Source organism: Longimicrobium sp. (genome assembly GCA_036389135.1).
In the GTDB taxonomy this organism is placed as follows: Bacteria; Gemmatimonadota; Gemmatimonadetes; order Longimicrobiales; family Longimicrobiaceae; genus Longimicrobium.
The window spans coordinates 1-43,204 of sequence record DASVQP010000093.1 but is presented as its reverse complement, the minus strand read 5'-3'; the positions used below and the strand labels follow the sequence as shown (position 1 = coordinate 43,204).

General features: G+C 72.7%; 30 protein-coding genes. 19 read left to right on the top strand and 11 right to left on the bottom strand.

All coding sequences use genetic code 11. The features are described from left to right. Both VF584_20490 and VF584_20485 read right to left on the bottom strand, forming a co-directional pair. On the bottom strand, nt 1–1,714 hold a 1,714-nt coding region (locus tag VF584_20490), incomplete at its 3' end, for a condensation domain-containing protein (protein ID HEX8212568.1). Then, nucleotides 1,711–6,735 (bottom strand): amino acid adenylation domain-containing protein, encoded by a 5,025-nt coding sequence (locus VF584_20485; protein HEX8212567.1) that lies wholly within the window; start codon nt 6,733–6,735, stop codon nt 1,711–1,713. The genes VF584_20490 and VF584_20485, both read right to left, overlap by 4 nt. A 612-nt stretch (nt 6,736–7,347) precedes the next feature. On the opposite strand from VF584_20485, the gene VF584_20480 reads away from it, so the two are divergent. The 12 genes from VF584_20480 (at nt 7,348) to VF584_20425 (ending at nt 23,439) form a co-directional block, all read left to right on the top strand. After that, the gene (locus tag VF584_20480; GenBank protein ID HEX8212566.1) at nt 7,348–8,442 is read left to right on the top strand and encodes a hypothetical protein; all 1,095 of its coding nucleotides are present in this window, start codon (nt 7,348–7,350) and stop codon (nt 8,440–8,442) included. Between the two features lie 141 nt (nt 8,443–8,583). Next, nucleotides 8,584–8,856: an NHLP leader peptide family RiPP precursor gene (locus VF584_20475; GenBank protein HEX8212565.1), complete on the top strand. Its 273-nt coding sequence runs from the start codon at nt 8,584–8,586 to the stop codon at nt 8,854–8,856. A 16-nt stretch (nt 8,857–8,872) separates the two neighbouring features. Then, entirely contained in the window at nt 8,873–9,064 is a 192-nt protein-coding gene (locus VF584_20470) for a hypothetical protein (GenBank protein HEX8212564.1), read from the top strand. Nucleotides 9,065–9,321: 257 nt separating this feature from the next. Next, on the top strand, nt 9,322–10,911 hold the full coding sequence (locus VF584_20465) for a TolC family protein (GenBank protein HEX8212563.1): 1,590 nt from the start codon (nt 9,322–9,324) through the stop codon (nt 10,909–10,911). Between the two features lie 32 nt (nt 10,912–10,943). Further along, complete coding sequence (locus VF584_20460; GenBank protein ID HEX8212562.1) at nt 10,944–12,203, top strand: NHLP bacteriocin system secretion protein; 1,260 nt, start codon at nt 10,944–10,946, stop codon at nt 12,201–12,203. A gap of 46 nt (nt 12,204–12,249) precedes the next feature. Beyond that, complete coding sequence (locus tag VF584_20455; protein HEX8212561.1) at nt 12,250–14,439, top strand: NHLP family bacteriocin export ABC transporter peptidase/permease/ATPase subunit; 2,190 nt, start codon at nt 12,250–12,252, stop codon at nt 14,437–14,439. Nucleotides 14,440–14,480: 41 nt separating this feature from the next. Further along, nucleotides 14,481–17,420 carry an NHLP bacteriocin export ABC transporter permease/ATPase subunit gene (locus VF584_20450; GenBank protein ID HEX8212560.1) on the top strand — a complete coding sequence of 980 codons (2,940 nt, stop codon included), beginning with the start codon at nt 14,481–14,483 and terminating at the stop codon, nt 17,418–17,420. Between the two features lie 21 nt (nt 17,421–17,441). Next, complete coding sequence (locus tag VF584_20445; protein HEX8212559.1) at nt 17,442–18,656, top strand: ABC transporter substrate-binding protein; 1,215 nt, start codon at nt 17,442–17,444, stop codon at nt 18,654–18,656. Beyond that, nucleotides 18,653–19,726 (top strand): hypothetical protein, encoded by a 1,074-nt coding sequence (locus VF584_20440; GenBank protein HEX8212558.1) that lies wholly within the window; start codon nt 18,653–18,655, stop codon nt 19,724–19,726. Before VF584_20445 ends, VF584_20440 begins: the two co-directional genes overlap by 4 nt. 110 nt (nt 19,727–19,836) lie before the next feature. Beyond that, a complete protein-coding gene (locus tag VF584_20435; protein HEX8212557.1) occupies nt 19,837–21,075 on the top strand; it encodes a M20/M25/M40 family metallo-hydrolase in 1,239 nt (412 codons plus the stop codon). Then, nucleotides 21,072–22,508: a circularly permuted type 2 ATP-grasp protein gene (locus VF584_20430; GenBank protein ID HEX8212556.1), complete on the top strand. Its 1,437-nt coding sequence runs from the start codon at nt 21,072–21,074 to the stop codon at nt 22,506–22,508. The genes VF584_20435 and VF584_20430 overlap by 4 nt, the downstream gene beginning before the upstream one ends. A gap of 157 nt (nt 22,509–22,665) precedes the next feature. After that, complete coding sequence (locus VF584_20425; GenBank protein ID HEX8212555.1) at nt 22,666–23,439, top strand: alpha/beta fold hydrolase; 774 nt, start codon at nt 22,666–22,668, stop codon at nt 23,437–23,439. Nucleotides 23,440–23,470: 31 nt separating this feature from the next. Here VF584_20425 and VF584_20420 read toward each other — a convergent pair whose 3' ends face one another. Together VF584_20420 and VF584_20415 are read right to left on the bottom strand one after the other, a co-directional pair. Then, on the bottom strand, nt 23,471–24,562 hold the full coding sequence (locus VF584_20420; protein ID HEX8212554.1) for an XRE family transcriptional regulator: 1,092 nt from the start codon (nt 24,560–24,562) through the stop codon (nt 23,471–23,473). Further along, nucleotides 24,559–25,203, bottom strand: coding sequence for a hypothetical protein (locus tag VF584_20415; protein HEX8212553.1), 645 nt, complete (start codon nt 25,201–25,203; stop codon nt 24,559–24,561). Before VF584_20415 ends, VF584_20420 begins: the two co-directional genes overlap by 4 nt. Nucleotides 25,204–25,522: 319 nt before the next feature. Here VF584_20415 and VF584_20410 point away from each other — a divergent pair, with 319 nt between their 5' ends. The 7 genes from VF584_20410 (at nt 25,523) to VF584_20380 (ending at nt 34,001) form a co-directional block, all read left to right on the top strand. Further along, nucleotides 25,523–27,133 (top strand): DnaA N-terminal domain-containing protein, encoded by a 1,611-nt coding sequence (locus tag VF584_20410; protein ID HEX8212552.1) that lies wholly within the window; start codon nt 25,523–25,525, stop codon nt 27,131–27,133. Between the two features lie 605 nt (nt 27,134–27,738). Beyond that, entirely contained in the window at nt 27,739–28,545 is an 807-nt protein-coding gene (locus tag VF584_20405; GenBank protein HEX8212551.1) for a hypothetical protein, read from the top strand. Between the two features lie 193 nt (nt 28,546–28,738). Next, nucleotides 28,739–29,488: a ParA family protein gene (locus VF584_20400; GenBank protein ID HEX8212550.1), complete on the top strand. Its 750-nt coding sequence runs from the start codon at nt 28,739–28,741 to the stop codon at nt 29,486–29,488. Beyond that, nucleotides 29,485–30,516, top strand: a complete 1,032-nt coding sequence (locus tag VF584_20395; protein ID HEX8212549.1) for a ParB N-terminal domain-containing protein — start codon at nt 29,485–29,487, stop codon at nt 30,514–30,516. The genes VF584_20400 and VF584_20395 overlap by 4 nt, the downstream gene beginning before the upstream one ends. A 215-nt stretch (nt 30,517–30,731) precedes the next feature. Beyond that, complete coding sequence (locus VF584_20390; protein ID HEX8212548.1) at nt 30,732–31,037, top strand: hypothetical protein; 306 nt, start codon at nt 30,732–30,734, stop codon at nt 31,035–31,037. 79 nt (nt 31,038–31,116) lie between these two features. Continuing rightward, the gene (locus VF584_20385) at nt 31,117–31,983 is read left to right on the top strand and encodes a hypothetical protein (protein ID HEX8212547.1); all 867 of its coding nucleotides are present in this window, start codon (nt 31,117–31,119) and stop codon (nt 31,981–31,983) included. 743 nt (nt 31,984–32,726) lie between these two features. Then, complete coding sequence (locus VF584_20380) at nt 32,727–34,001, top strand: tyrosine-type recombinase/integrase (GenBank protein ID HEX8212546.1); 1,275 nt, start codon at nt 32,727–32,729, stop codon at nt 33,999–34,001. A gap of 30 nt (nt 34,002–34,031) precedes the next feature. Here the strand turns inward: VF584_20380 and VF584_20375 are convergent, their stop codons facing one another. The 7 genes from VF584_20375 to VF584_20345 all read right to left on the bottom strand — a co-directional run. Beyond that, the gene (locus VF584_20375; protein ID HEX8212545.1) at nt 34,032–35,408 is read right to left on the bottom strand and encodes an amidohydrolase family protein; all 1,377 of its coding nucleotides are present in this window, start codon (nt 35,406–35,408) and stop codon (nt 34,032–34,034) included. A gap of 32 nt (nt 35,409–35,440) precedes the next feature. Beyond that, nucleotides 35,441–36,106: a hypothetical protein gene (locus tag VF584_20370; protein ID HEX8212544.1), complete on the bottom strand. Its 666-nt coding sequence runs from the start codon at nt 36,104–36,106 to the stop codon at nt 35,441–35,443. After that, a complete protein-coding gene (locus VF584_20365) occupies nt 36,090–37,409 on the bottom strand; it encodes an amidohydrolase family protein (protein HEX8212543.1) in 1,320 nt (439 codons plus the stop codon). The genes VF584_20370 and VF584_20365 overlap by 17 nt, the downstream gene beginning before the upstream one ends. Continuing rightward, a complete protein-coding gene (locus tag VF584_20360; protein HEX8212542.1) occupies nt 37,406–37,621 on the bottom strand; it encodes an MbtH family NRPS accessory protein in 216 nt (71 codons plus the stop codon). Before VF584_20360 ends, VF584_20365 begins: the two co-directional genes overlap by 4 nt. Before the next feature lie 272 nt (nt 37,622–37,893). Continuing rightward, entirely contained in the window at nt 37,894–38,655 is a 762-nt protein-coding gene (locus VF584_20355; protein HEX8212541.1) for an SDR family oxidoreductase, read from the bottom strand. 167 nt (nt 38,656–38,822) lie between these two features. Beyond that, nucleotides 38,823–42,884 carry an amino acid adenylation domain-containing protein gene (locus VF584_20350; protein ID HEX8212540.1) on the bottom strand — a complete coding sequence of 1,354 codons (4,062 nt, stop codon included), beginning with the start codon at nt 42,882–42,884 and terminating at the stop codon, nt 38,823–38,825. 31 nt (nt 42,885–42,915) lie between these two features. Then, nucleotides 42,916–43,204 (bottom strand): phosphopantetheine-binding protein (locus tag VF584_20345; GenBank protein ID HEX8212539.1); only part of this gene is annotated, 289 nt, incomplete at its 5' end.

Sequence of the window (43,204 nt, the reverse complement as noted above, 5' to 3'; positions counted from 1 at the left end):
ACACCGGGTCCAGCGGCACGTAGCACCCGCCGGCCTTGAGCACGCCCAGCACCGCCGCCACCATCTCCACCGAGCGCTCCAGGAAGAGCGCCACCCGCACCTCGGGCCCCACCCCCAGCCCGCGCAGGTGGCGGGCGATGCACTCCGCGCGCGCTTCCAGCCCGGCGTAGCTCAGCGACTCGCCCTCGCAGGTCACGGCCACGGCCGCCGGCGTGCGGGCCGCCTGCTCCTCGAAGCGGTGGTGGAGGCACCGCCCCGCCCCCATCCGCTCGCGCACCGCTCCCCACTCCAGCACCCGCTCGCGCTCGGCCCCGCGCAGCAGCTCCAGCCGGGAGAGCCTCGCGTCCGGATCGGCCACGGCATCACCCAGCAGCGTGGCGAAGTGGGCCGCGAAGCGCTGGGCGAAGGCGTCGTCGAAGAGATCGGCGTCGTAGTTGAGGACGGCGCGCAGCTCGCCCCCTCCCTGCTCCACCAGCAGCGACAGGTCGAAGCGCGCGATGCGACGCTCGATGGGCTCCGTGGTCGCCACCAGCCCCGGGAGCCGCGCCGCGGCGCCGGGGGCGTCGTACAGCGCCAGCATCGCCTGGAAGAGGGGGGTGCTGCTCAGCGCACGCTCGGGGCGGAGCTCCTCCACCACCCGCTCGAAGGGGAGCTGCTGGTGCTCGTACGCGCCCAGCGCCGTTTCGCGTACGCGCCCCAGCAGCTCGCGAAAGGTGGGGTCGCCGCCCAGGTCGGTGCGCAGCGCCAGCGTGTTGAGGAAGAAGCCGATCAGCCCCTGCGTCTCGCTACGCCCGCGGTAGGAGATCGGCGCGCCCACCACCACGTCGTCCTGGCCGCTGTGCCGGGCCAGCACCGCCTGAAAGCCGGCCAGCAGCGCCATGTAGAGGGTGCACCCCTCCCGCTGCGCCAGCGCCAGGAGCCGCGCCGTGAGCTCCGGCGCCAGGGTGAAGCGGTGGTCCGCCCCGCGGTGGCGGCGCACCGCGCCCCGCGGCCGGTCGGTGGGGAGCTCCAGCAGCGCGGGCGCGCCGGCCAGCCGCTCCCGCCAGTACGCCAGGGGCGCCTCCGCCGCGTCGCCGTTCAGGCGCTTCCGCTGCCAGGCGGCGTAGTCGCCGTACTGGATGGGGAGGCTGGGGAGCGCCGCGTCCTCACCCCGCACCTCCGCGGCGTACAGGGCGGAGAGCTCGCGCAGCAGCACCTCCAGGCTCCACGCGTCGCTGGCGATGTGGTGGAGCACCAGCGCCAGCACGTGCTCCCGCGCGGAAAGGCGGAAGAGGCAGGCCCGGATCACCGGGGCGGCACCCAGGTCGAAGGGGCGCTCGGTGGCCTGGGTGAGGGCGCTCGCCAGCCGCGCCTCGCGCTCGGCTTCGGGGAGCGCGTCCAGCGCTTCCACCTGCAGCTCCGCCCGGGCCCCGGCCTCCGCCACCTGCACCGGCCGCCCATCCACCACGGTGAAGCGGGAGCGGAGCACCTCGTGCCGGCGCACGATCCCGTCGATGCTCCGCCGCAGCGCTTCCACGTCCAGCGCGCCGCGCAGCCGCAGCGCGAACGCCGTGTTGTAGAGGGAGCTTCCCGGCTCCAGCTGTTCCCAGAACCAGAGGCGCTCCTGGGCGAAGGAGAGCGGGTAGCTTCGCGCCGCCGCCCGCTCCCGCAGGAGCCGGGCGAGGAGGGCCCGGCGGTCCTCCCCCGGCTCCAGCACCGGTTCCATGCTGCTCATCGCGAGTGTCCTTCGCCCGCCAGGTCGCTCAGCAGGCGCTCCACCTCCCCGGCGGAGAGCTGGTCCAGCCGCTCCAGCATCTCGTCCGCGCTCCGCGCGCGCTCGATCTGGTCCTCCCCGGCGGAAACGAGCATGGGGGCCAGCGCCACCACCGTGGGGGTGCGGAAGAGGAGGTGCAGGGGGAGCTCGGCCCCCATCCGGTCGCGCACCCGGGCCACCACCTGCGTGGCCAGCAGCGAGTGCCCGCCCAGCGCGAAGAAGTCGTCCTCCACCCCCACCCGCTCCACCCCCAGCACCTCCGCCCAGATCCCCGCCAGCGCCGACTCCACCTCCGTCCGCGGCCCCACGTACCCCCTCCCTCCATACTCCGGCGCCGGGAGGGCCTTCCGGTCCACCTTGCCGTTGGGGGTGAGCGGGAGCGCGTCCAGCACCACCACCGCCGCGGGCACCATGTACTCCGGGAGCCGGGCGCGCACCGCGTCGCGCAGCGCGGCCGGGTCCGCCACCGCCACCACGTACGCCACCAGCCGCCGGTCCCCGGGCGTGTCCTCGCGCACCACCACCACGGCGTCGCGCACCCCCGGCTCGGCCCGCAGCGCCTCCTCGATCTCGCCGGGCTCAATGCGGAAGCCGCGCAGCTTCACCTGGTCGTCCACGCGCCCCAGGAAGTCCAGCTCGCCCCCCGCCCGCCACCGCACCCGGTCGCCCGTGCGGTACATGCGCGCCCCCGGCTCGGCCGCGTACGGGTCCGGCACGAAGCGGCTGGCGGTGAGCCCCGGCCGCCCCAGGTAGCCGCGCGCCACCTGCGCCCCGCCCAGGTACAGCTCCCCCGGCACCCCCGTGGGCACGGGGCGCAGCGCCGCGTCCAGCACGTAGGCGCGCACCCCCGCCACGGGGCGGCCGATGGGGATCCCCTCCCCTTCCTCCGCCCCCGTCACGCGGTGCCAGGTGGCGTCGATGCACACCTCGGTGGGCCCGTACAGGTTCACCACCTCGGCCGCGAGCTCCGCCGCCAGGGTGCGGGCGAGCTCGCCGGGGAGAGGCTCGCCGCCGGAGAAGAGGCGCCGCAGTCCGCGGCACGAGCGCAGCCCCGCCGCCAGCAGCGGGCCCAGCAGCGAGGGCACCACCTGCAGCACCGTCACCCCCTGCTCGGCCACGGTCCTCACCAGGTACTCCGGGTCGCGCTCGCCGCCGGGGCGGGCCAGCACCAGGCGCGCGCCGGCCAGCAGCGGCGCGAACAGCTCCCACACCGAGGCGTCGAAGCCGAAGGGGGTCTTCTGCAGCACCCGGTCGTCCGCCCCCAGCGGCAGCGCGTCCTGCATCCACCGCATGTGGTTGACGGCGGCGCGATGCTCCACCGCCACCCCCTTGGGCATGCCGGTGCTGCCGGAGGTGTAGATGACGTACGCCAGGTTGCCGGGGCCGGCCCCGGGGCGGGCGTCGGAGCGGGCGTCGCTCCCGGCCTCGCCGATGCACACCACCTCCACCGGCTGCCCGGCGAAGCGGTCCCGCAGCGCCTCCTGCGTGAGGAGGAGCGAAGCGCGCGAGTCCGCCAGCACGTAGCGCAGCCGGTCGGCGGGGTACGACGGGTCCAGCGGCACGTATGCGCCGCCGGCCTTGAGGATTCCCAGCACCCCCACCACCATCTCGGCCGAGCGTTCGGCGCAGAGCGCCACCCGCACCTCCGGCCCCACCCCGCGCCCGCGGAGGCCGCGCGCCAGGCGCTCCGCGGCGGCGTCCAGCTCCCGGTACGAGAGCGTGCTTCCCTCGCATACCAGGGCCACCGCCCCGGGAGTCCGCCGCACCTGCTCCGCGAAGCACTCGTGGAGGGTGCGGTCCGCGGGGAAGGCGGGGAGGGTGCCGCTCCACGCCCCCAGCACCTCCCGCCGCTCGTCGCCGGCCAGAAGGGGGAGCCCGGCGATCCCGCGGTCCGCGTCGGCCACCACCTCGGCCAGCAGCGCCAGGTACTGGCGGAGCATGCGCCGGATGGTGCTCCCCTCGAACATCTCCACGCTGTACGTCCAGATCAGCGTGAGCCCGCCCGGCTCCCACCCGTAGCTGAAGCCGGCGGCGTAGGGCGGCCGCGGGATCCCCACCACGTCCATGTCGAACTTGGAGGAGCCGTTGTTGAGCCCTTCGCGCACCGTCACCTTCAGCCCCGGCACCTCCACCTGCGGCATGGCCGCGTCGTGGAAGCTGAACCCCACCTGGAAGATCGGGTTGAACCCCAGGTTCCGCTCCGGCTTCAGCGTACGGACCAGCTCGTCGAAGGCCATCTCCTGGTGGGACTGGGCGTCCAGCACGGTGGTGCGCACCCGCCGCACCAGCTCGCGGAAGGTGGGCTCGCCCGAAAGGTCGGTGCGCATCACCACCATGTTCACCAGCATGCCCAGCAGCGGCTCCGTCTCGCGCAGCCGCCGGTTGGCCAGCCCCGAGCCCACGCACAGGTCGTCCTCGCCGGTGTAGCGGCGCAGGAGCACCAGGAAGGCGGCCAGCATCACCATGTAGGGGGTGGCCTGCTCCGTCCGCGCCAGCGCGCCCACCGACTGGTAGAGGGCGGCGGAGAGCTCCACCCGCTCGTCGGTGCCGCGGAAGGTGGGGCGGGGCGGGCGCGGCCGGTCGCGCGGGAGCGCCAGCAGCGGCGGGGCGCCCTCCAGGTTGCGGCGCCAGAACTCCAGATGCGCGGCGGCGGATTCGCTGCGGATCCACGAGCGCTGCCACCCCGCGAAGTCGGCGAACTGCACCTCCAGCTCAGGGAGGGGCGAGGGGAGGCCGGCCGCGAAGGCGCGGTAAAGCTCCAGCAGCTCTCCCAGGAAGCGGTGGAACGACCACCCGTCGTGCACCAGGTGCTGCTCCACGTGCGCCAGCCAGTACCGCTCGTCGTCCAGCCGCAGCAGCGTCCACCGCACCAGGGGAAGCTGGTCCAGGTAGAAGGGAACGCGGATCTCCGCCTCCACGCGGCGGTGCGCCGCCCCCTCGCGCGCCTCGCGCGGGCCGGAGCGGAGGTCCACCACGGGGAGATCCACCGTCCACGGCTCGTGCACCTGCTGCACGGGACGGCCCTGCACCTCGGGGAAGGTGGTGCGGAAGATCTCGTGGCGCCGCACGATCTCCTGGAGCGCCGCCCGCAGCGCTTCGGGGTCCAGCGCGCCGTTCAGCTCCAGCACCGTCTGGTAGTGGTACGCCTTGCTCTCCGGGTGGAGGCGCTGGAGGAACCACACCTGCTCCTGCGCGAAGGAGAGCGGCGCCGGCCCATCGCGCGGGGCGGGGACGATGGCGGGAAGGCGCGGCTCCATGCGGATGGCCCCCGCGTCCAGCTGCTCCGCCAGCCCGGCGATGGTGGGGGTGGTGAACAGCGCGTGCAGCGGAAGCTCGATCCCCAGCTCGTCGCGGATGCGCGAGGCCACCTGCATGGCCAGCAGCGAGTGGCCGCCCAGGTCGAAGAAGCTGTCGTGCACCCCCACGCGCTCCACCCCCAGCACCTCTCCCCAGGGCCCGGCCAGAGCCCTTTCGGTGGCGGTGCGCGGCGCCTGGTAGCGCCCGGCGTCGCCCGTGAACTCGGGCTCCGGAAGGGCCTGGCGGTCCAGCTTGCCGTTGGGCGAAAGGGGGAGGCGCTCCAGCAGCATCACGGCCTGGGGCACCATGTACTCCGGAAGCTCGCGCCCCACCGCTTCTCGCAGCGCGGACGCCGAGGCACCCGCCTCCGCCACCACGTAGCCCACCAGGCGCTGCTCCGCCCCCGCGCCGCGCACCGCCGCCGCGGCCGCCCGCACCCCCGGCTGCCGCGCCAGCGCCGCCTCCACCTCGCCCAGCTCCATGCGGAAGCCGCGCAGCTTGACCTGGTCGTCCACGCGCCCCAGGAAGTCCAGCTCGCCCCCCGCCCGCCACCGCACCCGGTCGCCCGTGCGGTACATGCGCGCCCCCGGCTCGGCCGCGTACGGGTCCGGCACGAAGCGGTCGGCGGTGAGCCCCGCCCGCCCCAGGTAGCCGCGCGCCACCTGCGCCCCGCCCAGGTACAGCTCCCCCGGCACCTTCTCGCCCACGGGGCGCAGCGCCGCGTCCAGCGCGTAGGCGCGCACCCCCGTCACGGGGCGGCCGATGGGGATCCCCTCCCCTTCCTCCGCCCCCGTCACGCGGTGCCAGGTGGCGTCGATGCACACCTCGGTGGGCCCGTACAGGTTCACCACCTCCACCCCGGCCAGCCGCTCCCGTGCCGCCGCGGCCAGCGCCGCCGGCAGCAGCTCGCCGCCGGAGAGGAGCCGCCGCAGGCTCCCGCACCGCTCCAGCCCCCGGCACTCCAGAAGCGCGCGGAGAAGCGAGGGCACCACCTGCAGCACGGTGACCGACTCCGCGGCGATGGTGCTCACCAGGTACTCCGGGTCGCGCTCGCCGCCGGGGCGGGCCAGCACCAGGCGCGCGCCGGCCAGCAGCGGTGCCACGATCTCCCACACCGAGGCGTCGAAGCCGAAGGGGGTCTTCTGCAGCACCCGGTCGTCCGCCCCCAGCGGCAGCGCGTCCTGCATCCACCGCATGTGGTTGGCGAGCGCGCGGTGGGTGACCCCCACCCCCTTGGGGCGCCCCGTGGAGCCGGAGGTGTAGATGACGTACGCCAGCTGCTCCGGGGCCGGCTGCACGGCTGGCTGCGCCGCGCCGTCCGCCCCCGGCTCGTCCAGCCGCACCCGCGTGACTCCCGGCGCCGCGGGAAGCCGGCCCTCCAGCGCGCCCGTGGTCACCACCACCCCGGCCCCGCTGTCGGCCAGGATGTAGGCGAGGCGGTCGGCCGGGTAGCCGGGGTCCAGGGGGAGGTAGGCGCCCCCCGCCTTCCACACGCCGAGCACCGCCACCACCAGCTCCACCGACCGTTCCAGGCAGATCCCCACCCGCACCTCGGGCCCCACCCCCAGCCGCCGCAGCCGCACCGCCAGCTGGTCCGCGGCCGCGTGCAGCTCCGCGTAGGTGAGCGCGGCGTCCGCGGAGGAGACCGCCACGCGCTCCTCCCATTCCGCTCTGATAGTCGTCAAATCCCATGGTACGGAGGTGGCGAAGCTTGCAGAATCGTTCTCCGCCGGCTCGTACGTCGAGTTTTCCACCGGCTCCAGGATCGTGATTTCGGACATAACCACCGCGGTTGGCGAGGGGATCAGGAAGGCCCGGCTCGGGCCGGGTTCAGCGTCGCTTCGGCTACGGGACCAGATGCTGTGGATAGGCCGGCGCGCGATCGCAGCCGGATGTGCGCGCGCTCAGGGTGTGTCCGCCGGGGGAAAAGGATACCCCGGCGGGGCAGTGGACTTCAGGCAGTTCCCCAGATCGCACGGATCGGGAGAAGCTGCTTTTCGCTCTTAATAGGACTTGCTTCGGATCTAGATACGGGCGGTTGTCGCAAACATGCGGCTCCCGACAGGCGATGCAGGTAGCATGCCGTTTGCATCACGAAATTGCGGCTTGCGTGATGCCGGATCGCACCCCCTCCAGGGCTCCCGGACGCCCCGCCCACACCCGCCAAGGATGGGGAAGATGGCCCCGATCATGGAGTTGAGGAGTGCCGCCCGTGCCCGGCGGGCCGCGAGCCGCGGGGCACGCCCGCCGGAACAGATGTGCGCTCCCCCGCCCGCCGTGTGCCGCGCGGGGGAAGCGTGAATCCCGCGCACTCCCCCTGGACGCTGGCCTCCACCCTCCGCCCGGTGGAGCCCTACCTCCCGGAAACGCTCGTTCCCCCCGGGGCGCTCGCACGCCTCCTGGGTCTGGGCGAGCGCCTTCCAGCCCCGCTCTCCACCTGCATGTACCTGGAGTGCCGCCTCACCGGCCCCGCGCACCGCACCGACCTGATCGTGCGCGTAGGGCCGGAGGGGAGAGACATCCTGGCGGGGCTGAACCCCGTTCTGCACCCGGACCCCGCGATCCACGCGGACCCGCGCTGGGCCCGGCTCGCCGCGCTCTGCCGGGAGTGGGCGGACCCCGGCTCGCCCCTCTTCCGCGAAGTGGCCGCGCTGTGGCTGGAATTCGACCTCCCGGCGGGCGACGACACCGCCCTTCCCCCACCCGGCGTCTTCGTGGAGTGGACGGAGCTCCTGCGCCCCCGCGGCGCCGGGGAGTACGAGCGGCTCGCGCGCGCCGCCCTCCGCCCCCTCTTCACCGACGGCGTTCCCCCGGCGATCCTGGCGACGCTGCGGCGCTGCCTGGGGGAGCTTCCCGCGGGGGCCGCCCTCCCCTACGTGGGGCTCCTCCTCCCCCGCGGCGAGCACCAGCTGCGGCTCTGCCTGGCGGGGCTGGACCGGCACGCACTGCCCCGCTACCTTCGCGGGGTGGAGTGGCCGGGCCCGCCCGCCCCGCTGCGGCGGGCCATGGGCGAGCTGGCCCGCTTCCGCCCCGGGGCCCCCCGCCACTCCCCCGGGCTCGTGCACCTGGACGTGGGCGGCACGGTGCTCCCCGTGGTGGGGCTGGAGTATCCCTGCTCCCGCCCGGAGCAGATGCGCGGCCGCATCGCCGAAGCCGCCTTCCTCGACCACCTGGTGGAGGCGGGGCTCTGCGACCCCGGGCGCCGGGCCGCGCTGGAGGGGTGGCCGGGGTACGCGCCGCACCGCTTCGGGCACCAGCTGTGGGAAAGCCTCGTGCGCCGCAGAATCAACCACGCCAAGATCACGCTGGATGACGAAGGTCAATTAAGCGCCAAGATCTACCTGGTGGTGGAGCACGGCTTCCACCCCGCACAGAGCCGCGCCCGCGCGTAGCGCGCCTTCTGGGGGGCGGAATCAGGAGAGGGCGAAGGGTCTCTTCGGGCCAGCGCACGGACGCACCTGGCACCTGTTTTGCGGACAGCAATAACGCAGGATTTTCCTGCCGACGCAAGTCCTCCGTCCTCTGGTGGCAACATGGCCCAAGACCCTCGCAACGAGCTTCTCGAGCGCGTAGTTCAGCGCGCCACGGTGGATCGCGCTTTTCGCGCGCGCCTGGTGGCCGACCCTTATTCGGCCATCTTCGAGACGTTCGGGGTGAACCTGACGCCGGCGTTCCGGGTGAGGTTCATCGAGAAGGACCCGGGTCTGGACCTGCTGGTGGTGCTCCCCGACCTGGAGGGGGAACGGGACGAGCTTTCGGACGACGAGCTGGACGAGGTGGCGGGGGGCGACGGAACACCCTGGTAGGAGGGCGGGACCCGGCATGCCGATGACATTCGACGCGGCGGGGCGGCCGCCGGCGGGAGCGTTCAGCCCGCCAGACGAAGACGAGCTCTCCGACGCGGAGCTCAACAACGTGGTGGGCGGCCTCAGCCGCGTCTGGATCGCTCCGGACGAGGCGTTGCAGGCGCTCGGCCGTATGCCCATGGAAGAAGGCCTCCGCGGGCAGCTCTAGACGGCTCTCCCGCCCCGTTGGGATCTGCTGCATGACGCTGATCTCACCCTGCCGGCAGAGCCGCTCCGGGGGAGCCCTGCACCATTATGGTGCGGACTGCTCCAGATGAGTGCAGGCGGCCAAAACGCCCATGCCGGGAGCAACCGGCGCGGCGGGGCGGCCACCGGACGAGCCGTGGCGGGCACCCCCGCCATGTGCCCACAGAAGAAAACCTCCGCGGGCAGCTCCAGCCGCGCCCTCACCCCTGGTGTGATCTGATGTACGAGCAGTCGCGCGCCACCGCCCCGGAAGAACCCTCCGCCGCAGGCCCCGTACGCTCCGCCCCCTCCGGGGTGATGGGGTGGGTGGCGCTGGTGGCGCTGGCCGCGGCCCCGGGCGCGGCGGCGCAGGAGCCCGCCGGCCTCTCGCTGCAGCGGGCGGTGGAGGCCACCCTGGTGCAGAGCCCCTCCATCCAGGTGGGGCGGCTGAGAGCCGAGGGGGCGTCGGGGGCGCGGATCGCCGCGAGCGCCCCCTTCGACACCCAGCTGCGCCTCGCCGCGGACGACAGCTACCAGAAGGAGCCCACCATCGGCGAGGGCGGCATCATCCCCGGCGCCGCCGTGTCGGCGCACCGCACCGCCTACACCCTGGGGGCCAGCCGGCTGCTGCGCTCGGGGATCCAGGTGCAGCCGGAGGTGGCCGTCACCCGCACGGCAGACCGCTCGCTCACCCCCGTTCCCAGCAGCGCCGCCAGCGTGCGGCTGCGCTTCACCATGCCGCTGGCCCGCGACCGGTGGGGATCCATCTCCGCCGCGCCCGAGCGCACGGCCGAGATCACCCACCGCTCGCTGCGCGAAGAGCTGCGCTACGTGACCGCCGCCGGCGTGCTGGAAACCGTCCGCGCCTACTGGAGCTACCTGGCGGCGCAGCAGGAGCTGGAGGTGTACCGCAACTCCGAGGAGCGCGCGGAGCGGCTGACGGGCGAGATGGAGCAGCTGGTGAAGGCGGACGAGCGCCCGGCCTCGGACCTCAACCAGCTCCAGGCCACCGCGGCCATCCGCCGCCGCAACCGCATCGCGGCCGAGCAGCGGGTGGTGGAGGCCCGGCGCGAGCTGGGGATCTCGATCGGGGTGGAGGGCGAAGCCATCCACCTCCTTCCCCCCGCGACCACCCCCTTCCCCGCGGCGGCCCCCTGGGAGCCCGGCCCCGCCGAGGTGGACCGGCTGGTGGAGCGCGCCCTGGCGCACCGCGCCGACCTGGCGTCCCGCGCCCACCGGGTGCAGGCAGCCGGGGTGCTGAGCGCCGCGGCCCGCGGGAGCCGCCGCCCACGGCTGGACCTTTCCACCACCGTGGGCTACAACGGCCTGGCCAGCGCGGGCGACGCCCGCGGCTTCGTGGCCCCCCTTTACCAGCACGTTCCCGGGCCCATCGCCACCGTGGCGCTGGAGTACCGCCTCCCCGTGGCCAACGCCGAGGCGCAGGGCCTCTTCGTGCAGCGCCGCGCGCTGGAGGACGAGGAGCGCGTGGCCGCCGCCGACCTGGCGCGGCGCATCACGTCGGGGGTGCGGGCGTCGGCCGAGGCGCTGCGCCGCGAGGCACAGGGGGTGGCCGAGAGCTCCCGCGCCGTGGAGCTGTACCGCACCGCCGTGGACAACGAGCACACCAAGTATCGCCTGGGCGCCGCCACCCTCCTGGACGTGATCCTGGCCGAGGGAGGGCTCAACGAGGCCCGCCTCGGCGAGGTGTCGGCGAGGTTCCGCTACGCGGTGGCGGTGGCCACCCTGCGGTTCGAGACGGGCTCGCTGGCCGAGATGGACAGGGAGGGACGCACCGTGGTTCCCCCCGGCTCGCTCATCACACCCCCGTGAGCGGGCACCGCAATCCGGGAGACAAAGGCCCGATGAAGAAACATTTGTTCCGCAAAGCCTCCGTCGAGCGCCTATCCTCGCCGGAGCAGCTCGACCAGATCATGCACGCCACCCACCCGCGCGGGTGGATCGCGCTGAGCGGGATGGCGGTGCTTCTGGCGTGCGCCGTGGGATGGGGGTTCACCGGGAGCGTGGCGGACAAGGTGGAGGGGCGCGGCATCCTGGTGCGGAGCGGGGGGGTGCTGGAGGTGGTCACCCCCGCCCCCGGGCGCGTCACCGACATCTCCGTGGACGTGGGCGACAGCGTGACGGCCGGGCAGGTGGTGGGGTGGCTGGCCCAGCCGGAGCTCTTTGAAGAGATCCAGGTCGCCAAGGCGCGCCTCAAGGTGCTGCACGACGAGCACCAGGCGCTGGTGGGCTTCACCCGGCGCGACGCCGGGCTGGAGGGCGAGAGCCTGCGTGCCCAGAAGGCCGCCCTGGATGCCTCCATCCGGGCGGCCGAGGCCAACCTTGGGCCCCTCCAGGAGCGCATCGCCTCGCAGAACCGGCTGGTGGAGCAGGGGCTCCTCACCCGGGCCACGCTCCTGGTGACCCAGCAGCAGCTGGACGCCGCGCGCGAGAAGATCCGGGTGAGCCGCAGCGAGCTGGCCCAGCTGCAGGTGAAGGAGCTGGAGGTGGAGAACGACGCGCGGGAAGCCATCCGCAACAGCGAGTCCAAGATCCGCGACACCGAAGCCGAGGTGGCGCGCCTGGAGCGCGACATCCGCGCCCGCACCCAGGTGACCACGCCCTACACGGGGCGCATCCTGGAGATCATGACCGAGCCGGGGAAGGTGGTGGAGCGCGGCGAGCCGCTGCTGAGCCTGGACCTGCGCGGGAGCGACATCAAGGACCTGGTGGCGGTGCTCTTCGTTCCCTCCATCTACGGGAAGATGGTGAAGCCGGGGATGAGGATCAACATCGCCCCCTCCACGGTGCGCAAGGAGGAGTTCGGGATGATGCTGGGCACGGTGACCTTCGTGTCCGACTTTCCCGCCACCCCCATGGGGATCCGGCGCGTGCTCAAGAACGACAAGCTCGTGGAGGAGCTCTTCGGCGGAGCCTCGCCCTACGAGGTGCACGCGGACCTGATGGTGGACCCTTCCACCCCCAGCAACTACCGGTGGACCTCGTCGCGCGGGCCGGCCAGCCGCATCGAGAGCGGAACGCTGGCCGCGGCCTCCATCACCGTGACCGAGCAGCCCCCCGTGGCGCTGGTCCTTCCGCAGCTGCGCCAGTGGCTCGAGCGATGAGGCGCGCGCGCGGCGGACACACGCCCGCACCCCGGGGGAGGGCCTCATGCAGCTGCTGCTGAAGGCCCCGGTCGCCGGCCCGGAGGCGGGAAGCGGAAAGCGGGTGCGCGTGGCCACCGTGCTGCAGATGGAGGCGGTGGAGTGCGGCGCGGCCTCGCTGGCCATGATCCTCGCCCACTTCGGCCGCTACGTGCCGCTGGAGGAGCTGAGGGTCGCGTGCGGCATCTCGCGCGACGGGAGCAAGGCCAGCTACCTCCTGCAGGCCGCGCGCGGCTACGGGCTGGTGGCCCGGGGCTACAAGAAGGAGCCCGGCGAGCTGCGCGCCATGCGCATGCCCATGGTGCTGCACTGGAACCTCAACCACTTCGTGGTGCTGGAAGGGTTCGGCAAGGGGGTGGTGCACCTGAACGACCCCGCAGCCGGCTCCACCACGGTGACCGACGAGGAGTTCAACAGCTCCTTCACCGGGGTGGCGCTGGCCTTCGAGCCGGGCCCCGGCTTCCAGCGCGGCGGCCGGCGGCACACCATGGCCGGCGCCCTGGTCCCGCGGATGCGGGGCACGTCGGCGGGGCTCCTCTTCGTGGTGCTCACCGGGCTCGCCCTGGTCATCCCCGGCCTGGTGGTGCCCACCTTCTCCCGGGTGTTCGTGGACAGCGTCATCGTCCGCAGCCTCTACGGGTGGGTGACGCCGCTGCTGATGCTGATGGCCGCGACCGCGCTGGTGCAGGCTTTCCTGGTGTGGCTGCAGGAGCACTACCTCCTGCGGCTGGAAACCAAGGTGGCGCTGAAGACCTCCGGGCAGTTCGTATGGCACGTCCTCAGGCTCCCCTACTCCTTCTTCTCGCAGCGCTTCGCGGGCGACCTCGCCACCCGCGTGGCCATCAACGACCGCGTGGCCCGCCTCCTCTCCACGGAGATGGCCACCACGATGCTGGACATCTTCCTCATCGCCTTCTACGCCGTGCTGATGGTGCAGTACGACGTGCTGCTGACCGCCATCGGCGTGGGCACGGCGGTGCTCAACCTGGCGGCGCTCCAGTACATGTCGCGCCGGCGGGTGGACCTCAACCAGCGGCTGCTGCAGGAGCGCTCGCGGCTGATGGGGGTGTCCATGGGCGGGCTGCAGAGCATCGAGACGCTCAAGGCCACGGGCTCCGAGTCCGAGTTCTTCTCGCGCTGGTCCGGGCAGATGTCCAAGCTTCTCGTGTCCGGGCAGGACATGGCGCTCACCACCTACACGCTGGCGTGCATCCCCGTCTTCCTGGCCTCGCTCAACACCGCCCTGATCCTGGGGGTGGGGGGGCTGCGGGTGATCGAAGGGGAGCTCAGCATCGGCCTCCTCATCGCCTTCCAGGCGCTGGCGCTGGCCTTCATAACCCCCGTCAACCGCATGGTGGGGATGGGGAGCGCGCTGCAGGAGGTGAAGGGGAGCCTGATGCGGCTGGACGACGTCCTCGACTCGCCCCCCGACCCGCTGGTGGTGGTGGACGCTCCCCGCGCCAGCGGGGGGACGAAGCTCTCCGGGCGCGTGGAGATCCGCAACCTCACCTTCGGCTACAACCGCCGCGAGCAGCCCCTGGTGCGCGGCTTCAGCCTCACCCTGGAGCCGGGGAGCCGGGTGGCGCTGGTGGGAAAGAGCGGCTCGGGAAAGAGCACCGTGGGGAAGCTGGTGTCCGGGCTGTTCGAGCCGTGGGAGGGGGAGATCCTCTTCGACGGGCGCACGCGCGCCGAGATCCCGCGCGGGATCCTCACCAGCTCGCTGGCCGTGGTGGACCAGGAAGTGTTCCTCTTCGAGGGAACGGTGCGGCAGAACCTGGCGCTCTGGGACGACACCCTCTCCGAGGTGGACCTGGCGCAGGCCGCGCGCGACGCCTGCATCCACGAAATCATCGCGGCGCGCCCGCACGGCTACGCCAGCCCCATGGAGGAAGGGGGGCGCAACTTCAGCGGCGGCCAGCGGCAGCGGCTGGAGATCGCCCGCGCGCTGGCCATCAACCCCACCCTCCTGGTGCTGGACGAGGCCACCAGCGCGCTGGACGCCACCACCGAGGCGCAGATCGACGACAACCTGCGGCGCCGCGGGTGCAGCTGCCTGATCGTGGCGCACCGGCTGAGCACCATCCGCGACTGCGACGAGATCATCGTGATGCACCAGGGCGAGATCGCCCAGCGGGGAACCCACGCGCAGCTGGCGGCGGTCCCCGGTCTGTACCAGGACCTGATCGCGCAGGAGTGAGGCGGCATGCGCGTACGAGCTCCCCAACCCCCGGCTTCGTGATGCCCGCGGCCCCGACCCAAACCGCCCTGTTCGAGCGGCATGGCACCCCCTGCACCGTGGGGGGCGACCACCCCTTTCTCCTGGACCGCGACTCCGTGTGGCTGGTGCGCACGGGGCACGTAGACGTGTTCACCGTCCTGCTGCGGGACGGGGCGGTGGTGGGGAAGCGCCGCCACCTCTTTCGCGTGGACGCGGGGCGGCTCCTCCTGGGGAACCGCGTGGCCGCGGTGGAGCAGGGGGTGGGGCTCCTGGCCGTGGGCGCCGCCGGCACCGAGCTCGTGGAGTGCGACCGCGCGCGGCTCTGGGAGGCGGCGCAGGGCACGGTGGAGCCGCACGACCTGGGCGTGCTGCTGGACGAGTGGGTGGACCTGCTCACCGGGAGCATGTCGCCGGGGCAGGTGCCCGAGGGGTGCCTGGAGCTGCAGCCGCGCGACGACCGCCCCCTGGAGTCCGACACGCCCATGCGGCCCCGCGGCCGGGTGGCGTGGATCCGCCACCACGCCGGGAGCTCGCGCTTCCTGGGGCTGAACGAGCTGCGGGTGGGGGACGACGTCTTCCTCCCCATCTCGCACCGCGCCTGGCTGGAGCTGGAGCGCGGAAGCCGGATCCACTGGCTCGGCACCCCCGAGATGCTGCGCCGGGGGGCCCCCTGGCCGGGGCTGGACCGCCTCCACTCGCTGGTGCTGCTGCGCGCCCGCGACGTGGCCGAGGCTTCGCTCACCAGCGATGAGGAGTGGCTCCGCCGCCGGGCCGACTCCCGCCTCACCACCTTCGACCGCGCCTTCGTGCACCTCGCCTCCACCATGGAGGTGCGGCGCGGCTCCGAACCGCGCATCCGCCAGCGCCCCCGCGAGGTCGACGCCGACGCGGTGAGCGGGGCGATGCTCTTCGCGGCGTGCCGGGTGGCGGGGGAGGCGCTGGGGATCGAGGTCAGGCGCCCCGCCGCCTCCACCGCCGCCACCCGGCTGGACAGCCCCCTGGAGGCGATCGCGCAGGCTTCACGCTCGCGCGTGCGCACGGTGATGCTGCGCGACGGCTGGTGGCGCGAGGACGGCGGCGCCATGGTGGCCCGCGTGGCCGAAGACCAGCGCCCGGTGGCGCTGGTCCCCCACAAGCGCACCGGGTACCTCCTCTTCGACCCCCTGCGCGGCACCCGCGAGCCCGTGACCGCGGCCGTGGCGCAGACGCTGGACCCCCGCGCCCACACCTTCTACCGCCCCTTCGGCGACCACCCGCTGGGGCTGCTGGGCGTGCTGCGCTTCGGCCTGCGCCACTGCCGGCGCGACCTGGTGGTGGTGGTGGCGCTGGGGCTGGCCATGGGGCTGCTGGGGATGGCGGCCCCGGTGGCCACGGCGGTGCTCTTCAACGACGTAATCCCCGGCGCGGAGCGGATGCAGCTGCTGCAGGTGACGCTGATCCTGGTGGCGGTGGCCACGGCGGGGGTGCTCTTCAAGGCGGCCAGCAGCATCGCGCTCCTTCGCATCGAGGTGCGGATGAGCAACGACACGCTGAGCGCGGTGTGGGACCGTCTCCTGGCGCTCCCCATGCCGTTCTTCCGCCCCTACTCGGCGGGGAACCTGGCCACGCGCGCCATGGCCGTGGAGATGATCCGGCAGGCGCTCTCGGGGGCCACCATCACCGCCGCGCTGGGGGGGGTGTTCTCCCTCTTCCAGTTCATCCTCCTCTTCCACTACAGCAGCTCGCTGGCGCTGTGGAGCGTGGCGCTCATCTCGCTGGCCGTGCTCGTAACCGCCGCGGGGGCGTACGTGCAGCTCCGCGACCAGCGCGTGGTGGAGGAGCTGCGCTCGCGGCTGGCGGGGACGATGCTCCAGTTCCTGGGGAGCATCGCCAAGCTCCGGGTGGCGGGGGCCGAGGTCCACGCCTTCGGCATCTGGGCGCGCAGCTTCAGCGAGCAGCGGAAGCTGCAGTTCCGCGTGCGTACGGTGGGCAACCTGCTGAAGGCGTTCAACACCGCCTTCCCCGTCTTCGCCTACCTGGTCCTCTTCGCCATGGCCACCCCGCACGTGGCCGCCGGCACCCTCTCCACGGGGAACTTCCTGGCGTTCCTCGCCTCCTTCGGCCTGGCCATGATGGGGGTGCTCACCGCCAGCGCCGCCCTCACGCAGAGCCTCATGGTGATCCCCCTCTACGACCAGGCCAGGCCGATCCTGCAGGCCGCCCCCGAGGTGGACCTCGGCAAGGCCGATCCGGGGACGCTCAAGGGGGGCATAGACCTGCAGCACCTGGTCTTCCGCTACGACCCCGAGGGGGCGCCCGTGCTGCGCGACCTCACCCTGCAGATCCGCCCGGGCGAGTTCGTGGCCCTCGTGGGGCCCTCGGGCTCCGGCAAGTCCACCCTCCTGCGCCTCCTCCTGGGCTTCGAGCAGCCGGAGGCGGGGGTGGTCTACTACGACGGGCAGGACCTTTCCGGGCTGGACCCGCGCGCGGTGCGCAGCCAGATCGGCGTGGTGCTCCAGAACGCGCAGCTGATGCCGGGCGACATCCTCACCAACATCGTGGGGCCCACCTCGGCCACCATCGACGACGCGTGGGCGGCGGCGCGCATGGCGGGGCTGGACGAGGACATCGAGGCGCTCCCCATGGGGATGCACACCGTGATCTCGGAGGGGGGAGGGGCGCTTTCGGGGGGGCAGCGGCAGCGCCTGGTTATCGCCCGGGCGCTGGTGCGCCGCCCCCGCATCCTCTACTTCGACGAGGCCACCAGCGCGCTGGACAACCGCACGCAGGCCATCGTCAGCGCCAGCCTGGAGCGGCTGCAGGTGACGCGCATCGCGGTGGCGCACCGCCTGAGCACCGTGCAGCGCGCGGATCGCATCTGCGTCATCGACGCCGGCCGCATCGTGGAGATGGGCACCTACGACGAGCTGATGGCGCAAGACGGGGCTTTCGCGGCGCTCGCGCGCCGCCAGCTCGCCTGACCCACCCCCCGCATAGGCACGATGATCCAGAAGCTCAGCACCCGCAGGAAGGGGTGGCGCACCCGGGTGTGGGCGATGCTCGCGGCGGCCGCGGCGGCCGCCTGCGGCCCGAACGAGCCCGGCGCCGCCCGTGACGAGCTGGCCGCCTCCGGGCGCGGAGATGTGGTGGTGGCCGCGGTGTGGCCCTGGTCGCAGCGGAAGGAGATCCTCTTCCAGCAGGGGCTGGAGATGGCGGTGGACGAGGTGAACGCCGCGGGGGGGATCCGCGGGCGGCCGCTGCGGCTGATGCTGCAGGACGACCAGGGCTCCGTGAACACGGGGCTCCTCATCGCGCAGAAGCTGGCGAGCGACCCCAAGGTGTCGGCCGTCATCGGGCACCTGCAGTCGCACGTCACCGTTCCCGCGGCGCGCGTGTACGAGCTCAACCGCCTCCTCCTGGTCTCGCCCACCTCCACCAGCCCGGAGCTCACCGGCGAGGGGTACCACTTCGTCTTCCGCACCATCTTCAACGACCAGGACACGGGGCGGAAGATGGCCGAGTACGCGGCGCGTCGCCGGCTGAAGCGGGTGGTCATCTGCTACGTCCGCAACCCGTACGGGCGCTCCGTGGCCAACGCCTTCGAGGAGCGCGCGGCCGAGCTGGGCATCGAGGTGGTGGGGCGCGCCAGCTACGACGCGGAGCCCGACCTCTCCAACCGCCCCTTCGCGGCGGCGCTCGAGAACTGGAAGCAGGTGGCGCCCGACGGGATCTTCGTGGCCGGCCAGGTGCCCATGGCCGGCGACTTCATCACCGAGGTGCGCAAGGCCGGGATCACCATTCCCGTGCTGGGGACCGACGCCATGGTCTCGTCGGCCCTCTTCCGCGGCGGCGCGTCGACGGTGGAGGGCACCGTGCTCCCGGTGCCCTTTCACGCGGACGAGCGGCGGGCCGAGGTGCGCGCTTTCGTGGCCGCCTTCCGCAAGCGCTTCGGCGTGGCCCCCGACCCCGGCGCGGCGCTCGGCTACGACGCGGTCAAGCTGCTCGCCCAGGCGATGAGCCGGGCCAAGAACACCAGCGCCGTGGAGGTGGCCCACGCGATGCGCCACATGGGCGGCTTTCACGGCGTCACCGGCACCCTCTCGTTCGACTCGCGGGGAGACCTGGTCACCCACCGCATCCTCAAGGTGGTGGCCCGGGGGGGGCGCTTCGAGTACCTCCCGGAGGCGGAAGACTCCGTGAGCGCACCCGGCCCGTGAGGGAGGAGGGGGGCGCCGCGGAGGAGCTGGAGTTCCGCGCGGAGGTTCTGCGCGCGTACGGCGCCCGCGCCGCCGACGTCGCCCCCCTCCTCCGCGTTACGGCCCGGGTGCTGGAAGCCCCCCCCGCGCTCCGCTTTCCGCTGGCCGACGAGGCGTGCGCCGCCGCCTGGGACGGCTACCTGCCCGACGCGGCGGAGCGGGGGGCGTGGCCCGCCCTGTCGGAGCGGCTCGTGCAGCTGCGCTTTCCCGTGGAGCGCGGGATCAGCGGCACCCCGGCCTACCGTGCGGCCACCCGCCGCGGCATCGCCCCCGCCCCGGGGGCTCCGGGGGTGAGGCTGGCGGCGCCGGAGGCGCTCCGCGTCTGGCTGCATCGCACGCCGGCGGGGCGCGTTCCCGCCATCGCGGCCGGCGCGCGGGAGGACTTCGTGACGCTGGTGCAGGCCCTCGCCCGCCGCAACGAGCCGGAGCCGGTGCCGCCCACGATGGGCGCCTGCATGGTGAGCGGGCTCAACAACTGGGACCGGGTGCGCGCCCTGGAGCGGGAGCGCCCCGGCGGCGTGAGCGCCGCGCCCAGGGAGCTGTACCAGGACCGGATCCTCCTGGTGGGCCCGGGACCGTACGCGGGGGTACCCCCTGAATGCGCCGGTTTGTCCGCGGGTGCGTGGGAGGAGGCGTCGCGCGCTATACGTATCGCGCATGAATCCACCCACTACTTCATCCTCCGCTGCTCGGGAGTGGTGGGGCGCGGGGTGCACGACGAGCTGGTGGCGGACGCGGCGGGGATCGTGGCGGCGGCCGGCGAGCTGCGCACCGGGTGGCTCCTCCGGTGCCTGGGCGCGGACTCGCCCGCGCAGGGGCGGCTGCGCCGCTGCCCCGGGGTGGCCGGGCTCTCCGCCGCGGCGCTGCGGGTGCTCGCCGCCCTCCTGCGAGGTGCCGCCGCGGGGATGGAGAGGATGGAGCTGGCGCCCCTCGCCCGCCCGCACGACCCCGCGGCGTGGGGGCGCACCCTGGGGGTGCTGGCGAGCCGGTCCATCGAGGAGCTGGCGCACCCGGAGGGGCGGGTGCGGTGACGGAAGCGGCTCGCGGAGCCGCGCGCACACCCCGCGGCGCCCGCGGGCACGACCTTCCGTGTCCCGCGTCCGCCCGGAAATCCAACTACCGTGTTTCTGGAGCGTTCCCGATGTATGCAGACTTCAACAGGGCCCTCACCTTCGCGCAGGAGCTGATCCGGATCCCCAGCGTGTCGGGTGCCGAAGGGGAGGTGGCGCTCCGCACGGTCCAGGAGCTGAAGCGGCTCCGCTTCGACGACGTGTGGATAGACGCGGTGGGGAACGTGGTGGGGCGCGTCCGCGGGCGGAGGGGCGGGCCCACGGTGATGCTGGGCGCCCACCTGGACACGGTGGACGTGGGCGACTCCGGCACCTGGGAGCATCCTCCCTACGCCGCCGAGGTGAGGGATGGGTTCCTCCACGGCCGCGGGGCCATGGACATCAAGGGGCCGCTGGCGCTGCTGACGTACGCCGCCGCGCAGTTCGTGAGCGCCCGTCCCGACGGCGACGTGTACGTGGGCTTCACCGTGCTGGAGGAGCGGGGGGCCATGGGGATGGACTACCTGATGACCCAGGGCGAGCTGTGCCCGGACGTGGTGATCCTGGGGGAGGCCACCAACGGCGACATCTGCATCGGTCACCGGGGCCGGCTGGAGCTGGTGGTGGAGGTGCGCGGGGTGGCGGCGCACGCCAGCGCCCCCCACCGCGCCCGAAACCCGCTCCACCTCCTTCCCGAGGTGATCACGGCCGTGGGGGAGTTCGCGGGCAATCTCTCCAGCGACCCCATCCTGGGCCCCTCCACCCTCAGCATCACCGACGTGGACGCCACCCCCAAGACCCGCAACGTGATCCCCGGGGTCGCGCGCGTGGTGCTCGACTGGCGCGTGCTTCCGGGCCAGACCATCGAGGCCGCCCTGGACCTCCTGCGCGCCTTCCTCCGCGAGCGGGTACCCCCGCGTGAGGGCTTCACGCTCACCGTGGAGCACAGCCGCGAGCGGCTCCGTACCTACACGAACTTCGAGTGCGACTACCCGGTGTTCACCCCCGCCTTTCTGGTGGAGTCGATGCACCCGGCGGTGGGGATCGCCGTGCAGACGGTGAAGGAGGTCACGCAGCGCACCCCCGCGGTGAGGCCGTGGACCTTCTCCACGGACGGGGGCTTCACCTGCGGGACCCACGGGGTGGTGACGCTGGGGTATGCCCCGGGCGAGGAGCGCTTCGCGCACACCGACCGGGAGCGTCTGGAGGTGAGCGGCGCCCGCACCGCGTACGGCGTGTACCCCCGGCTGGTGCGTGCCCTTCAGGCCGGGGTGGCGCCCACGCGCCCGGCGCTCGCCGCTCCGGCGCTGGCCTGCGTGGAGGCCGTATGACGGCCGCCACCGGCCTCTTCGCCGAGTACCGCCCGGTGGGGGGGGTATGGGACGAGCTCTTCCAGAGCGACAGGGCGCCCCACGACGGCGCGGCCGCGGTCGTGGAGTGGCTGGGCCGCCTCTCGCCCGGCGACTACGGCCAGCTGCGGGCGATGGCGGCCTCCCTGCTGCGGGAGCAGGGGCTCCACCTTTCCTTCGCGGACGACTCCGCCCGGGAAGACAGGGACCTTCTCCTGGACCTGATCCCCCGCCCGATCGGCGCGGGCGAGTGGGAGCGCACCGTGCGGGGGCTGGAGCAGCGCGTGCGCGCCCTCAACCTATTCCTGGCCGATGTCTACTCGCGGCAACGGATCCTGGGGGAGCTTCCCGAGCTGCGCGAGGTGGTGCGCCACTCCCGCGGCTTCGTGCCCGAGGCCGCCGCGATCCGGCCGCCGGGCGGGGTGCACGTCCACATCGCCGGCCCGGACCTGGTCCGCACCCCCCAGGGGGAGCTCACGGTGCTGGAAGACAACCTGTGCGTTCCCTCAGGGATCGCCGAGGTGCTCGCCGGGAGGGACGCCATGAGGGCGCTGGCCCCCCCCCTCATGGCGCGCCACGGGATCCGGGCGATGGACGACACGGGGGAGCGGATGCGCGCCTCGCTCGTGGCCACGGCGCCCCCCGGTACCGGAGACCCCTACCTGGTGGTCCTCAGCCAGGGGCGGGACAACGAGTTCTACGCCGAGCACCACTACCTGGCCCGCATCACGGGCGCCGCGGTCGTCACGGTGGACGAGCTGGTGGTGCAGGATGGCCGCCTGTACCACCTGGCCCCCACCGGCCCGGTGCGCGTGGACGTCGTCTACCGCCGCATCGACGACGTGGGGCTGCGGCATGCCCACGCCGCGTTTTTCCGGGAGCTGCTCGGCGTCTGCGCCGCCGGCCGGGTGACGCTGGCGAACGCCGTGGGGAACGCCGTGGGGGACCAGAAGTCGGTCTTTGCCTTCGTGCCGGAGATGATCCGCTTCTACCTGGCCGAGGAGCCTCTCCTTCCGCAGATCCCCACCTTTTTGTGCGCGCGCGAGGCGGACCGCGGGCACGTGCTGGCGAACATGGCGTCGCTGGTCATCAAACACGTGCGCGGCGCCGGCGGACGCGCCACCCTGGTGGGGCCGCAGGCGAGCCGGGCCGAGCTGGACGCGGTGGCGGCCAGGATACGCGAAAAGCCCCACGACTTCGTCGCGCAGCCCCTGGTGGAGATCTCCACCTGCCCAACCTGGGCCGGGGCCGCGGTGGAGCCGCGCCGGGTGGACTTGCGCCCGTTCGTCTTCACCGGCCACTCCACCTGGGTGATGCCGGGCGGGCTGAGCCGGGTGGCGCTGCGCCCGGGGTCGTACGTGGTGAACCGGGCCCAGGGCGGCGGCGCCAAAGACACCTGGGTGCTCGCCGGGTAGGGGGAGCCGCCATGCAGGACCCGCGGCACCCGCCCGGCAACGCGCCGGCTCCGTCGTCGGAGCTCTTCGAAAACCCTGAGGTCGACCTGTGGTGGATGGACGCACATTGACTACGAGCAGCGGGGCGCCGGAGCGGCACGGACATACGAGGGCGGGGGTGGCCACTCCGTCTCGCTGGGTGCGGATCCCCGGCGGGGCGAACCCGGCGGCGCGGCTGCGGCTGTTCTGCTTTCCGTACGCGGGGGGTGGGGCGTCGGTCTTCTTCCCCTGGCCCCGGGCTCTCCCCCCTGAGGTGGAGGTGTGCGCGGTGCAGCTCCCCGGCCGCGAGGAGCGCCTCCACGAGCCGCCCATCACCCGCTGGGACGAGCTCGTGGACCAGCTGGCCGGCGCCCTCGTGCCCTGGATGGACCGTCCTTTCGCCTTCTTCGGGCACAGCCTGGGCGCCTCCGTCGCCTTCGAGCTCGCCCAGCGCCTGCGCCGCGACCGGCGGCGCGGCCCCGTGCACCTGTTCGCGTCCGGGCGGGCGGCGCCGCACCTGCCGCCGTCCATGGCGCCCGTCCACCACCTCCCCCACGAGGAGTTCGTCCACGAGCTCAGGCGCCTGGCCGGGACCCCCGACGAGGTGCTGGAGAAAGCGGACCTGATGGAGATCCTGATTCCCCTCCTCCGCGCGGACTTCCAGCTCGCGGAAACCTACACCTTCCAGGGAGACGAGCCTCTCGCCATCCCGATCTCCGCGTACGGAGGAGTGGAGGACGAACGTGTACGGCCCGCGGACGTGGAGGGGTGGCGCCAGCACGCGACGGGGGCGTTTCGGCGGGTGATGTTCCCCGCGGGGCACTTCTTCGTGAACGAGCACCGCCCTTTCGTGCTGGCCGAGCTGGGGCGCGAGCTGAGGGCCACTCTGGGGCGGCTGGGCGCGCACGGCTGATCCGCCGAAGCGCGGAGGGCGCCGCGGGCGCTCATCGGGAGACGGGTAGGAGCAGCAGGCGCTCGAGGTCGGGCGTGTGCAGGTGCACGCTCTCGGCGATGCGCGCCCGGGGATAGCCGGCCCCCTCCAGGAGCTGCACGACTTCGCGAAGGACCTGCGGGCGCTCCATCGGCGGCTCTTCCGGCTCGTTCTCCCGCCAGCCGCGCTTGTTCAGCTGCATGTACCCGCGGCGATACGTCGCTTCCGAGTAGATGCCCAGGTCGTACGCCCGCCGCACCATCGCGGCCAGCGACACCTTCCATCGCCGCTTCAGCTCCAGGAGCTGGGGCCAGGAGAGGCGGCGCGGGCACTCGGCGGCGAAGGAAGTGCGCGGGAGTAGGAGGGCGCTGGCGAAGGCGTCGGCCTGGTTCTCCAGCGCGCCGTCGCCGGCGGATACGTCCACGTGCATGAGGAGGTGCCCCAGCTCGTGGGCGGCGTCGAAGCGGCGCCGGCTGGCCGAGCCCTTCTCCGTGGCGAGAAACACCATCGGCCTCCGCTCCGCCCAGACCGAAAACGCGTCCAGCCGTTCGGAGTGCCCCTCGATCTCCACCGGCAGCACGCCGCGGCGCTCCAGCAGAGCCACCATGTTGCTGATGGGGCCCTGCCCCAGCCCCCACTCCTCCCGCACGCGCTCCGCCAGCGCCTCCACGTCGTCGCGGCTCTCGACGTGCGCGGCCAGCGCGGTGATCGCCTCCGCCGGGAGCTCGGCCAGCTGCTCCAGCTGCTCCACCACCTCCAGGATCAGCGCGCCGGACGCCCGCACCCGCCGCTGCTCCGTCTGCGTGGCGCTGCGGAGCCGCCGGAAGTGGCAGTTCTCGGCCGCGATCAGCGCCGGCGGGGCCGCCGAGAAGAACTCGGGCCGCACGCGCAGGGTGAGCGCCAGGCGAAGCAGCGTTTCCGAGGTCGGGCGGATCTTCCCCAGCTCGATCTGGCTGATCGCGCTGGGGGTGAGGTCCACCCGGTCCGCGAGCTCCTTCTTCTGGAGCCCGCGCGCCTCCCTCGCCAGCACGAGCCGCTCCGGACGGAAGCGCTGTACCCGCGCGTCCGCCTCGCGCTCGCCCCCGAACAGGCTCCGCTGCGTCATCCGTGGTCGGCGGCGCGCGGGATCTTGAGGCGGATCACCGGGCGCTCGATGGGCACCTCGGCCGCGAGGTCCGCCGCCCCGTGGCCGACCTCGGCCCGCGAGCCGCGGCTCCAGAGCAGCTCGGCGTGCGCCCATTCCGAGATCCGGTCGTCGCTGGCCACCGCCGAGGGGACGCACAGGTAGACCGCCTCCAGCCCGCGCTCCGGCGTGCCCAGGTGTGCCAGCACCAGGTCCACGGGTGCTCCCGCCTGGTAACGGTCGCCGAACAGGTCGAACTGGCGGTTGTTCGCCACCAGCCGCTTCGCCGCGTTGTCGTTGTTGGGGAACGAGGCGAAGATGTCCTCGTCGGCGGTCGAGCCCACCTTGTAGCAGGTCAGGTGAAGCCCATCCTTTACAAAGGTGACGCGATGGTTGTCCACCTCCTCCACGAGCTCCCACTCCTCCTCCCGCGCCAGCTCCTGCAGCTGGAACATCGCGATCGCCCACAAGCCGGTGCCGAAGGTGAAGTTGTTCCACCCCCGCTCGGGCCGATGAGAAGCGCTCACCTCCTGGTACGCCTCGTCCAGCGCCGCCACCAGCGCGCGGCGGAGCGATTCGGGGAAGGCTTTCCGGATTCGGGTGACGAGGGACTGAGAGATCATCGAGCAACTCCGCGGCGGAAGGGGCAACGTCTCGGAGAAGAATACCAGCCACCATGCGAAAACGTCAACCGAGAATGAAGCGGACGCGTGAACGCCGTTGTCGCATTGGTCCTAGAGCGACGAACCGGGTGCTACGGCCCCAACGCGCGTCGTGGCGAAGAGTCCCGCCGCTGTCTGGTATACAGACGCTCGAACGCGATGGTTGGCGGGACGGCCCGTGCGGGGCTAAGATGCTCGTGCCCATTCGCCTAACGCCCCACCACGCAGCTGCATGGCCCTCACGGTAGCCCCGGTCCCGACCCACGCGCCGCGTGTCCGGATGGAAAGCCCGGACGCGCTCTTCGCGCCCGACCACCTGGTGGAGACGCCGGTGCCGGCGCCGCTGTACCTCCTCTCCTGCCTGCGCCTCCCCCTGGTGAGCGTGTACCCGGTGGGAGAGAACGGCACCGTGGCGCCCCACCACTCCTTCCAGCGGCAGGAGATCGTCTATCCCGACGGGAGCCGCTTCGTGGCCGAGCTCTCCGCCAGCCCGGCGCTGGGGATGCCCACCATCTACGATCTGGACTACCTGCTGGGCACGCTGCGCCTGGGAGACGAGCGCGGGACGGAGCCGGACGGCGCGCTCCCCGGGATCAGCTACGCCGACGTCATCCGCGCCACCCGCGGCGAGACGGCGTCGAACGCCCCGTCGAAGATCGAGGGGGTGAAGCGCGCCTTTCAGCGCTGGGGAAACTCGGTGCTGCGCACCACGCTGGAGATGGACTTCGCCGAGGCGGCCCGCACCATGGCGGAGGGGACGCGCCACCCGGTGGTTGCCGCGGGAAGCCCCACGCGCCGGGAGCGCGACGCCACCTACTGGATTCTCTCGTACGACTGGGAGACCGAGCAGCTCGCTTCCCGCTCGCGCGACACCATCCGCAGCCTGAAGCTGAATCCCGCGTGGCGTTCGCAGACGGAGATGGGGCTGGCCGCGTGGATCGACGTGGACGCGCACAATGCCCTTCCCTCCCCCGTGGCCAAGGGGATCCACCTGAAGCTGGTGCTGGCCGCGGCGCAGGGCCAGCTCCCCCGCACCCACGTTGCGCCGCTGGCCGCCTGGATGGACGACCTGGGCGTGCAGAGCCGGGAAGACGGGAACAAGATCGCGGGACGCTTCCGCGACGCCGTGGACGCCCTGGTGAAGGCGAGCATCCTGCGCGCCGGCGAGGTCCGCTCGCCCCGCCGCGGAGTGTACGAGGTGGCGATCGAGCCGGGGGCGCTCCCCCGGTCCGCGACCACCGCCCGGGGCCTCGGCTCGCTGGACCCGGTGCGCACCCGGGTGCTCCTCTGGCACCTTGCGCAGCTGGGGATGACCGCCGCCGAGGGGCGTGCCCTGGTCGCGAAGCACGGGATGGACGTGGAGCGGGTGCTCCGGCGCGTGCACTACGAGCGCGCCATCAAAGGCGGGGTGGATGCGCATGGGCGGGAGATCACGCACTGGTCGCTCTGGGTGGCCAAGGCGCTCAAGCGCGAGTGGCGCTTCGACGAGCCGGAGTACCTCGCCTGGATCGAGCGCCATTCGGCGCGCTTCGCGCCCTCCCTTCCCTCCCCACGAGAGAGCGCGCGTGCCGCGACGGGCACCACCGAGCCGGCGCCGAGCCCAACGCCGGTGCCAGCGCCCGTGGAGCTCCCTACCGACGACGTGTGGGGGCTCACCGTACAGGAGATCCGCGACGAGATTGGCGAGGTGCAGCTCCGCACCTGGTTCGCGTCGTCGTGGCTGGACGAGTTCGGGGAAGACACGGTGCGCGTGGGCACCAGCAACGCGTTTGCCGCGGACTGGATCCGCAGCCGGTGGGGAGGGCGGCTGGAGGAGCTGCTCTCCGTCCGCGTGGGTCGCCCGGTGCGGCTCATAATCGTGCACCAGAGCGCGGGCCCCGCGCTTCCTTAGTGCAGCCTTGGTAATTATCATCAACCTACCAACTACACAGGGGCGAGCCGCCGGACAACGTAAGTCCGCGGCTCGCTTTGTTTTCCCTCCCAGCCCCCGGCGCCGCCCCTATGTACCCTCCGGCGCCGCCCCTATGTTTGCGTCGGCGCCGCCCCTCTCCGGTCGCGGTGCACGGGTGCACCCCGGTCATCCGGTGCCGCCCCTATGTTCGTGCCACGGCAGACACCACGCGGTTACCGGGAGCTCGTCCGGCGCACTGGCGCGGTATTCACCTGCTGCCTGGGCGCTGGTACCACCGTGTGAGATCACGACCGTCACACGACCCCTTCACACCCGCGATACCTGGTGCCGGAGGGGAGATGCACCCGCTTGCCCCAGCGGAAGTGCGGCAGTATCGTTGGGTTGCTTCCCCGCGCCCTTGTAGACGCATCCTGGCACCACTCTGGCGGCGCGCATAGGGGCACCACCGGAAGAGCACCCGCCAGAACACCCCCGGCCACAACACAGGAGCACCACCGGAAGTGGCGCAGGGCCACAGCCGGAAGCGTGGACAACCCGTGACTCGCCCGTCCCCTTCTCCCCTACCCTCCGCGCGTGACGCCGGCGTGCTTCCGCTGCACGGCGGGCGTCTACTGGCGCCCAGCACCGTGCTGGTTCGCGCGCGCCTGGGAGAGGAGATGGAGGCGGGGCGAGTGCGCGCGGCCGTCGCATTCTTCGCGGAGGTGTGCGACGCGGCGAAGCTGACCGTGGGAGCGGATGCCCGCTGGTGGACGGTACCGGCGGAGCTCCGCGTTGGGCGGATGGCGGACGACGCCCTGCTCACCCTGGACGAGGCGGAGACCGCGCTGGCGGACCTCGAAACGGCGCAGCTGCTCACGCCGGCCGAGCGGGGGTACCGCATCGAGGCGGATGTGCTGTGTGAGTGCCCCGCACTGGCCGCGGTCGATGCCGGCGCCGCGAAGGCGCGCATCCGTCGCGGCGGCGAGCTGGCCGGCCCCGCCACGGCGCTCCTGCGCGAGATCGTGCGTACGGCGGATGATCAGGGTGTGGCGGCCACCACCATCCCGCGGCTGGTGGAAGCGGTGCTGTACGGGCGAACGCGCGTCACCCAGTCGCTGGCGGTGCTGGAGCGGCTGGCGCTGGTGGAGCGCTCCGACCTCCCCAACCGCATGGTGCGGCTGCGGCTGCTGGACGGCACCCCCTCCCCCGCCCCGCCGGCGGAACGGCGCGCTTCCACGGCGGGTCGCGCTCAGGCCGGTACCCGGATGCACCTCCCGACCGGCGTTCCGCTGCAGGTTGGCGGGGAGCCGCTGGTACTCGCTCCGGGCATCGTTCCAGAGCTGGAGCTCGGCGCGGACGGCCGCTACTACCTGTGGCTCGGCCCCGTGCGGCTTGGCCCCTACGACGGCTGACCGCGCTCGGCCGGCGGGCTGACGGGTGAGAGGGCAGGGAAGTCCTTCCTCGCCCGCGGGGCCGGAGCGTCTGTATACCAGACAACGGGGCCGCGTTGTATACCGATCAAGGGTCTTGCGAAAGGCCCCCGGCGCCCCTGATCTTCCCTCCCTGAGTTAATCCCCCGGTGTACCCGCCTCGCCAACTACTCCCATGACCCAGGTAGTCGCATTCGTCGGTGCCAAGGGCGGCACCCTGAAGACCGCGTCCGTCGCGGCCGTCGCCCACCTGGCCGCCAAGGCCGGGCTGCGCGTGGTGATGGTGGACGGCGACCCGCAGGCAGACCTCACCAGCCGGAGCGGCTTCGCGCGTGTTGCCGACCCGCTGACCGCGGAGCTCGTCCCGGTGCAGTTCCAGGGCGAGCCGGAGATGGACCTGCGGCTGCTGCGCGGCGGAAGGTCCATGGAGGCGGCGGACGTGAGCGTGGCGGAGCGCCACATCCGGCGCGCCGTGGAAACGGGCGCCGACCTGGTGGTGATCGACACGCCCCCCGCGCTGGGCCCCATCACGACCGCGTCGATCCGTGCGTCGGGGCTGGTGGTGATCCCCGCGATGCCGGGGAAGGAGAGCCTGGAGCGGTCGCACGACGTGATCTCGCTGGCGCGTGCGGGCAAAAGAGTGCCCGTGGTGCGGATTCTCCTCACGCTGGCGCACCTGCAGTCCAACCTTTTCCGGTGGATGGTGGAGCAGGTGGACGCACTTTACCCGGGTGCCCGCATGCGACCGGTGATCCCGTACGAGATGCCCGCCGGCGAGGCGGCGCTCTTCGAGGTGCCGGTAACCGTGTCCGCGCCGAAGAGCCGCAGCTCGCTGGCGTACTGCGAGGTCTCGGCCGACGTGATCCAGCGGCTCGGGCTCCGTGTGGCGCCCCCGGCTCCGGTTATCGCCCGGGGTGTGGCATGAGCCGGCGCCTGGGGAAGACCGGGGGCGCGCTCGCCGCGCCGGTGGTGCGCCTGGACGACAACGTGGGCACCTACGACGTGCGCCGCGACGGGCGGAGCGGGGAAGGGCGGGTGCAGAGCGTCCGGCTGGATCGCATCGAGGCATCGCCCTTCCAGGTGCGCCGCGTCTTCGCCGAGCCGGACGTGGAGAAGCTGGCGGACAGCATCGTGGAGACGGGGCTGATCCACGAGCCGCGCGGCCGGCCTCACCCCACCAGGCCCGGGTGGGTGGAGCTGATGCCGGGCGAGATGCGCATCCGTGCGCTGCGCCGGCTGGTGGAGCGCGGGGAAGGGGAGGGACTGCTGGAGCGGGATGGGGAAGGGAATTGGCTGGTCCCCGTGCGCGTGGACGAGACGGACGACGAGCGCGCCGAGGCCATCGTCCTCGCCGAGAACCAGGACCGCACCGACCTGTCGCCCTGGGAGTGGGCGCTCGCCTGGCGGCAGCGGCAGGACTCGCTGGCCCGGCGCGGGCTCCCCGCCTCGGTTCGCGACGTGGCCGGGCGCTCGAACCAGAAGTTCCAGACGCTCGCCGAGTACCTGGCCGTGGCGCGCGCGGTCACGCCCGCCGTGCTCGCGGAAGCCGGGGTCGTGCGCGGCTCCGAGCCAGACCACCAGCGGATGGCGCGGCTGCCGCTGGCGGCGTTGAAGCGCGTGGCCCAGGCGGCGGGGCAGGGAGGGGCGAATGTCGCGGCGGCCGCCCGTGCTCTCCTGCTGGAGCTGCGCCGCGCCGGCGACGCCGAGGCCGCCACGCGGCTGGAGCGAGCGCGCCGTGCCCCTGCGTCCTCGACGTCCGCGGGCGGGTTCCAGCTCAACATCCGTGTCCCTCTGGAGCGGCTCACTCCAGCTCAGGCCACTCACTACCTGGGCAAGATGACCGGTGCGCTGGACGTGCTGGCGGAGCGCGCTTCGGAGGCGGATCCCGCGGAGGTGGAGGCGCTGGCCAGCAGGCTTGAGAGCGCGGCCGCGCGGTTGCGCACCGCCGGGTGAGGAATGGCTTCTGTCTGTATACCAGACAGTCGGTCGGCACGCACCAGGCTCCGCGAACCCGGCCCCTGCTCATCCTGAGTCGTCCACCAGCGTGAGGCTGACCCGGTGGGATGAAAGTCGCCGAAGATTAGTGCAAGCGGTTGCAGGAGGATCGACTGCATTGTGTCGACCTGCTTAGCCGGCACGGCGACCGGCCAACGACCGGCGGTTGGGGGGTGTATCTGGAGGCGGACCGTCATGGCCGGTGCGGCGATTTGACGGAGCGGCACGGGTGCTATATCTTCTATACCATCCTCGAACCCGAGAACACGATGCCGCCGCTTACCGCTCTCCAGCAACGAACCCGCGCAGTGCCCGCACGGAGCGAGCGCAACCGCGTGAAGCAGATCATGGCCACGGAGCGCTCGGAGGCGTTGGAGGCAGAGGACATCCGCGCCTTCTACGCAGCGCAGGAGGCATCGCTGCCGGCGTACCGCGCATACGGGGAAACCCGCAAGGCCCGGCGAGCGGCCGCCCAATAGCGCGGACTCGGAACACCATGGCACGGCCGGGACGACACATCGTCCCGGCCGTTCTTCTTTCTACGCCTCTCGCCACCGAATGCCCGGCAGGAATTTCAAGCTCGGAGAGACCCGTCCCGTGGGCGGTGTCTTCTGGCGTCCCAAGGACCCGGCGATGTCCACCGATCCGAGGGATTCGCGTCCGCACCTCCTCCTTCACGACTGCGAGGACGACAATACCCCCGGCCCCGCCGCGGGGATCTTCGCCACGCTCGCATTCATGAGCCGGCAGGATACGGAGCACACCCAGTACGGCGCGCCCGCGCACCGGATGCTCACCCCTGCCCTCCAACCGCTCGACCCGTGGAAGAAGGGGAGCTTCACGCTGACGTCCCGCTTCCTCATGGAGGACGTGCGGGTGCTGGAGGAGGCAGCCAATCAGGCGAGCGCTGCAGACGTCCGCGGGTGCTTGATTTCGGTGCGCCAGGGACTCGGAATCGGCAGGGGCCCTGCCCTGGCTGGGGGACGAGCAATCCGCGGGCACCTGGCCCGGATCGAGGGGAGGGTGCGCGATGTGACCGGACTCGAGTACGGGATCGTGGTCACGGACCCGACGTACTCCGCGAGCCGCCGCTACCAGGCCCTGATCCCCGTGATCGACCTTGCCGAGCTGATGGACGAGGGAGAAGATCCGGCTGCGTTCCAACCAGAAGATGGCGAGCTCCTGGTCGAGCATGCCGACAAAGGGTGGACCGCTGCGTTGCCGGTGGGGTGGTCCGGGATCTTGATCGACACCGTGCGGTTGATCACTCTCACGGAGAAATGGAGGAAGGGGCGGAATCCTGAGAAGTGGCTTGCCAAGCAGATCACCGTGCTTCCATACCGGGTCGAGCGCGACGTGCTGGACGGGATCGACGCGCGCCTGGTCCGCCGCCTCCGCCTCCCAGTGCCCGCAGGCTCTGCGTGAGATCGGGGTGCGGACTGGATCGCAAGGGGGCCTCATCCGGTAACCGGATGGGCAACTGTGGGTGGTGCACGCTCCCGTGGACTCTGTAATACAGGGATGAGGTTGCGCTGTACACAGGGGTAGGTGAGTTGTGCCCGTAACCCCGGGCTAGATCGCCAGGGGTCCCACCTGACCGGCCGCACAGTTGTTCTTGCGGCGCGGGGTCGTGCGCGCGCACGGCGGGAGGTTTCGGTGGAGAGCACAGTGAGCTCGGCGACCGTCTTCCACCTGGACCAGCCGGTCCCGCCGCCTACGCGGCAGTAGGGCGCGGCGCTACCGTGGCAGCGTGGTCGTTGTCCAGCGACCGCATCGCACCCGGTGGTAGCCACCGCTCGCACATACGTGGGGTCCACCATGACCACACGTCTCACTCGCATCCGCTGCCCGATCAACGTGCGGCCGCTGGCGGGATAGTTTGCCGGTGACTGTCGAGAAGACAACGCACACAATTGCGCTCAAACGCACGATCTCAATCGCGGGAGTAGGGGAGGGTCCTGGCGAGCGGCAGGACCGCTGTGGGGGCGCTTCTGATCGTGCGCCTCTCGTGAGCTGCTCCTGCGGCCCATCAGAAGCTAAAAACGCTGAGAGATATGCCCTTCCCGCGCTACGTCAATTGAAGTATGATAATGGGAGTTATCGGAACCCAGCACTGCCGGCGCGCTCCCCGCGGCCGCGCATCCCTGACTCGCCTCGTCCGCCCCTCCATGCCCTCCGACTCGTCCGTGATCCCCACCGGCAATGCACTCGTCCCTGTCCCGAACCGCGGCACCCCCGACGAGATCGTGATGCCGTCCGTCGTCGGCTGGCGCGAGGTGTACCACGACGGGGACGTCGGTGTGCTCGCCGTGCGCGTGGAAGGCGAGGACGGTGGGCGCGAGGCGCTCGCGCTGCGGACGGGCGCCGCACCGCGGCTCACACCCGAGTCCGCACGGGCACTCGGCGCGTTCCTCCTGGAGTGGGCGGACCGGACCGGCGCGGAGGATGCCCGGCTCACCGAACTGCACGAGTACGGCGCGGGGGCCATCATCGCGCGCAGTTTCCTCGGCCGGTTCGCCTCCGAGCACTCGCGCCGCGCGATGCGCAGCCAGCTCCGCCGCATCGCCGTCATCCTGGGCCACCCCGGCGCCGATGGCTACGAGAACGTGGCGTGGCACCAGCTCCGCTATCGCGAGACGGGCGCCATCCGCCAGGTGATCGTGGAGCAGGAAGGAGCTCCCGCCAGCAAGAGCCTGGCGCTCGCGGCGCTGCGCGGAGTGCTCAAGGAGGCATGGAAGCTCGGCTACATGACCGCCGAGCAGCGCGAGCGCGCCTGCCTGCTGGAGCCGATCGGCGGCAAGCGCGTCAAGAAGATGCGCTCCCTCACCCCGGGCGAGATCCGCGCCCTCTTCATCGCCTGCCTGGCGGACCCCACGGTGCGCGGCGTCCGCGACGCGGCCATCATCTCAGTATTATATGGGTCCGGCGTGCGCCGCGACGAATGCTCCGCACTCGCCGTGGCCGACTACCGCGTTGAGGACGGCGCGGTGCACGTGCGCGCCGGCAAGGGAGACAAAGGGCGCATCACCTACGTGCAGGGGGCGGCGTGCGACGCCGTGGAAGATTACCTGGCGATGCGCGGCGCCGAGGCCGGCCCGCTCTTCACCCCGATCCACCGCACGGGGAAGCTCCGCATCGCCCCGCTCTCCCCGCAGGCGATCTACAAGCTCCTTCTCGCCCGCGCCGCGCAGGCCAGCATCCCGCCCTTCTCCCCCCACGACCTCCGCGCAACCCTCGCCGGCGACCTCCTCGACGCCGGCGCCGACATCGCCGCGGTCAAGGACCTGCTCGGCCACGCCTCCGTGAACACCACGATGATCTACGACCGGCGCGGCGAGCGGAAGAAGAGGAAGGCGGCGAGCCTGGTGCACGTGCCGTACGTGCGCAGGGCGGCCGATCGCCAGACGCTACCCCCGTCATCTCCCACGTCCGAAAAATTGTAGTTCAATCGCATGGGAAGCTACGCCGCAGGGCTACCGGGTCTCTCCCCGCGTCAGGGAGTCCAGCGCGGGGCGCGAGTAGAGCTTCCCGCCGCGCACCACCGCGTGGATGCGCCGCGTGTTGCGGATGTCCTGCAGCGGGTCCGCGTCCAGGAGGACGAGGTCGGCGGCCTTGCCCACCTCCACCGAGCCGCAGCACTCGCCCAGCCCCAGCGATTCCGCGGCGTTCCGGGTCGCCGCCCGCAACGCATCCAGCGGGGAGAGACCCGCGTGCTCCACCAGAAGGGCGAGCTCGTCGTGGAGGCTGGACCCGGGGTAGACGAGCCGCGCCCCCAGGTCCGTTCCGGCCAGCATCGTCACGCCGGCCCGGTTCATCGCGCGGAGGTGCCCGAGGGCGCTCTCGATCTGCGCCCTCCAGTCCTTTTGGGTGTCGTACGCATCCAGCCGCTGCTGGAGCCGCCAGTAGGAGAGCAGCTCGGGTGAGAGGCGCCGCCGGCGGGGGTCCCGCAGCCCCAGGCTGTCGGCCACCACCGCCGCCACCTGGTCCCGCCTCACGATGCGCGTCATCTCGGCGACGAGGGTGGGCGTGTACCCCACGTGGTCGCGGATCATGAGGGCGAAGAGCTGGCCGCGCTCCGCCGGCGAGAGCGGGTTCAGCTCCCGGGCGAGCACGTCGATGTGCTCGATGGTGTGCTGCCCCGCCCGCAGCGCGCCTCGCAGCCCTATCCCGCCCTCGGGGGTGTGGCCCACCACGGTTAGGCCGCGCTCGTGCGCGTGCCGCACGAGCGCGGAGTACACCGCCCAGGGAGGCGCGTTGCGCACCTTTACGAAGTCCACCCCCAGCGCCGCCAGCGAGTCCACTGCCCGCCGCGCTTCCCCCACCGTGGAAACGCCCACCCGGGGCTGCGAAGCGATGAACTCCGCCGCGACGGGGATGCGCTGGAGCCGCGCCAGCCACGCGGCATTCTCCACGATGGGGCCGGCCGTGCGGATGCGCGGCCCCACGCTCTCCCCGGCCTCCACGCGCGACCGCCACGCGCGCACCTGCTCGAAGCCCCCCCCCATGTCGCGCACGCCCAGCACCCCCTGCGACACCAGGACGGGGAGGACCGACTCCCCCGCCGCGGCCAGGTGCACGTGCATGTCCCACAGGCCGGCGATCAGGTAGCGGCCCGCCCCGTTCACCACCAGGGCGCCCGTGGGGATCTCCACCCCGGCGGCGGGCGAGATCTGCCGGATCCGCCCCCCCTCCGTGATCACGGTGACGTCGCGGAGCGGCACCCCGCCCGCCGGGTCCACCACGGTGACGTGCGTGATGGCGACCGGGGGCGGCGAAAGCGGCCCCTGGGCCGGCGCCCGCGTGGCCAGGAGGGTACAGGCGAGCAGAACCGGGACCGCAGGCGTTCTCATGATCGCGGGAAGGGGAGGATGGAAGAAGCGCATCACGGGCCCTGCCCCGGCCCGTGGCGCGCCGTCACGGCCGCCGCGGGCACGTGGCGGTGGATGCGGGCCAGCGCCGCCTCGTACTCCCGCAGGAGCAGCTCCTCGTAGGTGGTCACGTCCTGCAGGTAGACGGAGGCACGCTGCACCGTGGAGGCCATCGCCACGTCGGTGGGGTCCATGGTGGAGAGGGTGGACCGGTTGTAGGCGTCCAGCCGCTCCTGGAGCACGTATACGCGCGAGAGCGCGGCCACCGTCTCGTAGTCCAGGTGGGAGATGACCCCGGTGGCGAGGGCGGTCTTCCACGCCGTGTCCAGGAGGAACGCGGGGTGGAAGCCGCCGGCCCACCCCTCGATGCGGTGCCAATCCGTCACGCTGCGCACGGTGTGGGTGGTGGCCGCGTGCGAGAACGACCGCTCCAGCGTGCGGTGGTAGGGAAGGAGCTTGCTCAGGTCGGCCCGGTTCTGCTGGATCTCGTGCTCAAAGGTGACGAGGCTCCGGCGTGCGCGGTTCAGGTTCTCCCTCTCCTCCCACCACCCGTCGGCCGCCAGCGCCAGGAGGATGCTGAACACGATCAGCGTCGAATCGGCCAGCGTCTTCCGGACCCACCGGGGGATCTTCCGTCGCGCGAAGGGCGCGCGCGGCGCGTGCTCACTGGGGCGCGGCACCATGCTCTCCGCGCCAGATGTTGCCCGCCCGCACCACCAGCCGCACCCTGTCGAGCGAGTGGAGGTCGGCCAGGGGGTCGCCCTCCACGGCCACCAGGTCGGCGTGCGCCCCCGGCTCCACCACGCCCAGCCCGGGTTCTCCCAGGAGGCGGGCGGCGTTGCAGGTGGCGGCCTGCAGCACCAGGGCGGGCGCCATCCCCGCCTCGGCGTAGGCGAACAGCACCCGGCGGGCGGCCTCGCCCCGCGGCATCCCCAGCTCCAGGTACATGTCCGAGCCGGCCGCCACGGTGACCCCGGCCGCCAGGGCGCGCCGCAGCCGGTCGTGGGGAGCGGCGAAGGCGTCCGAGAGCTGCTCTTCCGTGAGCGGGGGCTCCAGCCGCAGCCGGTCCAGGTGGCGGCGGCCCAGGAGCGTGTCCATGTCGGTGGGCACCAGCACCACCCCGCGCTCCGCCATCCGCTCCAGCGCGCCGGTGGACACGGTGTACGCGTGCTCGATGGAGTCCACCCCCGCTTCCAGCGCCCGCTCCACGGACGCGTCGCCGGTGGCGTGGGCGGCCACGCGCAGCCCAAAGAGGTGGGCCTCGTCGCAGATCGCCCGCAGCTCCGCCACGGAGAGGAAGGCGCGGTTGGGCCGGGTGTCCGCGTACACCTTGAGCAGGTCCACCCCCTGAAAGACGTGCTCGCGCACCGCCGCCACCGCGTCGGCCACGCCGGCCACGACCCGGTACTCCTCGCCCGCGAGGGCGCGGTGGCGATACTGGAGCCCGTCCGCCTGGCCGCCGGCCGGGCTCAGCCCCGGGCCTGAAACGTACATGCGCGGCCCCGGCACGCTCCCCTCCGCGATCGCGTCGCGCAGGGCGACGTCGCAGAACACCCCCGCGTTCCCCAGGTCGCGCACGGTGGTGATCCCCGCGTCCAGGTAGCTGCGCGCGCGGCCGGCGCCGCGCAGCGTGCGCAGCGCCTCGCCCTCCAGCACCACGGAGCGCAGGGTCGCGGCCCCCATCCCCTCGTCCGGGGCGGCCTCCAGCAGGAGGTGGGTATGGGTGTCGATCAGCCCCGGAAGGAGGGTGCACCCCGGCATCTCCACCACCCGGGCGCCCTCCGGGGCCTCCACCCCCCTGCCCACGGCCTCCACGCGGCCGCCGCGCACCAGCACCCGCATCCCGCGCACGAGCCTTCCAGCCGGGGCGTCGAACAGGGCTCCCGGGCAGAGGAGAAGCGGCGGGGACGGGGGCATGGCGGGCCGGAGAGGGGTGGAGGAGCGGGCCGGGGGAATGACCTCGGCCCGCGGAAGGGTGGTCAACCGGTGGCTTCCATCTGCTTGCGCAGGGAGAGCGGGCGCATGTCGGTCCACACCTGGTCGACGTATTCGAGGCACTCCGCCTTGGTCCCCGTCTTCCCCGCCTCGCTCCACCCGTTCGGAATCTCCCGCCCCGCGGGCCAGATGGAGTACTGCTCCTCGTGGTTCAGGACTACGGTGTACACCGTCTGGTCATCACGATCCGCATCGCTCATCTACGTTCTCACTGCCAGAGTGGATGAAGGCGCGGCACACCCTCTGCCGCCCGCTCGCGGGGCCCGTGCCCCGGTAAACCGGCACCCGCCGGAATTTTTTCCATGGATGCTTCGCGGAACGGCGTTCCTCTGCCGCCCGGTACCGCTGGAAGGGTGTGCGTGGACGGGGAGGAACGGGGGGCGCGCCGTTCGGCGGGCCTCCCTCGCGGGACGTCCCGGCGTTCCTCCACACGCAAAATTTTTGCCATATCCGCCATCCTCCAGCCCCACCGTCACACCACCGCGCCGCCGTCCACCTCGATCACCTTTCCGTTGAAAAAGTCGCATTCCATGATGAAGCGCAGCGCCAGCCAGATCTCGCGCGTGGTCCCCAGGCGGCGCAGGGGGATGCGCTGGATTAGGGCCTCCTTCGCCTCGTCGGAGACGTGCTGGAGGATGGGGGTGTCCACCAGGCCGGGAGCGATGGCTCCCACGCGGATCCCGTACGGCGCGAGCTCCGCGGCCCAGGTGCGGGTGACGGCGTCGAGCCCCGCCTTGGAAGCGGCGTACGCGGACTGCCCTTCGTTCCCCCCGCGCACCAGCGACGAGATGTTCACGATGACGCAGTTCCTGAGGCGCCGCTCCAGCATCCCCGCCGCCACCTCGCGCGCGGCGAGAAAGCTGCCGGTGAGGTTCACGTCCAGCACGCGCTGCCACTGCGCGGTGGGAAGCTTCCTCACCCAGCCGGCCTCGCGCTTCACCAGCAGGCCGTCCAGGAGCACCCCCGCGTTGTTGACCAGGGCGTTCACCATCCCCAGGGTGCCGAAGGCCCCTTCCACGAACTCGCGCACCGACGCCTCGTCGGCCACGTCCACCCGGGCGGTGGAGATCCTGCCCGGGAGCCCGGCGCCCTCGGCCGCCAGCCGCGCCAGCCCTTCCTCGTCGATGTCGCCGGCCACCACCGCCGCCCCTTCGCGGGCCAGCTCCAGCGCAAAGGTGTAGCCCAGCCCGCTCGCCGCCCCGGTCACCACCGCGCGCGCATTCCTGATCTCCACTCGCTCTCCTGTGCGTGTGATCTTGCCGGAAACCGAAGTGCAAAGTGCAAAGTGCAAAGTGCTGAGTGCTGAGTGCTGAGTGCTGAGTCCTGAGTGCTTAGTCAGCCGCTGTTTAGCACTTAGGACTCAGCACTCAGGACTTCCCCTAACCGCGTAGAGGGCCTCCGTCACCCGGGGCCGCCGAGGCACTCGGCGAGCCGGGCGGCCAGCGTGCGCACGTGCGGCTCGGTGCCCAGCGTGGCGTGCTCGCCGGGAACCTCCACCACGCGCACGGGGTGCGAGGCGAGCGGTGCCCAGCCGCGGGTGGGGTCGCGCAGGAAGCGCTCGGCCAGCTCCGGCCACGCCTCCTGCACCTGCTCGTCCACCCCTTGGGCGCGGAACAGGGTGATCTCTCCCGCGTAGGGGCGGGGAACGTACCGGTGGAGCAGCTCCATGCGCGACCACCACTGCCGGAGCGCGGCATCCATGGCCGAGGGAGGGGTGTCCGCGTGCACCACCCCCGCGCGCTTCAGCGCTTCCACCACGCGGGCCAGCCGCTCCTCGCCCTCGGCCTCGCGCACCTCGTGGTAGCGGAGGCCGAGCGCCTTCCCGCGCGATGCGGCCGCTTCGCGCGCGATGCCGAAGAGCACCTTGCTCTCCACCTCTTCCGTGTCGTTGAAGAAGGCGGCGTAGTCCGCGGTGGGGGCGATGGTGTCCAGCAGGGCCAGGAGGCCCACCTCCTCGCCCCGCTCGCGGAGCTGCCGGGCCATCTCGAAGGCCACCACCCCGCCAAACGACCACCCCAGCAGCCGCACGGGCCCGCTCCCGCGTACCGGGCGGATCGCCTCCAGGTAGCGCGCCGCCAGCTCCTCCACGGGGAGATCGGAGCGCTCCCCCTCCGCGTAGAGCGGGTCCTGCAGCCCGTACACGGGCTGGTCCGCGCCCAGGTGGCGGGCCAGCGCCACGTAGCCCAGCACCCCGCCCCCCGCCGGGTGCACGCAGAAGAGGGGCGCCCGCCCCCCCTCTGGCCGGATCGCCACCAGCGGCGTGGCCACGGTGGGGAGGGCGCCCAGGGCGTCGCGCACCGCCGCGGCCGCGGCCCGGGCCGTCCCCCCCGTGACCAGGGCGGCGAGGGGGAAGTCGCAGCCGAAGGCCCGGCGGATGCGGGCCAGCAGGCGCACGGAAAGGAGCGAGTTGCCGCCCAGCTCGAAGAAGTCGTCGTCGACCCCCACGGGGTGCACCCCCAGCACCTCCTCCCACACCTCCACCATGCGCAGCTCCAGCGGGTCGTCCGGGGCGCCGGGGGCCTCCTCCAGCGCCGGGCGCGCCTCGGGGGCGGGAAGGAGCTTCCGGTCCACCTTTCCCGTGGAGCCGGCGGGGAGCCGCTCCAGGAACACGAAGGCGGAAGGGATCATGTACTCCGGCACCCGGGCCCGCAGCGCCTGGCGGAGCTCCGGCTCCGCCCCCTCTCCCCGGGGCACCACGTACGCCACCAGGCGCGGGTCACCCGGCCGGTCCTCGCGCGCCATCACCAGCACGTCCTGCACGGAGGGCTGCTGGCGCAGCACGCTCTCCACCTCGCCGATCTCGATGCGGTAGCCGCGGATCTTGACCTGGAAGTCGCGGCGGCCCAGGAACTCGATGTTCCCGTCGGCCAGCCGGCGCGCCTGGTCGCCGGTGCGGTAGAGGCGCTCGCCGGCCCGGGGGCTGAACGGGTCGGGAACGAACTTCTCGGCGGTGAGCGCCGCGCGATTCAGGTAGCCGCGCGCCACCCCCACGCCGCCGATGTAGAGCTCTCCGGGCACCCCCACCGGCACCGGCTCCATGCGCTCGTCGAGCACGTACATGGTGAGGTTGGGGATGGGGCGGCCGATGGGGACGCGCCCCTCCCGGTGGGCGCCGGGGGGGAGGGTGTAGATGGAGCACCCCACCACCGTTTCGGTGGGCCCGTACTCGTTGATCAGCGTGACGTCCGGCGCCGACTCCTGCCAGAACACGGTGGACTCGCCCATCAGGTTGTCCGCCCCGATCACGAGCACCCCGGTGCTGGCCGCCGCCTCCTCCGGGGTGAGGAGGGCGGTGAGGAGGGCGAGGTGGGTGGGGGTGATCTTGATCATCCCGAAGGGCGGCCCCTCGCGGATGGCGTCGGCCAGCGCGTCCACCCCGGGCCCCTCGGGAAGGAGCACCACCTGCGCCCCCGTGAACAGGGGGAGGAAGTTGGCCAGCGTGAGGTCCACCGCCATGGACGAGAGGATGGGCGCCCCCCGCCCCCCCGCGGCGCGGTAGGCGTGCCGGCACCAGGCGAAGTAGTTGGCGGGGCCGTAGTGGTGCATCACCACCCCCTTGGGGCGCCCGGTGGAGCCGGAGGTGTAGTAGATGTACGCCAGGTTCTCCGGCGTCACCCCGCTCCGCGGAGGGGTGGCCGGCTCGTGCGCGAGCGCGAGCGTGTCCAGCGCCAGCACCTCGGCCCCGTGGGGCGGCAGCCCGTCCACCAGCCAGCTCTGCGTGAGGAGGACGCCGGCCCCGCTGTCCTCCAGCATGTAGCGCAGCCGCTCGGCCGGGTGGGTGGGGTCCAGGGGAACGTAGGCGCCCCCCGCCTTGAGCACGCCGAAGAAGGCCACCAGCAGCTCCAGCCCCCTCTCCAGGCAGAGCGCCACCCGCGACTCGGGGCCCACCCCCATGCGCCGGAGCCGGTGCGCGAGCTGGTTGGCGCGGGCATCCAGCTGCGCGTAGGTGAGCCGCTCGTCCTGGAACACGGCGGCCACGGCATGGGGCGTCTCCCTGGCCTGCTCCTCGAACAGCTGGTGGATGCAGACGTGGGGGTATTCCGCGGCCGTGTCGTTCCACTCCCCCAGCTCCCGCTGGCGCTCGGGCGGGGTGAGGAGGGGAGCGCTGGAGAGACGCACCTCCGGGTCGGCCGCCACCGCCTCCAGCAGCACCTGGAAGTGCCCGGCCATGCGCCGCATGGTGGACGCGTCGAAAAGGTCGGTGGCGTACTGCAGGCCCCCGGCGATCCCGTCCGCCCGGTCCACCAGGGTGAGGGTGATGTCGTACTTGGCCGTCACCAGCTCGTACTCGGCCGAGCTCAGCTCCAGGCCGGGAAGGGAGAGCGCGGCCCCCGAGGCGTTGTGGAGCTCGAAGAGCACCTGGAAGACGGGCGCGTGGCTGGGGCTGCGCTCCGGGCGCACCGCCTCCACCACGCTGCCGAACGGGACGTCCTGGTGCTGCAGGGCACCCAGCGTGGTCTCGCGGACCCGTGCCACCAGCTCGCGGAAGCTGGGGTCGCCGCCCGAGCGCGTGCGCAGCGCCAGAACGTTGAAGAAGAGCCCCACCAGCCCCTCCGTTTCGCCGAGCGTGCGGTTGGCGACGGTGGTGCCCACCACCACGTCGTCGGTGCCGGCGTAGCGGGCGAGAAGCGCCTGCCATGCGGCGAGGAGCACCACGAAGAGGGTGCACCCTTCGCGCTGGGCGAGCGCGCGCAGCGCCCGCGCGAGCTCCGCCGGGAGGGCCACCCGCTCGGTGGCGCCGCGAAAGGAGGCCACGGGGGGGCGCGGCCGGTCGGTGGGGAGCTCCAGGACGGCGGGGGCGCCCTCCAGCCGCTCGCGCCAGTAGTCCAGCTGCGAGGCCAGCCCCGCCCCCTGCAGGTGCTCCCGCTGCCAGATCGCGTAGTCCGCGTACTGGATGGGGAGCTCGGGGAGGGGGCTCGGCTCGCCGCGCCGGTACGCGGCGTACAGGGCCCCCAGCTCGCGCAGGAGAATCCCCATGCTCCACCCGTCGGTGACGATGTGGTGGATGGAGAGGAGGAGCGTGTGCTCGTCGGGAGCCAGCCGCACCAGCTGGGCGCGGAACACGGGGCCGGCGGCCAGGTCGAAGGGGCGCGCCGCCTCGTCGCGCATGCACGACCTCAGCGCCTCGTCGCGGAGCCCCGCCTCCGCCCCCTGCAGCTCCGTCATCGGAAGCTCCAGGGGACGGGGCGGGTGCACCACCTGCACCGGCTCTCCGTCCAGCATCCCGAAGGTGGTGCGGAGCGGCTCGTGCCGGCGCACCAGCTCGTCCAGGGCATGGCGAAGGGCGCCCTCGTCCAGCGGCCCCCGCAGCCGCATGGCCGAGGGGATGTTGTAGAGGGCGCTGCCGGGCTCCATCTGGTGGAGGTACCACATCCGCTCCTGCGCAAGCGAGAGCGGAAAGGCGAACACCTCGTCCACCGCGCCGGCTTCCTGGCCGTACGGCAGCTCCGAAATCGTGGTCATGGACATCGTTCTCAGGTACCCCTATGGTCGGTCAGTGGGAGATGGACGCAAGCTGCGTCCGGTAGCGCTCGCGCCCCCGGGGAGCGATGGCGGGGAGGGGGGTGGAGTGGGTGGTGCGCAGCTGCTCGACGCGCGCAGCCACCCGCGCCACCGTGGAGTCTTCGAAGAGGGCGCGCATGGGCAGCTCCACGCCCAGGGCGGCGCGCACCCGCGCCACCACCCGCGTGGCCAGCAGCGAGTGCCCGCCCAGCGCGAAGAAGTCGTCCTCCACCCCCACCCGCTCCACCCCCAGCACCTCCGCCCAGATCCCCGCCAGCGCC

Excerpts from the sequence above, each read along its gene's own strand:
- VF584_20385 (HEX8212547.1), top strand. The coding sequence starts at position 31,117 with ATGCCCGGCAGGAATTTCAAGCTCGGAGAGACCCGTCCCGTGGGCGGT.
- VF584_20475 (HEX8212565.1), top strand. The coding sequence starts at position 8,584 with ATGGCCCAAGACCCTCGCAACGAGCTTCTCGAGCGCGTAGTTCAGCGC.
- VF584_20360 (HEX8212542.1), bottom strand. The coding sequence starts at position 37,621 with ATGAGCGATGCGGATCGTGATGACCAGACGGTGTACACCGTAGTCCTG.
- VF584_20450 (HEX8212560.1), top strand. The coding sequence starts at position 14,481 with ATGCCCGCGGCCCCGACCCAAACCGCCCTGTTCGAGCGGCATGGCACC.
- VF584_20415 (HEX8212553.1), bottom strand. The coding sequence starts at position 25,203 with ATGATCTCTCAGTCCCTCGTCACCCGAATCCGGAAAGCCTTCCCCGAA.
- VF584_20470 (HEX8212564.1), top strand. The coding sequence starts at position 8,873 with ATGCCGATGACATTCGACGCGGCGGGGCGGCCGCCGGCGGGAGCGTTC.
- VF584_20455 (HEX8212561.1), top strand. The coding sequence starts at position 12,250 with ATGCAGCTGCTGCTGAAGGCCCCGGTCGCCGGCCCGGAGGCGGGAAGC.
- VF584_20435 (HEX8212557.1), top strand. The coding sequence starts at position 19,837 with ATGTATGCAGACTTCAACAGGGCCCTCACCTTCGCGCAGGAGCTGATC.
- VF584_20460 (HEX8212562.1), top strand. The coding sequence starts at position 10,944 with ATGAAGAAACATTTGTTCCGCAAAGCCTCCGTCGAGCGCCTATCCTCG.
- VF584_20395 (HEX8212549.1), top strand. The coding sequence starts at position 29,485 with ATGAGCCGGCGCCTGGGGAAGACCGGGGGCGCGCTCGCCGCGCCGGTG.
- VF584_20375 (HEX8212545.1), bottom strand. The coding sequence starts at position 35,408 with ATGAGAACGCCTGCGGTCCCGGTTCTGCTCGCCTGTACCCTCCTGGCC.
- VF584_20465 (HEX8212563.1), top strand. The coding sequence starts at position 9,322 with ATGTACGAGCAGTCGCGCGCCACCGCCCCGGAAGAACCCTCCGCCGCA.
- VF584_20350 (HEX8212540.1), bottom strand. The coding sequence starts at position 42,884 with ATGACCACGATTTCGGAGCTGCCGTACGGCCAGGAAGCCGGCGCGGTG.
- VF584_20380 (HEX8212546.1), top strand. The coding sequence starts at position 32,727 with ATGCCCTCCGACTCGTCCGTGATCCCCACCGGCAATGCACTCGTCCCT.
- VF584_20445 (HEX8212559.1), top strand. The coding sequence starts at position 17,442 with ATGATCCAGAAGCTCAGCACCCGCAGGAAGGGGTGGCGCACCCGGGTG.
- VF584_20400 (HEX8212550.1), top strand. The coding sequence starts at position 28,739 with ATGACCCAGGTAGTCGCATTCGTCGGTGCCAAGGGCGGCACCCTGAAG.
- VF584_20410 (HEX8212552.1), top strand. The coding sequence starts at position 25,523 with ATGGAAAGCCCGGACGCGCTCTTCGCGCCCGACCACCTGGTGGAGACG.
- VF584_20430 (HEX8212556.1), top strand. The coding sequence starts at position 21,072 with ATGACGGCCGCCACCGGCCTCTTCGCCGAGTACCGCCCGGTGGGGGGG.
- VF584_20420 (HEX8212554.1), bottom strand. The coding sequence starts at position 24,562 with ATGACGCAGCGGAGCCTGTTCGGGGGCGAGCGCGAGGCGGACGCGCGG.